Source organism: Aestuariirhabdus litorea (assembly GCF_003864255.1).
Classification (GTDB): Bacteria; Pseudomonadota; Gammaproteobacteria; order Pseudomonadales; family Aestuariirhabdaceae; genus Aestuariirhabdus; species Aestuariirhabdus litorea.
Map to the genome: position 1 here is coordinate 907302 of NZ_QWEZ01000002.1, position 54220 is coordinate 961521.

The 54220-nt window shown below is 63.0% G+C and carries 65 protein-coding genes (1 of these 65 running past the window's edge); 47 read left to right on the forward strand and 18 right to left on the reverse strand.

The window, feature by feature from the left end:
* Positions 1-420 carry the 5' portion of a class I SAM-dependent methyltransferase gene (locus tag D0544_RS14285; RefSeq protein ID WP_125017294.1) on the reverse strand. It extends 234 nt beyond the left edge of the window, so 420 of the gene's 654 nt are visible here — the first part of the coding sequence; its start codon is at positions 418-420; its stop codon lies off the left edge, out of view.
* Positions 421-573: 153 nt separating this feature from the next.
* Complete coding sequence (locus tag D0544_RS14290; protein WP_125017295.1) at positions 574-981, reverse strand: PaaI family thioesterase; 408 nt, start codon at positions 979-981, stop codon at positions 574-576.
* Between the two features lie 108 nt (positions 982-1089).
* On the opposite strand from D0544_RS14290, the gene D0544_RS14295 reads away from it, so the two are divergent.
* Positions 1090-1743, forward strand: a complete 654-nt coding sequence (locus tag D0544_RS14295) for a glutathione S-transferase family protein (protein WP_125017296.1) — start codon at positions 1090-1092, stop codon at positions 1741-1743.
* Positions 1744-1748: 5 nt separating this feature from the next.
* Here the strand turns inward: D0544_RS14295 and D0544_RS14300 are convergent, their stop codons facing one another.
* A complete protein-coding gene (locus D0544_RS14300) occupies positions 1749-2060 on the reverse strand; it encodes a YkgJ family cysteine cluster protein (RefSeq protein ID WP_125017297.1) in 312 nt (103 codons plus the stop codon).
* A gap of 152 nt (positions 2061-2212) precedes the next feature.
* On the opposite strand from D0544_RS14300, the gene D0544_RS17205 reads away from it, so the two are divergent.
* Entirely contained in the window at positions 2213-3472 is a 1260-nt protein-coding gene (locus D0544_RS17205; RefSeq protein ID WP_164880941.1) for a hypothetical protein, read from the forward strand.
* Here the strand turns inward: D0544_RS17205 and D0544_RS14315 are convergent.
* Positions 3469-4470 carry a glycosyltransferase family 9 protein gene (locus tag D0544_RS14315; protein WP_125017299.1) on the reverse strand — a complete coding sequence of 334 codons (1002 nt, stop codon included), beginning with the start codon at positions 4468-4470 and terminating at the stop codon, positions 3469-3471. The genes D0544_RS17205 and D0544_RS14315 overlap by 4 nt on opposite strands.
* Positions 4471-4765: 295 nt before the next feature.
* Here D0544_RS14315 and D0544_RS14320 point away from each other — a divergent pair, with 295 nt between their 5' ends.
* The 6 genes from D0544_RS14320 (at position 4766) to D0544_RS14345 (ending at position 11176) form a co-directional block, all read left to right on the forward strand.
* Positions 4766-5131, forward strand: coding sequence for a group I truncated hemoglobin (locus D0544_RS14320; protein WP_125017300.1), 366 nt, complete (start codon positions 4766-4768; stop codon positions 5129-5131).
* 3 nt (positions 5132-5134) lie between these two features.
* Positions 5135-6181 carry an adenylate/guanylate cyclase domain-containing protein gene (locus D0544_RS14325; protein ID WP_125017301.1) on the forward strand — a complete coding sequence of 349 codons (1047 nt, stop codon included), beginning with the start codon at positions 5135-5137 and terminating at the stop codon, positions 6179-6181.
* 57 nt (positions 6182-6238) lie between these two features.
* Positions 6239-6571: a sulfurtransferase TusA family protein gene (locus D0544_RS14330; protein WP_125017303.1), complete on the forward strand. Its 333-nt coding sequence runs from the start codon at positions 6239-6241 to the stop codon at positions 6569-6571.
* A 268-nt stretch (positions 6572-6839) separates the two neighbouring features.
* Positions 6840-8447 (forward strand): BCCT family transporter, encoded by a 1608-nt coding sequence (locus D0544_RS14335; protein WP_207905935.1) that lies wholly within the window; start codon positions 6840-6842, stop codon positions 8445-8447.
* Between the two features lie 122 nt (positions 8448-8569).
* Complete coding sequence (locus D0544_RS14340; protein WP_125017307.1) at positions 8570-10432, forward strand: DUF294 nucleotidyltransferase-like domain-containing protein; 1863 nt, start codon at positions 8570-8572, stop codon at positions 10430-10432.
* Positions 10433-10435: 3 nt separating this feature from the next.
* Entirely contained in the window at positions 10436-11176 is a 741-nt protein-coding gene (locus tag D0544_RS14345) for a 3'-5' exonuclease (RefSeq protein ID WP_125017309.1), read from the forward strand.
* Positions 11177-11522: 346 nt separating this feature from the next.
* On the opposite strand, the gene D0544_RS14350 is transcribed toward D0544_RS14345, so the two are convergent.
* From D0544_RS14350 to nikR, 6 genes are all read right to left on the reverse strand, one after another.
* Positions 11523-12305 (reverse strand): energy-coupling factor ABC transporter ATP-binding protein, encoded by a 783-nt coding sequence (locus D0544_RS14350; protein WP_125017310.1) that lies wholly within the window; start codon positions 12303-12305, stop codon positions 11523-11525.
* On the reverse strand, positions 12302-13066 hold the full coding sequence (gene cbiQ, locus D0544_RS14355) for a cobalt ECF transporter T component CbiQ (RefSeq protein ID WP_125017312.1): 765 nt from the start codon (positions 13064-13066) through the stop codon (positions 12302-12304). Before cbiQ ends, D0544_RS14350 begins: the two co-directional genes overlap by 4 nt.
* The gene (locus D0544_RS14360) at positions 13063-13578 is read right to left on the reverse strand and encodes a carboxypeptidase-like regulatory domain-containing protein (protein ID WP_125017314.1); all 516 of its coding nucleotides are present in this window, start codon (positions 13576-13578) and stop codon (positions 13063-13065) included. Before D0544_RS14360 ends, cbiQ begins: the two co-directional genes overlap by 4 nt.
* Positions 13571-14191 (reverse strand): cobalt transporter CbiM, encoded by a 621-nt coding sequence (gene cbiM, locus D0544_RS14365; RefSeq protein WP_125017316.1) that lies wholly within the window; start codon positions 14189-14191, stop codon positions 13571-13573. Before cbiM ends, D0544_RS14360 begins: the two co-directional genes overlap by 8 nt.
* 62 nt (positions 14192-14253) lie before the next feature.
* Positions 14254-15033 carry a DUF4198 domain-containing protein gene (locus tag D0544_RS14370; protein WP_125017318.1) on the reverse strand — a complete coding sequence of 260 codons (780 nt, stop codon included), beginning with the start codon at positions 15031-15033 and terminating at the stop codon, positions 14254-14256.
* Between the two features lie 96 nt (positions 15034-15129).
* Positions 15130-15597, reverse strand: a complete 468-nt coding sequence (gene nikR / locus D0544_RS14375) for a nickel-responsive transcriptional regulator NikR (RefSeq protein ID WP_125017320.1) — start codon at positions 15595-15597, stop codon at positions 15130-15132.
* 158 nt (positions 15598-15755) lie between these two features.
* On the opposite strand from nikR, the gene trhA reads away from it, so the two are divergent.
* Positions 15756-16415 carry a PAQR family membrane homeostasis protein TrhA gene (trhA, locus tag D0544_RS14380; RefSeq protein WP_125017322.1) on the forward strand — a complete coding sequence of 220 codons (660 nt, stop codon included), beginning with the start codon at positions 15756-15758 and terminating at the stop codon, positions 16413-16415.
* Positions 16416-16683: 268 nt separating this feature from the next.
* A complete protein-coding gene (locus D0544_RS14385) occupies positions 16684-17076 on the forward strand; it encodes an RNA recognition motif domain-containing protein (protein ID WP_125017324.1) in 393 nt (130 codons plus the stop codon).
* 47 nt (positions 17077-17123) lie between these two features.
* Here the strand turns inward: D0544_RS14385 and D0544_RS14390 are convergent, their stop codons facing one another.
* Complete coding sequence (locus tag D0544_RS14390; RefSeq protein WP_125017326.1) at positions 17124-17372, reverse strand: hypothetical protein; 249 nt, start codon at positions 17370-17372, stop codon at positions 17124-17126.
* Positions 17373-17535: 163 nt separating this feature from the next.
* Here D0544_RS14390 and D0544_RS14395 point away from each other — a divergent pair, with 163 nt between their 5' ends.
* From D0544_RS14395 to D0544_RS14475, 17 genes are all read left to right on the forward strand, one after another.
* Positions 17536-18180, forward strand: a complete 645-nt coding sequence (locus tag D0544_RS14395; protein WP_164880942.1) for a lysoplasmalogenase — start codon at positions 17536-17538, stop codon at positions 18178-18180.
* Positions 18181-18336: 156 nt separating this feature from the next.
* Positions 18337-19353: an extracellular solute-binding protein gene (locus tag D0544_RS14400; RefSeq protein WP_207905891.1), complete on the forward strand. Its 1017-nt coding sequence runs from the start codon at positions 18337-18339 to the stop codon at positions 19351-19353.
* A 71-nt stretch (positions 19354-19424) separates the two neighbouring features.
* Positions 19425-21047: an ABC transporter permease gene (locus D0544_RS14405; RefSeq protein ID WP_243647346.1), complete on the forward strand. Its 1623-nt coding sequence runs from the start codon at positions 19425-19427 to the stop codon at positions 21045-21047.
* Positions 21048-21267: 220 nt separating this feature from the next.
* Positions 21268-21660 carry a glycine cleavage system protein GcvH gene (gene gcvH / locus D0544_RS14410; RefSeq protein ID WP_125017331.1) on the forward strand — a complete coding sequence of 131 codons (393 nt, stop codon included), beginning with the start codon at positions 21268-21270 and terminating at the stop codon, positions 21658-21660.
* Between the two features lie 110 nt (positions 21661-21770).
* Positions 21771-24653 (forward strand): aminomethyl-transferring glycine dehydrogenase, encoded by a 2883-nt coding sequence (gene gcvP, locus D0544_RS14415; protein ID WP_125017334.1) that lies wholly within the window; start codon positions 21771-21773, stop codon positions 24651-24653.
* Positions 24654-24799: 146 nt separating this feature from the next.
* The gene (locus D0544_RS14420; protein WP_125017336.1) at positions 24800-25933 is read left to right on the forward strand and encodes a DUF2855 family protein; all 1134 of its coding nucleotides are present in this window, start codon (positions 24800-24802) and stop codon (positions 25931-25933) included.
* A 23-nt stretch (positions 25934-25956) separates the two neighbouring features.
* Entirely contained in the window at positions 25957-26244 is a 288-nt protein-coding gene (locus tag D0544_RS14425) for a VOC family protein (protein ID WP_125017338.1), read from the forward strand.
* Positions 26241-27554 carry a hypothetical protein gene (locus tag D0544_RS14430; RefSeq protein WP_207905892.1) on the forward strand — a complete coding sequence of 438 codons (1314 nt, stop codon included), beginning with the start codon at positions 26241-26243 and terminating at the stop codon, positions 27552-27554. The genes D0544_RS14425 and D0544_RS14430 overlap by 4 nt, the downstream gene beginning before the upstream one ends.
* 187 nt (positions 27555-27741) lie before the next feature.
* Positions 27742-28068 carry a CidA/LrgA family protein gene (locus tag D0544_RS14435; protein WP_279387282.1) on the forward strand — a complete coding sequence of 109 codons (327 nt, stop codon included), beginning with the start codon at positions 27742-27744 and terminating at the stop codon, positions 28066-28068.
* Positions 28061-28783, forward strand: coding sequence for an LrgB family protein (locus D0544_RS14440; protein WP_125017344.1), 723 nt, complete (start codon positions 28061-28063; stop codon positions 28781-28783). Before D0544_RS14435 ends, D0544_RS14440 begins: the two co-directional genes overlap by 8 nt.
* A 148-nt stretch (positions 28784-28931) precedes the next feature.
* Entirely contained in the window at positions 28932-29408 is a 477-nt protein-coding gene (locus D0544_RS14445) for a peroxiredoxin (protein WP_125017346.1), read from the forward strand.
* A 27-nt stretch (positions 29409-29435) separates the two neighbouring features.
* Positions 29436-30083, forward strand: coding sequence for a DUF2959 domain-containing protein (locus D0544_RS14450; RefSeq protein ID WP_125017348.1), 648 nt, complete (start codon positions 29436-29438; stop codon positions 30081-30083).
* A 2-nt stretch (positions 30084-30085) separates the two neighbouring features.
* The gene (locus D0544_RS14455; RefSeq protein WP_125017350.1) at positions 30086-30340 is read left to right on the forward strand and encodes a hypothetical protein; all 255 of its coding nucleotides are present in this window, start codon (positions 30086-30088) and stop codon (positions 30338-30340) included.
* 120 nt (positions 30341-30460) lie between these two features.
* Entirely contained in the window at positions 30461-30916 is a 456-nt protein-coding gene (locus D0544_RS14460) for a hypothetical protein (protein ID WP_125017352.1), read from the forward strand.
* A 32-nt stretch (positions 30917-30948) separates the two neighbouring features.
* On the forward strand, positions 30949-31518 hold the full coding sequence (locus tag D0544_RS14465; protein WP_207905894.1) for a GNAT family N-acetyltransferase: 570 nt from the start codon (positions 30949-30951) through the stop codon (positions 31516-31518).
* Between the two features lie 73 nt (positions 31519-31591).
* Positions 31592-32257 (forward strand): glutathione S-transferase, encoded by a 666-nt coding sequence (locus tag D0544_RS14470; RefSeq protein WP_125017354.1) that lies wholly within the window; start codon positions 31592-31594, stop codon positions 32255-32257.
* A gap of 60 nt (positions 32258-32317) precedes the next feature.
* On the forward strand, positions 32318-33100 hold the full coding sequence (locus tag D0544_RS14475; protein WP_125017356.1) for a DUF4350 domain-containing protein: 783 nt from the start codon (positions 32318-32320) through the stop codon (positions 33098-33100).
* Positions 33101-33104: 4 nt separating this feature from the next.
* Here the strand turns inward: D0544_RS14475 and D0544_RS14480 are convergent, their stop codons facing one another.
* On the reverse strand, positions 33105-34925 hold the full coding sequence (locus D0544_RS14480; protein WP_125017358.1) for a carboxyl transferase domain-containing protein: 1821 nt from the start codon (positions 34923-34925) through the stop codon (positions 33105-33107).
* Between the two features lie 168 nt (positions 34926-35093).
* Positions 35094-36179 carry a tartrate dehydrogenase gene (locus tag D0544_RS14485; RefSeq protein WP_125017360.1) on the reverse strand — a complete coding sequence of 362 codons (1086 nt, stop codon included), beginning with the start codon at positions 36177-36179 and terminating at the stop codon, positions 35094-35096.
* A 123-nt stretch (positions 36180-36302) separates the two neighbouring features.
* Between D0544_RS14485 and D0544_RS14490 the strand changes: the two genes are divergently transcribed.
* The 18 genes from D0544_RS14490 to D0544_RS14575 all read left to right on the forward strand — a co-directional run bounded on the left by D0544_RS14490 (position 36303) and on the right by D0544_RS14575 (position 48884).
* Positions 36303-36848 carry a serine acetyltransferase gene (locus tag D0544_RS14490; RefSeq protein ID WP_125017362.1) on the forward strand — a complete coding sequence of 182 codons (546 nt, stop codon included), beginning with the start codon at positions 36303-36305 and terminating at the stop codon, positions 36846-36848.
* Positions 36849-36940: 92 nt separating this feature from the next.
* Positions 36941-37420, forward strand: coding sequence for a BamJ family beta-barrel-assembly machinery protein (gene bamJ, locus D0544_RS14495; protein WP_125017364.1), 480 nt, complete (start codon positions 36941-36943; stop codon positions 37418-37420).
* Between the two features lie 12 nt (positions 37421-37432).
* Positions 37433-37624 (forward strand): zinc ribbon domain-containing protein, encoded by a 192-nt coding sequence (locus D0544_RS14500; protein ID WP_125017366.1) that lies wholly within the window; start codon positions 37433-37435, stop codon positions 37622-37624.
* Between the two features lie 172 nt (positions 37625-37796).
* Positions 37797-38585, forward strand: coding sequence for a putative hydro-lyase (locus D0544_RS14505; protein WP_125017368.1), 789 nt, complete (start codon positions 37797-37799; stop codon positions 38583-38585).
* 48 nt (positions 38586-38633) lie between these two features.
* The gene (locus D0544_RS14510; protein ID WP_125017370.1) at positions 38634-39362 is read left to right on the forward strand and encodes a 5-oxoprolinase subunit PxpA; all 729 of its coding nucleotides are present in this window, start codon (positions 38634-38636) and stop codon (positions 39360-39362) included.
* Complete coding sequence (pxpB, locus tag D0544_RS14515; RefSeq protein ID WP_125017372.1) at positions 39362-40051, forward strand: 5-oxoprolinase subunit PxpB; 690 nt, start codon at positions 39362-39364, stop codon at positions 40049-40051. Before D0544_RS14510 ends, pxpB begins: the two co-directional genes overlap by 1 nt.
* Positions 40048-40983, forward strand: coding sequence for a 5-oxoprolinase subunit C family protein (locus D0544_RS14520; protein ID WP_125017374.1), 936 nt, complete (start codon positions 40048-40050; stop codon positions 40981-40983). Before pxpB ends, D0544_RS14520 begins: the two co-directional genes overlap by 4 nt.
* A 14-nt stretch (positions 40984-40997) precedes the next feature.
* Complete coding sequence (locus D0544_RS14525; RefSeq protein WP_125017376.1) at positions 40998-41894, forward strand: DUF4392 domain-containing protein; 897 nt, start codon at positions 40998-41000, stop codon at positions 41892-41894.
* Positions 41881-42780: a LysR family transcriptional regulator gene (locus tag D0544_RS14530; protein ID WP_125017378.1), complete on the forward strand. Its 900-nt coding sequence runs from the start codon at positions 41881-41883 to the stop codon at positions 42778-42780. Before D0544_RS14525 ends, D0544_RS14530 begins: the two co-directional genes overlap by 14 nt.
* A 276-nt stretch (positions 42781-43056) precedes the next feature.
* Positions 43057-43914: a D-amino acid aminotransferase gene (locus tag D0544_RS14535; RefSeq protein ID WP_125017380.1), complete on the forward strand. Its 858-nt coding sequence runs from the start codon at positions 43057-43059 to the stop codon at positions 43912-43914.
* A 108-nt stretch (positions 43915-44022) separates the two neighbouring features.
* Positions 44023-45114 (forward strand): alanine racemase, encoded by a 1092-nt coding sequence (gene alr / locus D0544_RS14540; RefSeq protein WP_125017383.1) that lies wholly within the window; start codon positions 44023-44025, stop codon positions 45112-45114.
* A gap of 80 nt (positions 45115-45194) precedes the next feature.
* Entirely contained in the window at positions 45195-45551 is a 357-nt protein-coding gene (locus D0544_RS14545) for a GFA family protein (RefSeq protein WP_125017385.1), read from the forward strand.
* Positions 45532-46059, forward strand: coding sequence for a GNAT family N-acetyltransferase (locus D0544_RS14550; protein ID WP_243647348.1), 528 nt, complete (start codon positions 45532-45534; stop codon positions 46057-46059). Before D0544_RS14545 ends, D0544_RS14550 begins: the two co-directional genes overlap by 20 nt.
* A 90-nt stretch (positions 46060-46149) precedes the next feature.
* Positions 46150-46548, forward strand: coding sequence for a GFA family protein (locus D0544_RS14555; RefSeq protein ID WP_125017387.1), 399 nt, complete (start codon positions 46150-46152; stop codon positions 46546-46548).
* A gap of 60 nt (positions 46549-46608) precedes the next feature.
* Positions 46609-47232, forward strand: a complete 624-nt coding sequence (locus tag D0544_RS14560) for a LysE family translocator (RefSeq protein WP_125017389.1) — start codon at positions 46609-46611, stop codon at positions 47230-47232.
* 29 nt (positions 47233-47261) lie between these two features.
* Positions 47262-47801 carry an isochorismatase family protein gene (locus D0544_RS14565; RefSeq protein WP_125017391.1) on the forward strand — a complete coding sequence of 180 codons (540 nt, stop codon included), beginning with the start codon at positions 47262-47264 and terminating at the stop codon, positions 47799-47801.
* 25 nt (positions 47802-47826) lie between these two features.
* Positions 47827-48228 (forward strand): SMI1/KNR4 family protein, encoded by a 402-nt coding sequence (locus D0544_RS14570; RefSeq protein WP_125017393.1) that lies wholly within the window; start codon positions 47827-47829, stop codon positions 48226-48228.
* Positions 48192-48884 carry a hypothetical protein gene (locus D0544_RS14575; protein WP_125017395.1) on the forward strand — a complete coding sequence of 231 codons (693 nt, stop codon included), beginning with the start codon at positions 48192-48194 and terminating at the stop codon, positions 48882-48884. Before D0544_RS14570 ends, D0544_RS14575 begins: the two co-directional genes overlap by 37 nt.
* A 98-nt stretch (positions 48885-48982) precedes the next feature.
* On the opposite strand, the gene D0544_RS14580 is transcribed toward D0544_RS14575, so the two are convergent.
* Positions 48983-49192, reverse strand: a complete 210-nt coding sequence (locus tag D0544_RS14580) for a cold-shock protein (RefSeq protein WP_125017397.1) — start codon at positions 49190-49192, stop codon at positions 48983-48985.
* A gap of 369 nt (positions 49193-49561) precedes the next feature.
* On the opposite strand from D0544_RS14580, the gene D0544_RS14585 reads away from it, so the two are divergent.
* Complete coding sequence (locus D0544_RS14585; RefSeq protein WP_125017399.1) at positions 49562-50038, forward strand: GNAT family N-acetyltransferase; 477 nt, start codon at positions 49562-49564, stop codon at positions 50036-50038.
* 24 nt (positions 50039-50062) lie between these two features.
* Here the strand turns inward: D0544_RS14585 and D0544_RS14590 are convergent, their stop codons facing one another.
* Positions 50063-50836, reverse strand: a complete 774-nt coding sequence (locus tag D0544_RS14590) for a ferredoxin--NADP reductase (RefSeq protein WP_125017401.1) — start codon at positions 50834-50836, stop codon at positions 50063-50065.
* Positions 50837-50941: 105 nt separating this feature from the next.
* Between D0544_RS14590 and D0544_RS14595 the strand changes: the two genes are divergently transcribed.
* A complete protein-coding gene (locus tag D0544_RS14595; protein WP_125017403.1) occupies positions 50942-51832 on the forward strand; it encodes a LysR family transcriptional regulator in 891 nt (296 codons plus the stop codon).
* On the opposite strand, the gene D0544_RS14600 is transcribed toward D0544_RS14595, so the two are convergent.
* The 3 genes from D0544_RS14600 to D0544_RS14610 all read right to left on the reverse strand — a co-directional run bounded on the left by D0544_RS14600 (position 51829) and on the right by D0544_RS14610 (position 54015).
* On the reverse strand, positions 51829-52080 hold the full coding sequence (locus D0544_RS14600) for a hypothetical protein (RefSeq protein ID WP_125017405.1): 252 nt from the start codon (positions 52078-52080) through the stop codon (positions 51829-51831). The two genes, D0544_RS14595 and D0544_RS14600, sit on opposite strands and share 4 nt — an antisense overlap.
* 143 nt (positions 52081-52223) lie before the next feature.
* A complete protein-coding gene (locus D0544_RS14605) occupies positions 52224-53543 on the reverse strand; it encodes a DUF945 family protein (protein WP_125017407.1) in 1320 nt (439 codons plus the stop codon).
* A gap of 112 nt (positions 53544-53655) precedes the next feature.
* Complete coding sequence (locus D0544_RS14610; RefSeq protein WP_125017409.1) at positions 53656-54015, reverse strand: MmcQ/YjbR family DNA-binding protein; 360 nt, start codon at positions 54013-54015, stop codon at positions 53656-53658.
* Positions 54016-54220 lie beyond the last annotated feature (205 nt).

The following is a 54220-nucleotide window of genomic DNA, read 5'->3' on the forward strand; positions in this document are numbered from 1 at the left end:
GATGATCAGGTCGAACTCTCCCAGCGAGCTTTGGGTCTCCTTCCAGTCCATGCGCCGGAAGGGGATGCGCTGATCCTGGTTGAGATCGGTGTTGGCGTTGAGAAACTGCTCCGCCTCTGGATGGTAGTCGGTAGCGGTGATATCCGCGGACAACCGGTTCAGCAGCAGGCTGGAGAGGCCGATACCGCAGCCCACCTCCAGAATACGCTTGCCATCGAGGTCGTGGTCGAGCAGGTAGTGGGACATCACCACCCCCGAGGGCCAGACCACGCCGAACAGCGACCACTGGGCGGAGGAGATGCCGAGGCGGGCAGCCCGGCCCAGGGGGTCGGAGTACTCCTGATTGTCCCTGAGGGTGCGGAGGTGAATATCGATCTGGCCAAACTCGAGGGTTTGGTAACGTACGCGGGGGGATGACATAGGCAACCTGCGGCATTCGTGAAGAGAAGCAGCAGCCAGCTTGCGGGCGCAAGGTAAATGCCATGAGCCCCCATCATACGCCTTGGGGCCGCCAATATCGATCACTGAATGAGCACAGGGCGGTGGCCAGCGCCCGGGCAAGCTCTGTCAGGGCTAGCGCTGCGGCGGGATGGCGTAGGTGCCGACCGCGTGGGCTACCGGCTCGCTCTCCCCCTCGCTGTAGAGGGAGACCTCCCCCACCGCCAGGCTGCGCCCCACCTTCATCAGCTGGCACTCGCCGATCAGGTCGCGGTCGGCGCGGGGTTTACGCATGAAGTTGATGCTGAAACTGGTGGTGACCGCCAGCGGCACAATGCCGATCTCGCCGAGAATGGCGGCATAAAGCGCCACATCCGCCAGCGCCATGAGTGTGGGACCCGACACCGTACCGCCGGGGCGCAGGTCGGCCTCGGTCACGGCGTGCTTCAGGGTGGCGGAGCGGGGGCCGAGCGACAACAGCGTACAGCGGCTCTGGGGAAACTCGCTGGCCAGGAAGTCGCTCAGCTGCTGGGGGTCGGTCATCGGGGGCGCCTCGGTCAAAATGAGGTCTATGTGTACCATAGAATGGGGCGTCGAGGTAATTCGGCATATACTGAGAGGCTGGAAATCGGCGACCGAGGTGACCCTCCCATGACAGACCTGACCCTGGTGATCGGCAACAAGAACTACTCCTCCTGGTCGCTGCGACCCTGGCTGCTGCTGCGCCAGTTCGATATCCCCTTCAATGAGGTGCGAATTCCCCTCTTTACGCCGGACTTTGCCGAGGCGGTGGGGCGCTGGTCGGGGGCGGGCCGGGTTCCGGTGCTGGCCGCGGGGGAACTCCGGGTGTGGGATTCGCTGGCGATCTGCGAGTACGTCAACGAGCACTATCTGGCGGGAGCCGGCTGGCCCCAGGACTCCGGGGTGCGGGCCTGGGCCCGTTCGGTGTGCGCCGAGATGCACTCCGGCTTTGCCAACCTGCGCCACTCCATGCCGATGAACTGCCGCCGCACCATTGAGGGCTTTGTGGTGGAGCCGCCTGTGCAGGCGGATATCAAACGCATCACCAAGATCTGGCGCCAGTGTCGCGAACGCTTTGCCGAGGATGGCCCCTGGCTGTTTGGCGCCTTCTCCATCGCCGATGCGATGTTTGCCCCCGTGGCCGTGCGCTTCCAGGGCTACGGCGTTGCGCTGCCCGAACCGGCACAGGGCTACCAGCAGCAGCTGTGGAATCACCCCGCACTGCAGGCGTGGGTCGAGGCGGCGCGGCAGGAGAGCGAGGTGATCGAAGAGGAGGAGGTGTAGCGGGGTTAAGCCCTCGGCAGCCTGCCGTTGCGCGCTTCGATACAGTCCTGTTCTCCCTCTGCGAACTCGCGGCAGATCAGGGGGCGTCGGTCGTAGATCGTGCAGCGCAGGGTGCTCCGGTCCAGGGCGGCACACCAGCCGTCATCGAGGCGGGCCATCGTCTGCCCTCCCCAGCGGTCGCTGGCGATCAGCTCCGCGGGTACCCCGGTGTCGCTGATCAGCAGCACCTCAAGACGGCAGCAGCAGGCCTGGCAGCTCTCGCAGGTTATGGGGGACTGGTTCACGGGGGTGAGTGGTATGGCGGGGAGGGAGTTCATCGTGTCTCTGGGGGGCAGGCGAGCCCCAGTATAACGCGATTGAAGGCCTTGGGTCGCGGTCGATAGGCTATACTGGGAACGATACGCATTTGCGTGACCCCTCCCCCCCGATCTCCCGCAGTGATCCCCATCGTCGCCCAAGGGGGGCTGCCATGGCTGACCATATTCATGAACTTCCGGTGTGCGGCTTCGGAGCCCACAACCCCCACGATGCCAGCTGCAGCGGATTCGGCGATGAGATCGCCTGCGGCGAGATCGTCGATCCGGCGCACCCCCATTTTGGCAAGGCGCTGTGCCGCCATCGCGATGGCCCGGCGACGCCCCCGGGCCAGCACGACCATATCCACGACCTGCCGGTGTGCGGCTTTGGCGTCCATTCGCCCCATGCCGCCAGCTGTGCGGGGCGTGATAACCCGATCGCCTGCGGCGAGATTGTGGACCCGGCGCACCCCCATTTCGGCCGCGCGCTCTGCCGCCATGCCGGCCCGCCCCCGGTGGCCTCCAGTTTCTCCTCAAGCAGCCCCTCCGGGACCAGCAGTGCGTCGAGCGCCAGTGGGCCATCAAGCTCGGGCGGGCCATCGGGCTCCAGCGCCAGTAGTGGCTCATCGGGCAGCAGTTCGTCGGGCTCCAGTGGCTTCTCCGGCTCGAGTGGCCCTTCAAGCGTCTCCAGCTCCAGCAGCTCATCGGGCTCCAGCGGCTCCTCCAGTTCCGGTAGTAGCACCAGCTCCGGCAGTAGCACCAGTTCTGGCAGCAGTACCAGCTCGGCGTCGAGTAGCTCCTCCGGGGGCGGTGGTGGGAGCGGCATCGACTGGGAGGGTTGGCTCAGGACATTGCTGCGCTGGTTGCTCAGTTTCGGTGCCATCGCTGCCTTCTGGATTCTGGTGTGGCTGACCTGGCTGGGGCTGCAGTTCCCCTGGCTGTTCGAGCTGCCCTGGTTCCTCGCCTTCTGGCAGTGGCTGTGGCGCTGGGTGCACGGCACCACGCCGCCGATCCCCCCCATCTGGCCGCCGGTGCCGGAGCTGCCGCCGGGGGTGCCTGAGCCACCCACCCCGCCTCCGGCCAGCTCCGGCTCCTCTGTCCCCGGCCCCTCCAGCTCGCTGAGCTCATCGAGCGCCCCCTCATCGAGCAGCAGCTCCAGCGAACCGCTGCCGAGTACCTCCTCCAGCAGCGCCTCGGAGGAGGTGGTGATACCGCCCCCCATGACCGGCCACTGCGAAGTGGAGTATCACTGGTGGTTTGGCTGGTGGGTGCGCTGCAAGGGCAGCGAACACTGTCCGCCGGGCAAGCGTTGTATTCTGCTGTGGCGGCGCAAGGGGTCGCAGGAGCACTGGGCCGATGCCGGCATCATCCACGGTGGTAGCCTCAAGTACAACGAGGAGATGGAGTACCGCTGCGTCTGTCGCGCCCGCTAACCGCCGCTAAGCAGCGGCGCCAGGCATCGCGCCTGCGCCGGACTCAGGGTTGAGCAGCGGCCTCCGTCGAGGTAGTAGTCGATGGCGCGGATCACATCGGCAGCGCGGATCATCTCCATGCAGCGGGGCAGGCTGCCCACCACATCCAGGCACCGCTGGTCGGGATGGTCCTTGGGGTCACCGTCACCCAGGGGCAGGGTGCGGGAGCGCCAGCAGCCCCCCGTGCTGCAGCAGGGCAGGGCCCCCAGGGTGTGCAGGAACTGATGGTGGGGGTAGGCCTCCCAATGCACCGGCTCGCGCCCGCCGGCCACCACCACGCAGGGACGGCTGCCGGGGCGCCCAGCAGGCGGCTCCACCGCCGCCGCCAGGTGCATCGCCAGGGTCACCGGGCACAGCACACCCTCGGCGTGGTGCACCAGCCGCACCAGCTGGCGCAGGTTGGTTTTCTCCCGCAGGTTGAGGACCCCCCTGAGCGCGGGATGGTGATGGTTTGCCTCCCCCACCTGAACAAACAGCAGACGGCCCTGGAAATGGTCCACCACCTGCTGAAAGCGCTCGCTGGCCCACCACTTGATGGAGAAATCGTATTTGCCCCCCGCCACCAGTACCCAGAAGGGGAGCGGCTCGCGGGTCTGCTCCTGCACCTGCGAGATCCAGCTACGCTCGGCGGCCGACAAGTGGATGTCGCCTCCGAAACGGGTCGGTTTGATCGCCAGCTGCAGCTGCTGGTTGAGGTGGTCGATAAAGCCGTGGATAAAATGGTAGGGGAGCTGGTTGCTGTGGTTGATCAGGGGGTACTGGCAGTCGATCAGCTCCACCCCGGGGTCGCTTTCGCTGAGGGCGCAGAGGTAGGGGTTGTGCTCCCACAGCGCCGGGCAGGGGGTGCGTACATCGGTCTGAAACTGGCCGGGGTAGTGGGCGTGGAGATCGCGCACCGCCGCCGTCAACATAAGGATATCGCCGGGGGACTGGAAGTTTCGCAGTATCAGCTGGCGCATGCCGGGCTCCCTGTTGCGCGGGGTCTGCACAGGTCCTTAGTGTAGCCAATGGCGTGGCCTGCCCCTCTGATCCAGCTATCGCCAAGGGTCGGGTGGGGTAAGGGGGGCGGGCGCGGGCGCGGGTTTGACAACCCCGCTGAACTCACCTAACACTTAGGTTGTTCCCATGATGTGACGAGTGCTCCCAAACCCTGGTGGGGGCGGCCTCGGCACCACCCCGACGGATCAGTCGTGACGCCCTGCGCAGCCTTGCTGCTGAAGAGCCACAGCGCCCCGGCTGGCAGGAGATTGCAGATTGAGCCAGTCCCTGTTTGAAAAATATGGCGGCTTCGCCACCGTGAGCCGGATTGTGTCGGCCTTCTACGACCAGGTGCTGGAGTCTGAGCGCCTGTCGCCCTATTTCGCGGGGCTGGATATGCGCCGCCTGGTGGACCACCAGACCAAATTCATCTCGGCCCTGATGGGCGGCCCCGCCAGTTTCTCCAACGAAGCACTGCAGCGGGCCCACAGCCGCCTCTCCATTGACAACGCCGCCTTCGACGAAGCGGTCGATCTGCTGAAGATGACCTTCGAGGATTTCGATATGGAGGAGGGGGATATCGGCATCCTCATGGGAGAGGTAATGAGCCGGCGCAGCTACATTGTCACACGCAAGGGCTGAGGGATGGACAGCCGCCTCGACATGAAGCAGGTGATCCAGAGCATCGGCTGTGGCGTGGCGCTTGTGGACCCCGCCAACTGGGAGCTGGTGTTCGAGAATGCACGCTTTTTCGACTGGTTTCCCCCTTCCGGGGAGGATGAGGGGCGCCTGCCCCAGCGCCTGGCGGGCTTCGATACCGACAAGGCGGCCCAGCGCCTGCAGCAGCGTGGCAAGTACAGCACCGAGGCCATGGCCCACAGCAAGGGGCGTGAGCTGCCGGTGCGCATAGAGTGTCGCCACCTGTCGATGGAGGGGCAGGATCTCTACCTGATCGAGGCGCAGGATATCTCCAAGGAGAAGGAGACCCAGTTTATGCTGGATTCCTACTCCCGCCTGGCGGAGAAAAAAAACAAGGAGGTGGAGAAGGAGAAGGAGCGGGTCGAGCGGCTGCTGCTCAATATCATGCCGCGCCAGGTGTACGAGGAGCTAAAGGATTTTGGCACCACCACCCCGCAGCGCTTTGATAAGGCCTCGATACTGGTGCTCGACTTCGTGCGCTTTACAGAGATGACCATCTCCAAGGACGCCAGCGCCCTGGTCTCCGAGCTGAACGATATCTTCTCCGCCTTTGACCGCATCGTCGAGATGTTTGGCTGCGAGCGCATCCGCACCATCGGCGACTCCTACCTGGCGGTATCGGGTATCCCCGAGGAGAGCAGCGACCACACCCGTAATATCGCCCGGGTCGCGGTGCGCATGCGCCGCTACCTCGAGAAGCGTAACGCTGCCCACCCCACCCAGTGGCGCTGCCGCATCGGCATCAACACCGGCACCGTCATCGGCTCACTGGTGGGCATCCAGAAATACGTCTACGACCTGTTCGGCCCGGGCGTCAACCTCGCCTGCCGCATGGAGAGCCTGTCGGAACCCATGCGCATCACCGTCAACCAGGCCACCTATGAACTGATCAAGGAGGAGTTCGCCTTTATCCCCCGCGGCGAGGTGGAGGTTAAAGGGTTCGGCATTATGCCCCTCTACTTCCTCGAAGAGGAGCTTAAGCGCAGCTATTGAGTGACCTTAAACCCGAGATTTTGCGCGGGTCCGGGCACTTTCACCCTGGTGACCAATATGAACAAGCAACCCCTAAGTCTTGAGGGCGCCACCCTGCCATTTTGGCGCTATTGCTCCGGCGAGCAGCAGGTGATCGAGTTTGATAGCACCGGCTGCGAATGCCCGCTGCCAATGATGAACGCCATGGCCGGGTTGGAGCGGATTGCCCGCACCGGTGAAACGCTGGTGATGATCAACGGCTTTGAACCCCAGGGGCTCTATGAGCGGGTGCGGGGGTGTTTTGCGTGGCGGGTTGAGGCTCTGGATGAGCGGCGGGTGATGGTGGTCTTTACCGCTTGTGACGGTTGTGAGTCGCACGATTTCAGCGACCGCTATTGCAAGGGCGGCTGAATTCTAGACGCCGGTTTCCCGCCCCGGCTATCCGAATCGCCCTCCTTTGATGCCCTCCCTGGGCCTCGTTGTCAGCATTCCGCCGCCAATGCTTTCGCGCCCTTTCTGGGTTTAATGTTTTGTCATCAAAGCGCTCCTTTGCGCCCTTTTTTGCTTTTTTTCCTTTGTTGACGCGGATATCTGCGCCTAACTGACATACAATAATCAAGTCAAAGGTTAGAGTTCTAATTAATAGAGGAGCGGTGCTGTGACTGACAGTCGAGACCCAATGATTCCTAGCGGGGAGGTAAACCCCATCGATACCGACTACCAGGTCGGGCAGGATAACGTCGTCGTTAATGTCGGCCCCTTCGGGCTGGATATCCATAACCGTGTGTTTGCGATCTCGGCGCTGAGCGTGATTGCCTTCGTCGTGTTAACGCTGATTTTCCACGATCAGGCGGAGCCGATGTTCAAGGGGTTGCGCGGCTGGCTGACCTCCAACCTGGACTGGTTCTTTCTCAGTGCCGGCAACATCTTTGTACTGGTCTGTCTGGGGGTGGCGCTTTCGCCGCTGGGACGGGTACGCCTGGGGGGGACCGAAGCGACACCCGACTACAGTTATCTGGGCTGGTTCTCCATGCTGTTCGCTGCGGGGATGGGGATCGGCTTGATGTTCTTCGGAGTTTCCGAACCGCTCTCCCACTTTGCCAGCTCCCTGGGGGGGACCAGCGTCGCTGACGGGGTGCGTACCGACTGGGCGCCCCTCGGTGCGGCCGCCGGAGATCAGGCCGCTGCGGCCAGCCTGGGCATGGCCGCGACCATCTTCCACTGGGCACTCCATCCCTGGGCGATCTATGCGGTACTGGCGTTAGGCCTGGCGCTGTTCTCCTTTAACAAGGGGCTGCCACTGACCATGCGCTCGGTATTTTATCCGCTGCTGGGTGAGCGTGTCTGGGGCTGGCCGGGGCATGTGATCGATATTCTGGCGGTGCTGGCGACCCTGTTTGGCCTGGCGACCTCGTTGGGGTTGGGGGCCTCGCAGGCCTCTTCCGGCTTGAACTACCTGTTCGGGCTGCCCGAAGGCACCACCACCCAGATTGTGCTGGTGGTGATCATCACCGCCATCGCGCTGATGTCGGTGCTGGCGGGTCTGGATGCCGGGGTTAAACGGCTATCGGAGATCAATATGGTGCTGGCGGCGCTGCTGCTGCTGTTCGTGGTGATCGTCGGGCCGACACTGGCGATCGTCAGCGGCTTCTTCAGCAATATGGGCAGTTACCTGACCCATCTGCCGGCGCTGTCGAATCCGTTTGGTCGTGAAGACGCCAACTTTTCCCAGGGCTGGACCGCGTTCTACTGGGCCTGGTGGATCTCCTGGTCACCCTTTGTCGGCATGTTCATCGCGCGGGTCTCCCGCGGTCGCTCGGTGCGTGAGTTTATTGTCTCGGTGCTGTTGGTGCCGTCGATGGCCTGTGTGCTGTGGATGAGCGTGTTTGGCGGTACCGCCATCAGCCAGGTGGTCAACGATGGTTACCTGGCGGTGACCGAAGCAGCGTTGCCGTTGCAGCTGTTCACTATGCTGGATGTGCTGCCGCTGGCGCAGATCACCTCTTTCATTGCGATTATCCTGGTGGTGGTGTTCTTCATTACCTCGTCAGACTCCGGCTCGCTGGTCATCGATGTGATCGCCGCGGGGGGCAAGGTTGACGCGCCCACTCCGCAGCGGGTGTTCTGGTGCACCTTCGAGGGGCTGGTGGCGATCGCGCTGATTCTGGGCGGTGGCCTGGTGTCGCTGCAGGCGATGGCGGTGTCCACCGGCTTACCCTTTACCCTGGTGCTGTTGATGTCCTGTGTTGCCCTGATCAAGGGGCTGGTATCGGAACCGCGGGCCTGAGCTAGCCCGGGCGGCGCTGTTGCTGCAGCGGCCGCCAGATGGGTTACCATGAGTACGGTGCAAACCCTTCATAACGCCCGGCACCGCGCCGGGCGTTTTGTTTCTGTCACGAGATTGCTCCCATGCAGCCAGAACAGCACGAATTTTTCGAATTTCTCCAACGCCACCCGCCCTTCGATCAGCTGCCGGAGGAGAGCCTGCAGCAGGCGGCGGCGACCATTGATGTGGTCTATTTCAAGGCTGGAACATCGATTCTGGAGTTCGGCGATCCGGTAGACGCACTGCACATCATTCGAAGCGGGGCGGTGGAGGTACTGCGTCGCAGCGGTGAGCTCTATAACCGTCTCAGTGAGGGGGGGATCTTCGGCGAGTTCGGCCTGCTGCGAGCAGGAAAGGTGCGTTTCCCGGCCCGTGCCCTCGAGGATACCCTGGTCTACCTGCTGCCCGACAGCGAGTTTCACCGTTTGTTTGAGCAGCACGACCACTTCGCCGACTTTGTCGAGGTGGAAGACCGCACCCGCCTGCGTCAGGCGGTGGCGCAGCGCGAAGATGCCAATGACCTGCTCAGTGCGCCGGTACATACGTTGCTGCACCGGGCACCGCTGGTGGTGACGGCGGATACCCCGGCGCAGGCGGTGGCGCTGCAGATGTCGGCGGAGGTGGTCTCTGCGGCGCTGGTGGTCGATAGCGAGGATGGCCGCATGCAGGGGATCTTCACCGACCGCGATATCCGTGACCGGCTGGTGTGTGAGGGGCTGCCTTACCGCTCGCCGGTCGGCTCGATCATGACGCCCAACCCCCTGTGCATCGAATCGGGGCAGTTGCTGTTTGAGGCGATGCTGACCATGCTCAAGGCCAACATCCACCATCTTCCGGTGATGAAAAAACAGAAGCCGATCGGGGTGCTGGAACTGGCCGACGTGATCCGCCACGAATCCCAGAACAGCCTGTATCTGGTCAACAGTATCCACCGTCAGCAGAGTGTCGACGAACTGGCGGCGCTGTTGCCGGATGTGCGCGCCTGTTTCCGGCGCATGGTCAATGAGGATGCCAATTCACATATGATCGGCACTGCGCTGGCGGTGATCGGGCGCAGTTTCAAGCAGCGCCTGCTGGAGCTGGCGGAAGAGCAGCTGGGGCCGCCACCGGTTCCCTACTGTTTCCTCGCGCTGGGATCCATGGCACGGGATGACCAGACCCTGGTCACCGACCAGGACAACGCCATGATTCTCGATGATCGCTATGATCCGGCGCTGCATGAGGCCTATTTCAGTCAGCTGGCCGCCTTTGTCAGCGATGGCCTCAACCTCTGCGGTTACCCCTACTGCAGCGGCGGCATCATGGCCACCAACCCCCAGTGGCGCAAACGGCTGAGTGAATGGCGCACCACCTTCACCCAGTGGATCGAACAGCCGACGCCGCAGTTTTTGCTCAACAGCTCGGTGTTTTTCGATCTCAATGGTGTCTGGGGCGAGTTGCGCTGGGCGGAGGAGCTGTATGCCCTGGTCGTCAGCAAGGCGCGCCAGACACCGAGATTTTTGGCCTGTATGGCCCGTAACGCGATTCAGCGCAAACCGCCGCTGGGGTTCTTCAAGGATTTCGTGATGGAAACCGATGGGCGTCACAGTAACTCCATCAATATCAAACGGCGCGCCACGGCACCGCTGAATGACCTTATCCGCGTCCATGCGCTGGCGGTGGGATCCACCGCACTGAACCCCTTCGAGCGGCTGGATGATGTGATCGAGGCGGGTATTATGCCGCCGGGGCGGGGGCAGGACCTGCGCGATGCGCTGGAGTTTATCTCCATGGTACGCATTCGCCATCAGGCACTGGACCTGGATCTGGACACCGAGGCCGACAACAACGTGGAGCCGGAGAACCTGTCGGAGTTCGAGCGTAAGCACCTTAAGGATGCCTTCCGGATCCTGAGCAACGCGCAAAAGTTTCTCACCTATCGCTACACGCCCAACCGGGCCGGCTAAGCGATGTTATACCTGCCCCCAGAACCCAAGCGTGGCGGCCCTTCGCTGGAGCGAATCGATTGGTCCGCACGGTTTGAGCGCCTGGCCGCCAGCGCACAGGAGCCTCGTTTGCAGGCCTTTTATGGTGCCGGCGCAGTGCCCCTGGAGACGCCCATCGCCGAGGTTCCTCTGGTGGCCCTTGATTTCGAGACCACCGGCCTTGACCCGGTCAGGGACGGTATAGTCAGTATCGGGCTGGTGCCGTTCAGGCTCGACCGTATCCAGACCTCAAAGGCGCGTCACTGGGTGGTCAAGCCTCGCAGTCTACTGCGTGAGGAGTCCGTGGTGGTGCATGGCATTACCCATGCCGAGCTGGCCCGGGCATCGGACCTCGACAGCCTTTGGCCCGCGCTGCTGGATGAGCTGGCCGGACGCATCGTGGTGGTCCATCACCGCCAGATCGAGCGCCAGTTTCTGGATACCGAGCTTCGGTTGAGGACCGGCGAGGGGATCGAGTTTCCGGTGATCGATACCATGGAGCTGGAGGCACGCTGGCACCGGCGCCGGCAGCCGAGCTTGCTGAGTCGGCTGCTGGGGCGCAAGCCGGCCTCGATACGCCTCGCCGACAGCCGCCCGCGCTACCACCTGCCCCAGTACCGCCAGCACAGCGCACTGAGTGACGCCCAGGCAACCGCCGAACTGCTGCTCGCCCAGATCGCCCATCACTTTACCCCCCAAACGCCGCTGTCAGAACTTTGCTGTTAGTTGCTGTCAACTGGGAGGGCACATCTCCCTCCATGCTGGCGAGCTGAAGGACGTCTTGGTGGGGCTCAGCGGGGATTCTTAAGACGGCGCTGGTCGCCCCTTAATGCACCGGTCGGGGTGCGTCCCGACAGGACCCCTGCCGCAAGGCAACGTTTGTAGGTCGGTCTTTAGGCTGACAATGCGCAGGGGACCTATGCCGTCGGGCTAAAGCCCGACCTGCAACTAATCTCCGCGGGTCACCAATATTGGACAGTATCAGTGCAGCCTTAGCCAGCATGGCTGTTGCGTCCTAAGGCCAAAAACCATCTCCCGGCCGGAGCAGCCACCAGCGCCAGGCGGCCTAAAACTAGGCCGGCCCTGCCCCATGGTGATCATCGTGGGGCACCGGCGCACTCGGGTGCTTATGATCCCCCGGTTGCCCCTCCGCATGAATATGCAGGTGGGAGTGGGTGTGGACATGGGGGTGCACATGCATCACCGCCTCGCAGAGCTTGCGCTCCTTCATCAGCACCGCCCGCGTCGCCAGCCGCTCAACCACCCCAAGGTCGTGGGAGACAAACAGCATCGCCAGCGGCAGGTTCTCCAGGTGCTCCAGCAGCCGCTCCTGCGCCTTGCTGTCGAGGCCGTTGGTGGGCTCATCCATCAACAGCACCCGCGGCTCCATCGCCAGCACCCCGGCCAGCGCCACCATCCGCTTCTCGCCGCCAGAGAGCTTGTGGGTGATGCGATCCGCCAGCCCTGCCAGCCCCAGGGTTTCGAGGGTGCGCCGGGCGATGGCGATCGCCTGCTGCGGATTGTGGCCCAGGTTGAGGGGGCCAAAGGTAACATCCTCCAGCACCGTGGGGCAGAACAGCTGGTCGTCGCTGTCCTGGAACAGCAACCCGGCGAGGGCGCGGACCTCGCGGAAATCGCTTTCCCGCACCCGCGGGCGGCCAAAGGCGATGATCTCGCCCCCGCTGGGGCGGTGCAGCCCCACCATCAGTTGCAGCAGGGTGGTCTTGCCGGCGCCGTTATCCCCCACCAGAGCGACCCGCTCGCCGGCGCTGAGGCTGAAATCGACCCGTTCCAGCACCGCCCGTTCGCCGAAGCCGAAGCTGAGCTCCCTGAGCTGTATCAAGGGTTCCGTCATTGCCATCTCTCCAGCAGTAAAAGGGCTGCCAGCCCCAGTGTGGCCAGCAGCAGGAAACGGCTGTCAGCCCCCTGCCAGCGGCTGGCGTCGACCAGCAGCAGGCGGTTGTTGAAGCCGCGGCACTTCATCGCGGCCTGGATGCGCTGGGCGCGTTCGAGGCTGCGCACCAGCAACATGCCGATCAGGTAACCGTAGCTGCGCCAGGTGTGGCCGTTGCTGGCCGGGGCGAAGGCGCGGGCGCGCATTGCCAGCCGCAGGCGCTGGTACTCAGCGAACAGCAGGTCGACGTAGCGCAGGGTAAAGAGCAGCAGGTGCACCAGTTTGTCGGGCACCCCCAGGCGTGCCAGCGCGTGGCCGAACACAATGGGTTCGAGGGTGCCGGCCAGCGTCAGCAGGGCCACCACCACAGCGTTGGCCTTGAGCAGGATCACCAGCGCCCGCTCCAGTCCGGCGCCACTGGCGGAGAGGGGGCCGAGCTGGAACAGCGGCTCACCGGGTACGCTGAAGGGCAGCATCAGTACCAGCACCAGCATAAAGCCCTCCAGCGCCAGCAGGCGTTTGAGCAGCAGGGCGGGGCGCAGCCCGCTGGCCAGGGCAAGGGCCAGGGCACCCCCCAGGGCGACCAGCAGCGTCAGCGGTTGTTGCAGGGAGACCACGGTGGCGGCAAACAGCAGCGCCAGCAGCAGGCGGGCGCGGGGGTCGAGGCGGGCCAGCCAGGGGTTGAGCTCCGCCTCGGCGCGCAGTTGCAGGCTCAGGCTCATGGTTGCGGCCGGCGGCTGCGCCACCAGAGCAGGGCGCCGGCGATCCCCAACAGGGTGCCCAGCCCCCCCAGGACATCGCTGAGGCGGGCACGGGCGGCGTGTTGCTGCAGCTCCAGCCGCAGGGGAGCGAGCTGGCGGGCGACGGCGCTCTCGATCTGCCGCTCCAGATCACTGGCGGCGGACCGCTGGCCCTCGGCCGGTGTCGAGGCGCCCTGCGGACTGAGTGCCCAGTGTGCGACATGGCCATCGCCGGTATCGGCCTGGATGCTCGTGCCGCCGCTTGCCAACGCCAGGCTGAATTGCCCCGTCGCGTCGCTGCGGGCCTCAGCGAGCGAGGCACCACGGGCGTCCAGCAGCCTGATGTTGGCATCACCGGCGGGGTCGCCGCCGGCAAAGTAGACATTGCCCTCGACGCGCTCCCCGGCCGCGTAGGCGAACACCTTCAGCAGGTGGGCCTGGGCGGGAAGGCTCAGCAGGCTGAGTAGCACAAAGGGGAGAAGGGGTTTAGTCATGGGGGGGCCTCGGGGGCAGGATCAGCTCCGGGGAGACCCGCAGCAGGAAGGCGACCGCGAAGCCGGTGATGGTGGCCTCGATCGCCATCAGCGGCAGGTAGGTGATGAGGATAACGCGGGCGGCGGGCAGGAAGTCGGGGCCGCTGAGGGCGAGGGAGGTGCACAGCAGGCCACCGGTCAGCAGGACGCCGCTGGCCCCGGCCAGGGCGCCGATCAGGAACCCCTGCCGCCCCTGGGCCCGGCGTAGCCAGGGGGCTAGCAGTAGGGCGCAGAGCAGCGCCGGGGCACCGACGTTGATCAGGTTGTTGCCCAGCACCAGCAGGCCGCCGTAGCCGAAAAACACCGCTTGCAGCAGCAGAGCGATGGCGATGGTGGGCAATGCGCTCCAGCCCAGCACCAGCCCCATCAGGCCGTTGAGCAGCAGGTGTACGCTACTGGGCCCGACCGGAACGCTCAGCAGCGAACTGACAAAAAAGGCCGCCGCCAGCACCGCCGCCTGGGGGATGCGGTCGTAGTCGAGCCGGCGTACCGCCCAGGCGAGGGCAGTGGCGCTGATCAGGGCGCCGCCCATCAGCACCGGTGCGCTGAGGACTCCGTCGGGGATATGAGCGATGGCGGGCTCCTTGCGATAGCGTTTTGGTTTGGGGTGGTTGGGACGGGTTCAGGGTCGGTTGGTCAGGGCCGAACGGGGAGCGGGTGGGCCTGCACCCAGATCACGCCCCCCTCCTCGACCCCCACCGGCTGACCATCGGGCCCCGGCAGGGGCCGGTCTGCCTCAATCAGGGCGGCAAAGCCCCACCAACCGGCGAATGGCATGCTGTAGCTGAAAGTGCCGTTGGCATCGGCCCTGAGTTGCTGGGTCACCAGGGGGTCCGGTGGTGGAGGAAGGCTACCGTCATTGAGCCACTCCACCTCGACGCGGGCAAAGGGGACCGGCTGGCCGTTTTTACGCACCACCCCGGTGAAGAGGTTCCCCTGCCAGAGGCCATAGGGGGCGACCAGGGGCTCGATCTCCACCGGAAAGCCCACCGCTTGCTCCCACCCCGGCTCGCCGGCGTAGGCGTCCACCAGTACCTTTGTGTAGTGGACGATCATCACCCCCTCGGCGGGTTCCCAGTAGGGGGCCGGTTGCAGGTAAAAGAGGTGGTCGCCGGGGCGGCGGATGGCGTATCGGCTGCGGAAGGCGCGCTGGCCGTCGACCTGGTAAGGCTCGAGACTGGGCAGCAGGTCCTCCGGGCCGGTGTCGGTCAGCACCCCGAAGCGCTCCGGCTCGGCCATCTCCATGGCGGGGCCCTGACTCATGGGGTGGGTAAAGCGCAGGTCGAGCTGCAGTTCGCGTTGGTCGGGACGCTCGACGATATCGGTGGACGGGATCAGGGTCTGGAAGTGGGCCAGGGCCGAGCCGCTCAGGAGCAGGGTGCCGAGGATGAGTCCGCGGATGAAAGGCTGTTGCATGGGGCCGCCTGGGATCTGGATAGGGAGAAAATATTACTAAATATAATTTCGTAATAATATCGCCGGGCCGGGTAAAGGACCACCCCTTGCCCGGGATCAGGTCTGGGGGCGGCTGTGGCGGTGACTGTGGGCGCCGTGGCCGTGGGTGTGGTGCTGCTTCTGCTCCTCGACCGGGATCAGGTTGAGCTTGCCGTGGCGCACACCGGGTTCGGTGATAATGCGGTTGGCGAAGGCCTCCACCTGCTCCGTGGGGCCGTTGACCACCACGGTTTCCAGGCAGTTGTCGTGGTCGAGGTGGACGTGGAGGGTGGAGATGGCGACATCGTGGTGATGGTGCTGGGCGTGGGTGAGCCGCCGCGCCAGCTCCCGCTCCTCATGGTTAAACACGTAGCTGAGGGTGCCGACGCAGTGGCTGGAGCGGCGCTCGGCGATGCGCTCCTCCTCGAGGCGATCACGGATCAGGTCCCGTATCGCTTCCGAACGATTGCGATAGCCCCGCTGCTTGAGGTAGTGCTCGAACTGCGCCACCAACTCCTCTTCCAGCGAAATGGAGATTCTTTCCACGCCTTGATCCTCTCGGGTTGTTGAACAGGGGGAGCCTACCACAGTCGGGGGCCCCTAGCGCGGGCGGTGCCTGCCCGGGCAGGACGGCTGGTTGCCGGGCCCGGGTATCTACTATAGTCTGACGGACTACTCTATTCGCGAAAACGGGGGCATAGGCCATGGCACAGAAAGAGGCTGCCTACAGTGTGGGGGAGGAGGTCGCCAATGCGATCTCCCACGGACTGGGGGTGGCGGCGGCGATCGTCGGCTTGACCCTGTTGATGGTTGAGGCCTCCCGTGTGCTCGATGCCCTGTCGATTACCGGCCTGGCACTTTATGGTGGCAGCCTGGTACTGCTGTTCCTCTGCTCGACCCTCTACCACGCCTTCACCCACCAGAAGACCAAGGCGATCTTCAAGGTGCTCGACCACTGTGCCATCTACCTGCTGATCGCCGGTACCTATACCCCCTTTATGCTGATCACCCTCGATGGCGCACTGGCGACGGGGATGCTGATCACGGTGTGGGGGCTCGCGCTGGTGGGGATCCTGTTCAAGGCGCTTTTTATTCACCGCTTTGAACTGGTCTCGGTGGTGACCTACCTGGCCATGGGCTGGCTGTCGCTGGTGGTGATCTACCAGCTGGCCCAACAGCTGGAGCTGGGAGGCTTTCTGCTGCTGCTGATCGGCGGTCTGGTCTACAGCCTGGGGGTGATTTTTTATGTCTGGAATCGCATCCCCTACAATCATGCGATCTGGCACCTGTTTGTGCTGGGCGGGGCGGTCTGCCACTTCCTGGCGATCTTTATCTATGTAGTCCCACCCGTCCCCCTGGTGTGATAACCCACAACGGGGGGGTGTGCGCTGATTCCGGTTCTCGACCACTGCCGGCGGCGGCGGGGCCTGGGGGCCGGAAAGACACTTTTCTTTGTCGGGTAAATGTGAGAGTCTAGCCGAAATCTGTGTTTTACAGTGCGGGCCCTGCAAGAAGAGGGTGTGCGCTCCATGATCGGACCTTTCTGGAAGGCGATCATTGTCATTCGATGGGCGTGTGGTCGAATGACGGTGTAGATTCATAATAACCACGCCAGTTGTGAGACAAGACTGAATGAAAATATATGTCGGCAATCTGTCCTACTCAGTGACAGATGAAGACCTTATTGATGCCTTTTCCGAATTCGGGGATGTGACAAGCGCCAAGGTGACCATGGATCCTGAAACGGGTGAATCCAAGGGTTTTGGCTTCGTTGAAATGCCGGTCACCTCAGAGGGGCGGGATGCGGTTCAGGTGTTGAATGAGTCTCCCCTGTGTGGACGCCTGATCCGGGTCAATGAAGCCCGCGGCGGTGGCAGTGGCGGCAGTGGTAGTGGCGGTGGCGGTGGTGGAGGCAACTCCAATAACGGCCGCGGACGTCGACCTCGTCGTAGTGGTGGCAAGCAGGGTGGCCAGCGCGGAAACAAGGCAACCAGTGGTGGTAACGCACCGACAGCGGCCGAATAGGTTCGCCTGCGTCAAAAAGCGAATACTGTTAAGGGGTGGGTAGCGTCTCAGGAACGAGGCGGGGCCTGTTTACGCCGGGTGTTCGCGATTGTGTTGTCCTGCTCCAGGTGCATCCCCATAAGCTCCAGGCGAAGCCGACCCAGGGCGCGTGTGGTGTAATTGGCCAGTTCGTTGCGTCCATCCGTGAAACCACACCGGCATGGATCACGGGTATCTATCTGCTGTCTCTGTAAACGTTCAATCGAACCGGTCAGCTGGTCGATCTCCAGTATGATGCTTATAAGGGAAGCGGTCATGATGGGGTCTCCTGCACATAACCCTCAGTTTGTCCCTTTGTAACCCGGCGTTGAATCCGTAATACTCGACTCCTGCATGCGGCTTATGCGTATAGGGAATAGGCGCTTGCTCAGTCTGCGGGCGCGTAAGGTCCCCGCTTTGATGCCCGACAGGAGACGGAACGTGACGGATACTCGCTACACTCGAATGGCCCCATGGAGCCTGTTTGTGCTGCTGGCACTGGCTTATCTGCTGACGCTGGGGCAGCAGCCCTTTATCCTGGATTTTGCCCTCAAGGCGCTGCCGATCTGGCTACTGGCCTGGCTGGTCTTTAGCGGCCGAGAGCAGGCCCGCCACCGGTGGGTGGTAGTGGGGCTGCTGTGCTCTTCGGTGGGGGATCTGCTGCTGGCCTGGGGCCAGTTCGTGCCGGGGCTGGTCAGCTTTCTGGTCGCTCACCTGTTTTATATTGCCGCCTTTGCGGGCAGGCCCGTCGGATCCCTGCCTCGACTGCTGCTGGCCTTGCTGATGCTGGCGGCGATCACCCTGTTGCTGATCCGCCTGCTGCCGCTGCTGGGGGAGATGCAGGTGCCGGTGGTGGCCTATATGGTGGTGATCCTGTTGATGGCCCTGTGTGCCCTGCTGGGACGGGGCAACCATCCCCTGGTGGCGCTGGGGGCCATGCTTTTTCTTTTATCGGATTCCCTCATCGCCCTCGACCGCTTTATGCAACCGCTGCCCTCCGCCAGCCTGTGGATCATGCTGACCTATTATTCGGCCCAGGGGCTGATCGCCGGTGGCGCCCTGATAGGCCCGCGGCAGGGGGCGTGACACCGGGGTCGGGGGGCGAAAGAAGCTCTTTATTGATCTGGAGCAACGTGGCGCCAAAAAAAGTTATGGATAATCATTCTCAGTTAGCTTGATTATTAAATGGGAATCATTATCATTGCTGCCAACTGCAATCGGATTCTTAAAGGGAGTTCATCAATGACGATAACTGTACGCAAAAACTGGGTAGCAATGGCTGCTGCGGCGCTGGTCTCTGCAAGCAGCACCCTGGCCCTGGCTGCTGAGGAGCTGGTGGTCTATTCGGCCCGCAATGAGCAGCTGATCAAGCCTCTGTTCGATGCCTACACCGCCAAGACCGGCGTCGAGATCAAGTTTGTCACCGATAAGGAGGGTCCGCTGCTGGCTCGCCTGCAGGCCGAGGGGGCCAACACCCCCGCAGACCTGTTAATCACCGTGGATGCGGGCAACCTCTGGCAGGCGGCCAAGCAGGGGGTTCTGCAACCGGTTGGGTCAAGTGTGCTGGAGCAGAATATCCCCGCGCACCTGCGGGCCACCAATAATGAGTGGTTTGGTCTGTCTGTACGGGCCCGTACACTGGTCTACTCCAGCGAGCGAGTGAAGCCGGCCGAACTCTCCACCTATGAAGCACTGGCGGAGCCCCAGTGGAAAGGGCGCCTGTGCCTGAGAACCTCCAAGAAGGTGTACAACCAGTCGCTGGTGGCCACCCTGATCGAGCGCCACGGCGAGGAGCAGGCCGAAGCCATCGTTAAGGGCTGGGTCGACAACCTGGCGGCTCCCGTATTCTCCAACGACACCAAGGCGATGGACGCGGTTGCTGCTGGCCAGTGCGATGTGGCGATCGTGAATACTTACTACTTCGGGCGCCTGGAGAAGAAGGACCCCTCCATTAAGCTGAAGCTCTTCTTTGCCAACCAGCAGACCAGTGGCGTTCACGTCAACGTCTCCGGTGCCGGTGTCACAAAATACTCCAAGAATGTCGCGGGAGCGGTCAAGTTCCTCGAGTGGATGAGCAGCGCCGAGGCCCAGAACCTGATTGCCGACGGTAATATGGAGTACCCGGCCAACCCCGCCGTTAAGCCTTCGGCGATGGTGGCGGCCTGGGGTGAGTTCAAGCAGGATGACCTCAACGTCGAGGTGGCCGGCAGTCGTCAGGCCGAAGCCATCAAGTTGATGGATCGCGCCGGTTACCGCTAGTCGGGCAATGGGCGCTGTTTGCGGACGCTCTGTGTAAACAGGGCGTCCTTTGTCGTTTATAAGGAGTGGGTTTGATTTTACGATTGTTGACCAACCAGGGACGCTGGCGGCTCATTGCCCTGGCCATCGCCGCCATCGTGCTGATGCCCCTTCTGGTGCTGTTCATCAGTTGGGGCACGGTGCAGACCGAGGTCTGGTTGCATCTGATCGAAACCCAGCTCGGGCGACTGCTGGGTAATACCCTGATCCTGCTGTTGGGGGTTGGGGTGGGGGTGACCCTGTTGGGGGTCAGCCTGGCCTGGCTCACCGCCATGTGCGAATTTCCGGGGCGCAAATGGTTTGACTGGGCCTTGATGCTCCCCTTCGCGGTGCCAGCCTATGTGCTGGCCTTTGTGTTTATCGGTTTGCTGGATTTCAGCGGCCCGGTACAGACCCAGCTGCGGGAGTGGTTCGGGCGGGATCTCTGGTTCCCCCCGGTGCGCTCGACCGGCGGGGTGATACTGGTACTGGTGCTGGTGTTCTACCCCTACGTTTACATGCTGGCCCGCAGCGCCTTCGTTGCCCAGGGGCGGGGGCTGATGGACTCGGCGCGTATCCTGGGCATGGGCCCCTGGCGTTCGTTCTGGAAGGTGGCGCTGCCGATGGCGCGTCCGGCCATCGCCGCCGGCCTGGCGTTGGCCCTGATGGAGACCCTGGCCGACTTTGGCGCCGTCTCCTCCTTTAACTACGACACCTTTACCACCGCTATCTACAAATCCTGGTACGGCTTCTTTAATCTGCAGGCGGCGGCCCAGCTGGCTTCGCTGCTGCTGCTGTTTGTCGCCATTGCGCTGTTAGTGGAGCGCCGGGCGCGAGGCAAGGCGCGTTTTGCAGAAAGCGAACGGCGCCATATCCGCCAGGTCTATCGCCTGCGCGCCCCCCTGGCCTGGCTGGCCAGCGGTTATGCGGGGCTGGTGGTGATTTGCGCCTTTGTGGTGCCGATCATCCAGCTGCTGGTGTGGATCTTTACCGACGCCTTCGAGGACCTCGACAGCCGCTACCTGGGGCTGGTGGCCAAGACCCTCGGGCTGGGTGCCATCGCCGCTGTGATGACGGTGACCACCGCAGTCCTGCTGGCCTACGCCCAGCGGCAGCATCGGGATCGCTGGGTGGCGGGTTCGGTCAGCATCGCTAACCTCGGCTATGCGCTGCCGGGCTCGGTGCTGGCGGTAGGCATCATGGTGGCCTTTACCTGGCTGGATGGCACCATCGCCATCCCCCTCCAGCAGTGGCTTGGGTTCGAGGGGCGGCAGCTGTTTATGGGTAGCCTGCTGGCGCTGATCGTGGCCTACGGCATCCGCTTTTTGGCGGTTGCCTTTGGGCCGGTCGAGTCGGGCCTGCAGCGCATTCGCCCCTCCATTCTGGAGTCTGCCCAGAGTCTGGGCGAACCGCCGATGGGCATTGTGCGGCGCATCTACCTGCCGATGCTGAGCCCCTCGTTGATCACCGCTGCCCTGCTGGTGTTTGTCGATGTGCTCAAGGAGATGCCCGCCACTCTGCTGATGCGCCCCTTCGGCTGGGATACCCTGGCAGTGCGTATCTTCGAGATGACTTCCGAAGGCGAGTGGGAGCGGGCGGCGTTGCCCGCCTTTACCCTGGTGTTGGTAGGGCTGATCCCGGTGGTACTGCTGATGCGCCGCTCGGCACGCCACTGAGCGGGCCACGGACTGGGGTAAGTCCTCGGCTGCCTGTCCCGGGGTCGCTTGCCCCGCTGCCGACTTAACCGCTAAAATCGCCCTTTTTGCCGGCCCATCCGGGCAGGGGCAAGGGTGGCGCCGGTTTGATCCGCGCTGGGCAGACCTTTTGCCGAGCTTGGGCTATAACTGTAGTTCTGCGTCCATTTACTGATTATTGAAACCAAGAGGAAGCCAGAGAATGAGCAACATACCGAGTGAGTTGCGTTACGTGTCATCCCACGAGTGGATCCGGGTGGAAGCCGATGGCACCGCCGTGATCGGTATTACGGACCACGCCCAGGAGCTGCTGGGTGACGTTGTGTTCGTGGAGTTGCCCGAAGTGGGGGCCGAACTCTCCCGTGACGAGGACGCCGGCGTTGTGGAGTCGGTCAAGGCCGCATCGGATGTCTACGCTCCCGTCTCTGGCGAGGTGGTGGCCATCAACGAAGCGCTGGAGGATGCCCCCGAAACCGTCAACAGCGACCCCTATGGTGACGGCTGGTTCTTCAAGGTAAAACTGAGCGATACCGCCGAGCTGGAAGAGCTGCTCGACGCCGATGCCTATGCCGAGGTGTGTGAAGCCGAGGAGTAAGGCTTCAGCCCGTCAGCCTCTTAATGGACGAAGCCCTGAAACCCGGTTTTGGGGCTTCGTCGTATCTGGTCAATCCTCATTGATCTACCCTTTTCCTGCAGGATTTCGTCATGAGTCACCCTAGCCACCCCACCCTCGAGCAATTGGAAAACAGCGGCGAGTTTATTGAGCGCCACGTCGGTCCCGATGCCCAGGAGCGCCAGCAGATGCTGGACACCCTGGGGGTTGATTCCCTCGCCGAGCTGATTGACGAGACGGTCCCTCGCAGTATTCGCCTGCCCGAGCCGTTGGCGCTGGCAGGGGCCTGCACCGAAGCGGAGACCCTGGGGTACCTGAAGCAGGTGGCAGCGAAAAACCGGCTCAAACGCTCGCTGATCGGCATGGGTTACCACGAGACCCTGGTGCCCAACGTGATCCTGCGCAACGTGATGGAGAATCCCGGCTGGTACACCGCCTACACCCCCTACCAGCCCGAGGTGGCCCAGGGGCGCCTGGAGGCGCTGATCACCTTCCAGCAGATGACCATGGACCTGACCGGTATGGACCTGGCCAGCGCCTCATTGCTCGATGAAGCCACCGCGGCGGCGGAGGCGATGGCCCTGGCCAAGCGGGTCTCCAAAAACAAGAAGAGCAACCTCTTCTTTGTCGACGAACTGTGCCTGCCGCAGACCATCGATGTGGTCAAGACCCGCGCCGAGGCCTTCGGCTTTGAGGTGATGGTGGGGGCTGCCGAGCAGGCCCTCGAGCAGGAGTTGTTCGGGGTGCTGCTGCAGTACCCCTGCCGCGATGGCTCGCTGCGCGATGACCGCGAGCTGATCGCCAGTCTGCAGGAGCGCAAGGCGATCGTCTGTGTGGCGGCCGATATCCTGGCGCTGGTGATGCTGGCCTCCCCCGGCACCCTGGGGGCCGATGTGGTGCTGGGCAGCGCCCAGCGCTTCGGTGTGCCCATGGGCTTTGGCGGCCCCCACGCGGCCTTCTTCGCCACCCGTGATCAGTACAAGCGCTCCATGCCCGGGCGTATCATCGGGGTGTCGGTGGACAGCCGCGGTAACCCGGCCCTGCGCATGGCTATGCAGACCCGCGAGCAGCACATCCGTCGCGAGAAGGCCAACAGTAACATCTGTACCGCCCAGGTCCTGCTGGCCAATATGGCCGCCTTCTACGCGGTCTACCACGGCCCCGAAGGGCTCAAGCGGATCGCCAATCGGGTCCACCGCCTGACCGATATTCTCGCCCGCGGCCTCAAGCAGGGGGGGCTGGCACCGCTCAACAGCAGCTACTTTGATACCCTCAGTCTCGACCTCGGCGAGCGCCGGGAGGCCTTGCTGGCGGCGGCCGAAGCGGCCGGTTACAACCTCTATGCCGGCGATGCCGGCGTGGTCACCCTCTCCCTCAACGAGTGTTGCTCACGGTCCGATGTCGAGACCCTGTGGGAGATTCTGCTGGGCGCCGGCCACGGCCTCAGTGTGGCGGCGCTGGACGCTGAAAGCAGTGCGATTCCTGCAGCCCTCAAGCGGGAGGAGGCGATTCTCACCCACGAGGTGTTCAACCGCTACCACTCCGAAACCGAGATGTTGCGCTACCTCAAACGGCTGGAAAACAAGGACCTGTCGCTAACTCACTCGATGATTGCGCTGGGCTCCTGCACCATGAAGCTTAACGCCACCAGTGAGATGATTCCGGTGACCTGGGCCGAGTTCGGTAACATGCACCCCTTTGCCCCGGCCTCCCAGACCGCAGGCTACCAGCAGATGATCGCGGAATTGGAAGCGATGCTGAAGGAGATCACCGGCTTCGATGCGATCTGCATGCAGCCCAACTCCGGTGCCCAGGGGGAGTACGCCGGCCTGCTGGCGATCCGCAAATACCACGAGAGCCGTGGCGAAGGGCACCGTAACGTCTGCCTGATCCCCAGCTCTGCCCATGGCACCAACCCCGCCAGCGCCATGATGGCCTCGATGCGAGTGGTGGTGGTGGAGTGTGACAGCAAGGGTAACGTCGATGTCGCCGACCTCAGGGCCAAGGCCGAGGAGCTGTCCGACAGCCTCTCCTGCCTGATGATCACCTACCCCTCCACCCACGGGGTGTACGAGGAGGAGATCATCGAGATCTGCAACATCATTCACCAGCACGGGGGCCAGGTGTACATGGATGGCGCCAACCTCAATGCCCAGGTGGGACTCTCCAAGCCGGGACTGATTGGCGCCGATGTCTCCCACATGAACCTGCACAAGACCTTTGCCATTCCCCACGGGGGTGGCGGTCCCGGTATGGGTCCGATCGGTGTCAAGGCGCACCTCGCCCCCTTCGTGGCCAACCACTCGGTGGTCAAGCTGGAGGGGCCGAACCCCGATAGCGGGGCGGTGTCGGCCGCGCCCTGGGGCAGCGCCTCCATCCTGCCGATCAGCTGGGCCTACATCCGCATGCTGGGGGCGGAGGGGCTGCGCACCTCAACCGAAACAGCCATCCTCAACGCCAACTACATGGCCAGGCGCCTGGGCGAGCACTACCCCGTGCTCTACAGCGGGCGCAACGGGCGTGTCGCCCACGAGTGCATCATCGACCTGCGGCCGTTGAAGGCGGTTTCCGGTATCAGTGAGGAGGATGTGGCCAAGCGCCTGATCGACTTCGGCTTCCATGCCCCCACCATGAGCTTCCCGGTGGCCGGTACTCTCATGATCGAGCCCACCGAGAGTGAGTCCAAGGCGGAGCTGGATCGCTTTGTGGATGCCATGATCGCCATCCGCAGCGAGATCGCCCAGGTGGAGGCCGGCACCCTCGATGCCGACAACAACATGCTCAAGAACGCCCCCCATACCCTCGCTGATATCATGGATGAGAACTGGGATCGTCCCTACAGCAAGCAGCAGGGGGCCTACCCCCTGAGCTGGGTGGCCGAAGGCAAGTTCTGGCCCAGCGTCAACCGTATCGACAACGTTTATGGGGATCGCAATCTCCATTGCAGCTGCCCGACCACCGACAGCTATCGCTAGGGGTAACTCGCAGCGGCGATACAGAGGCGGGCCATAGGGCCCGCTTTCTGTTGGGTATTCACAACCCTGATAGCAGTCGCAGTTGTGGAAGAAAGGCTCACAATTCGGGTAGACGCCACCGTTGAATCCCCTATGCAGGAGTCCCCATGAACCGATCCCCAGCCCCCTCCACCCAGCAGCGAACCTTTGTGGTGAACCGTCGCCACTTCGAGCAGAGCCGGCAGCTGAGTGCTCCCGCCCCGACCCCGGAACAGCTGCAACCGGGCCAGCTGTTGCTGGCGGTTGACCGTTTCGCATTTACCGCCAACAACATCACCTACGCGGCCATGGGCAAGGCGCTGCGCTACTGGGAGTTTTTCCCGGCCGAGGGCGAGGAAGGGATCATACCCGTGTGGGGCTTTGCCGATGTCATCGCCTCCCGTTGCGAGGGGATCGAGGTGGGAGAGCGCATCTACGGCTACTACCCCATGGCCTCCCACCTGCGGGTGGAACCGGTGCAGGTCAGCGATGCCAGTTTTGTGGATGGCAGCGAGCACCGACGCAGCCTGCCGGTGATCTATAACCAGTACATCCGCTCGGCGGTGGACCCCATCTACCGCGCCGATACCGAAGCACTGCAGATGCTGCTGCGCCCCCTCTTTACCACCTCCTTTTTGCTGGATGACTTCTTTATCGACAACCAGTTGTTCGGCGCCCGCTCCCTGGTGCTGACCAGCGCCTCCAGCAAGACGGCGCTGGGGATGGCCTTTCTGCTGAGCCAGCAGCGTGACCAGCGCACGCTGGACTATGAGGTGGTCGGCCTGACCTCAGCCCGAAACCGCGCCTTTGTCGAGTCACTCGGCTGTTACGATCGCGTGCTGGAGTACGGAGCGGTGGAGAGCCTGGACCCCGGGGTGGCCACCGCGATCGTCGACTTTGCCGGCATGGGCGAGCTGCTGGGTCGGCTCCACCGCCACTTCGATACCCAGTTGACCTACAGCTGCCTGGTGGGTGCCGCCCACTGGGACGCCCGCGCGGGGGCCCCCGCCGAACTGCCCGGAGCGGCACCGGAGATGTTCTTTGCCCCCACCCAGGCTCAAAAACGCCTCAAGGAGTGGGGAGGCGCCGCCTTCCAGCAGAGGGTCGCCACTGCCTGGGCAACCTTCCTGGACTTTGTGGGGGGCTGGATGCGGGTGGAGGAGGCGCTCGGTGGCGAGGCCGCCGAACGGGTGTACCAGCAGACCCTGGCCGGTGATATCGACCCGCAAACCGGCTATATTCTGTCGTTACGACAGGACTAGCCTGCGCGGATAAGGAGCCCGCTGTGCCGCAACACGAATCGTTCAACTCCCTGGAGTTCCCGGCACAGGACCTGGCCGCTCTCAAGGCGCTTTTTAGCGTGCTCTTCGGCTGGCCGTTCGTCGACTACGGGCCGGACTGCTGCGCCTTCACCGGCATTGGTATGGAGCAAGGCCTCTACCGCTCCGGCCGGGTATCGAGTGCCGCCGGGGGGACGATCCTTAAGTCTGTATTTCGCTTTGCCGATAGAAGCCGATTCCACTTAGCCGACCCTGTCGGCAATGGATTGGCGCTCTGGTCGGATCGGACGTGAATCCGGAATCTTCCTGGCTGCGGCGGGCACCGGGTCTGGCCGGTGCGCTGATCCTGTGCGGCCTGCTGCTGGTGATGGCCTCATCCCTGGGGCTGGCGGTGCCGCTGGCGCTGGCCAGCATCGTCTATTGGGGCGCGGTTGTGCTGCTCTGGCCGAGACTCGGAAAGCGCAACCGGGTGCAGACCCTGCTGCTGTTGGCGGCCGGAGGCGGCACCCTGCTCTGGAGCCTGCGGCGGGGGGCTGAGCTGGATCTGCCCCAGTTGCTGGCAGGCAACAGCAGCCTTATATCGATGCTGGTGGCGGTGAGTTTCCTGGCGCTGATCAGCCGCCCAGAGCAGGAGGCGGGGGAGCGCCTTCCCCGCGGCAAGCGCGCGGTAGCCTCCACCCTGCTGGCGGTGCATCTGTTTGGGGCGGTGATTAACCTGTCGTCGATTTTCATTATCGGCGACCGCATCGCACGCCAGCTTCGACTGACGCCGGCCCAGGTGGTGGTGCTGGTGCGGGGCTTCTCCGCAGCGGCCTTCTGGTCTCCCTTTTTTGCCGCCATGGCGGTGGCGCTGAGCTACGCCCCCGAGGCCAGCCTGCCGAGGCTGTGGCTGGTGGGGATGCCCCTGGCCGCGGCGGCGCTGCTGCTGACCGGCTGGCAGCTGAGCCGGGGGGACAAGGGGCCGGTGGCGGAGTTTACCGGCTACCCGATGCACTATGGAGGGCTCTGGCTCCCCCTGTCGCTGGCGGCAGCAGTCTTTATCGCCCGGGTCATCTACCCGGCGCTGTCGGTGTTGACGCTGATCACCCTGCTCGCCCCCCTGCTGGCGCTATTGGTGCTGGTAGCGCGACGCGCTGGCGTGGTCGTGCGCGTCAGTAATCACTGTCGCCAGAGGCTTCCACAGATGGGCAACGAGTTGGCGTTGTTCCAGGCCGCCGGGGTGTTGGGCTATGGACTTGAGCGGCTCTCGGGCACTTTCGCCAGTCAGTTTCCGCTGCAGCAGTTTGGTGCGTTGGAGGCCTCCATCGCCTACCTCGGAATCGTACTGGTGTCGATACTCGGGGTGCACCCCATCATCAGTATTGCGTTGGTGGGCTCGCTGCTGGCGCCGCTGCAGCCGGACCACAGCCTGCTGGCACTGGTGTTTCTCTCCGCCTGGGCGCTGGGGTCGGTGGTGGGTCCCCTGTCGGGGATGAACCTGGGGGTGCAGGGGCGCTATGGGGTCGACTCTTTCCAGATCATGCGAATGAACCTGGGCTATACGGTGCTGATGTCGGCGTTGGTGGTGGTGGCTATCTACTGGCTGGCTCCCTCCGCGCCCTGAGCCCCGCCTTCCACCCTGTGGAAACGCCGTCAGGGGCCAGTGTCGATGGGGGCTGTTGGGCGCTCTATACTGAAGGAGGGGCGCCAGGGGCGATCCCTTTCTGCTCATTGCCATCAGGGTTGTCGGACCCTCTGCGAGGTGCGCCATCGCGTTTCTAAACGGAATCACACTGTTACTGCTGTGCCAGCTGGCGGGCGAGGTATCGGTGCGGCTGCTCGCGCTGCCGGTACCCGGCCCGGTGGTGGGCATGTGTTTATTGCTGCTGTGGCTGCTGGCGCGGGGGGAGGTACTGCCCTCGGTCGATACCGCCGCCGGCGCGCTGCTTGCCCACCTGTCGCTGCTGTTTGTACCCGCCGGGGTAGGGCTGATGGCCCACTTTACCCGCCTGGGGAGCGAGTGGATGCCGCTGCTGGTAGCGCTGGTGGCCAGTACCCTGATTGGTATGGTGACCACGGCGCTGGTGATGCAGTGGTTGATGAAAGGCAGAGTGCGACGGGGTGATGAACATGATTGAGCCCGATTTGATGGAAATCTGGGTCTACCTCAGTGCCACTCCGCTGCTGGGGCTGACGCTGACGCTGGTGGCCTACAGCCTGGCCTACCGGCTCTACCAGCGTTCGGGTGGGCGACCGCTGCTCAACCCGGTGGTGACCAGTGTGGCGCTGTTGATTGCGGTGCTGATGGCCACAGGCACCCGCTACGAAACCTATTTTGAAGGGGGGCAGTTCGTCCACTTCCTGCTGGGGCCGGCCACGGTGGCGCTGGCGGTGCCGCTCTATCAGCAGTGGGCGCGCCTGCGGCGCATCTGGTGGCCGCTGCTGGCGGGGCTGTTGGCGGGCAGTGTCACCGGCGCACTCAGCGCCCTGTTGATTGCCCGTGGACTGGGGGCCAGCCTCGAAGGGCAGCTGTCGCTGGCCCCCAAGTCGGTGACCGCGCCGGTGGCCATGGGGATATCGGAGCAGATCGGTGGTATCCCCTCGCTGACAGCGGTGCTGGTGGTCAGTACGGGCATTCTGGGGGCGGTGGCGGGAACCCGGTTGCTTAGCCTGATCGGGATTCGTGATGACAGCGTCAAGGGGGTTGCCATGGGAGTGGCCGCCCACGGCATTGGCACCGCCCGCGCCTTTCAGGTCAGCCAGCAGATGGGGGCTTTTTCCGGACTGGCGATGGCGTTGTCAGCGGCGATCACGGCCTTGATTCTGCCGCCGTTACTGAGCCTGTTCGGCTGACCCTGTTGCCATAGCCGAGCACTTCTCATTTCTGTGGGTGTTGCCGGGCCGTTGCGGCCCCCCCCTTCGCTTGACTCCCGGGGGCAGGGGCATAGACTGTTTGGACGGTGCACCATCGCACCCTCAAGGATAACCAAAGGGGCAAGTTATGAGCGTACAGATAGGCGATCGAATTCCCTCCGTCAGTCTGCGGGTGATGGGGCCCGAGGGGCCGGAGCCGGTGACCACCGATGAGCTGTTTGCGGGCAAGCGGGTGGTGATGTTTGCGGTACCCGGCGCTTTCACTCCGGGCTGCTCCCGTACCCACCTGCCGGGCTTTGTGGTGCAGGCGGATGCCATCAGGGCCAAGGGGGTGGATAGCATCATCTGTACCTCGGTCAATGATGCCTTCGTGATGGCCGCCTGGGGCCAGGCCCAGAACGCTGAGGCGATCATCATGCTGGCCGATGGCAACGCCGAGCTGGCCTCGGCGCTGGGGCTCACCAAGGACGCCTCGGCCTTTCAAATGGGTACCCGCAGCCAGCGCTACGCGATGATCGTCAATGATGGCGTCATCGAGTTGTTGAATGTGGACGAGAAGGGGATCGACCTCAGCAGCGCCGAAACCATTTTGAATGCGCTCTAGCGCGACCATCGTAAAGCAGGAGAGAGAATGAACAGCATTGGACGCGCGGCCCTGGTCCTCGCCGCCCTGTTATTGGCCGGTTGCCAGAGTGCCTATTACAGCGCCATGGAGCAGGTGGGTATCCACAAACGCGATATCATGGCCGACCGGGTCGAGGAGGCCCGCGATGCCCAGGGGGAGGCGCGCGACCAGTTCAAATCGGCGCTGGAGCGCTACCGCTCGGTGGTGACTGTCGAGGATCAGCCGCTGGCCGATAAGTACGATGAGCTGAACAGCGAGTATGAAGCCAGCCGCGATGCGGCGACCGAGGTGAGCGATCGCATCGCCGCGGTGGAGTCGGTTTCCGAGGCGCTGTTCGATGAGTGGCGCGAGGAGCTGAAACTCTACTCCAACGCCAGCCTGCGCAAGCAGAGCCAAAGCAAACTGGTGGCCACCGAACGCAAATACCAGAGCCTGATCAAGGCGATGCGACGCTCGGAAGCCAGAATGCAACCGGTATTGTCGGTGCTGCAGGATCAGGTGCTGTTCCTCAAGCACAACCTCAATGCCCGTGCCATCGACGCCCTCAAGGGGGAGTTGAAAACCATCCAGACCGATGTCGGCCGCCTGGTGGCAGAGATGGAGCGATCCATTGCGGAGTCGGAGGCATTCCTCAAAACCTTGCAGGAGGGATAGTGATGGAACTGTCGGTAGAGATCAGTTTTTATCCGCTACAGGACGAGTACAAGCGGCCGATACTGGCGCTGATCGATGAGCTCGCCCGTGAACCGGGGCTGGAGGTGATTCCCAATCGAATGAGCACCCAGCTGTTTGGGGACTACGATCTGCTGATGGCGGCCCTGACGCGGCTGATGAAACGCTCCTTCGAACTCCACGGCACCGCCGTGTTTGTCGCCAAGTTTATCAACAGCGACCGTCGCCCCAGGGGCTGATCAGGCGCGTGCCTCCGAGGGTCAAAGGGCTTGCTTGCAGGCCCTTTTTTTGCGGCTGCGTTATAGTGAATAAAGGCAGTGGTGGAGGGGCGAAGGCATGTGGGTGACCAGGGAGGGTCGATGACGGAGCGGGAGAAGGGGGTCGAGGAGGTCCGTGTGTTTGAGGCTTTTGTACGCGCCTCGGGGCTGCCGGTTGCCCTCCATAGCGTGCGCAAATGTTACCCCCCCAAACCTGATATACGCTGCCAGTACCTTAACGGTGACTGGGTCTACTTCGAGTTGACCGAGTTGTGCGATGAACGCCTCTTCAAACCGGATGCGGTGGCTATCGAGCGCCGCGGCGAGCCCCGTGCCACGGAGGCGGTCGAACGTATCGTGCACAACAAACTGGGCAAACAGTATCCGGTTGAGCTGCCGGTGGAACTGCTCTGTTATACCCAGGGGAGGCTGGGGGTTGAGGACGGCGCACTGGAGGCTCAGGTTCGCGCCCTGGTGGCGGCGGACCCAGGCCCCTTTGTGCGGGTCTGGTTCCTCGGTGAGCAGCGGGTGGATCAGGTTTGGCCCCCCGCCGGGTAACGGCGACGGTAAGGCGATACAGGTGTCAGGCATTGATTGAGCGACTGACCAGTGAGCGGTTAGAGATCACCCCCCTGCGGCTGGCGGACGCCGGGGATATCCTGCGGCTGCTCAACGACGCCGACTTCCTGCGTTTTATCGGCGATCGAGGGGTGCGCACCCTGGAGGACGCCTGCGATTACCTTCGCCGGGGCCCGCTGCAGAGCTATAGCCGGCACGGCATTGGACTGTGGCGGGTGGGGTTGCGGCAGACGGGAGCGATGATAGGGGTCTGCGGCCTCCTGTGTCGTGAGCCGTTGGAGATGCCGGATCTGGGGTATGCCCTGCTGATGGAGTTTCGTCACCAGGGGTATGCCCGCGAGGCCAGCCAAAGGGTGCTCGACTACGCCCGTGACGGGTTGCAGTTGCCGCGGGTGCTGGCGTTGGTGGACCCGCTCAATGAGGACTCCATTGGCCTGCTTAACCGGCTTGGTTTCCGCCCCCTCAAACAGCTGCAGTTGGAAGCGCAGGGACCCTCACTGTTGCTGCTGGTCAAGCGGCTGGCGCCGCGGTCAGGACCTCTTAGAGTAACTCCGGCTCCGTCCCGAGGCGGCGCGTGCTAGCCCCTTTGCTGGCGCTTACGCCGGGATGGGGGTAGGCTGACTTCGCCTTTCCATTCGTTTCAGGAGCCTCCCTATGGTTGTGCTGCATCACCTCAATAACTCGCGATCCCAGCGTATCCTCTGGCTGCTCGAAGAGCTGGAGATTCCCTATGAGGTAAAACGTTATGAGCGTGATCGGGTCACCCGGCTGGCGCCGGAGGCGCTGCGCAAGCTGCATCCGCTGGGGAAGTCGCCGGTGATTACCGAGGGTAAGGTGACGGTGGCGGAGTCGGGTGCCATCATCGAGTACCTGCTGGAGCAGCATGGACAGGGGCGCCTGCAACCCGAGGGTGAGGCAGAGCGCTTGCAGAGTCGCTATTGGCTGCATTACGCCGAGGGGTCCCTGATGCCCTTTATGGTGATGAAACTGGTGCTGGATAGCATGGCAACGGCGCCCATGCCCTTCTTTATCCGGCCCGTAGCGAAGATGATCGTCGGCAAGGCGGTGGCGGGGTACATCGCGCCTAACCTGAGTACCCACCTGGATTTTATTGAGCAGCACCTGGCGAAGAATTGCTGGTTTGCCGGTGACCGGATCACCCTCGCGGATATCCAGATGAGCTTTCCGCTGGAGGCGAGCCGCGCCCGCGGCGCGCTGGGCGACCGGCACCCCCATATCTCCGCCTGGGTGGAGCGGGTGCATCAACGACCCGCCTACCAGCGGGCCCTCAGGGCCGGAGGAGCGTACGATTACGCCTAAGGCAAGGGGGGCAGGAATCGGGTAAACTGCGGTTTGCCCCAACCATTGATGGACTCTGTCATGCTAACCAAGTTGATGCGCTTGCTGACCTTTACCCTCTGTGCGCACCTAAGCCTGTCGGCCGCCGCCGCCACCATACTGGTGGATGAGGGACACGGGCAGCGCTTCTCGGTGACGCGTGAGGGCGAGCTGCAGCTCAGCGGCCTCGCCGCACTGATCGAGGGTGCCGGCCACCGGCTGCAGACCCACCATCGACAGTTGAACGAGGCCGATCTGGCGACGGCCGATGGCCTGATCATCTCCGGCGCCTTTTCCGCTTACTCCGACCAGGAGATCCGCGCGATTCGCCAGTTTGCCCATGGCGGAGGGCGGGTAGCGATCCTGATCCACGTCGGCCCCCTCAACGGCCCCCTGCTGGCGGGGCTGGGGGTGCTGGTTTCCAACAGTGTGTTGTTCGATATGGATAACAGCGTAGGGCAGAACGGGCTCGATTTTTCGGTGCGCAGCCTCAGCGATCACCCCCTGTTTGAGGGGATCGACAGTTTCAACCTTTACGGCGCCTGGGCGCTGAACGCCTCGGCGGTGACCGCCACCAACATCGCCTTTACCGGTGAACAGGCCTGGATCGACCTCGAGGGGCGCCGTGCGCCGGAGCATAACCCGGTGGGCGTTTGGCCGGTGGCGGTATCGGTCAGTATGGGGTTGGGTGAGATCGTGGTGTTTGGCGACGACGCCATCTTCCAGAACCGGTTCCTGAAGGAGAACAACCGCCGCCTGGCCGATAACCTGGTCAACTGGCTGGTGGGGGGGCGCCTGCCACGTGGGCAGACCGCCTCCCTCTAGCGTCTCACCCCCGTCCGCTGGCGCCACTGGCCAGCGCCCGGATCACCACCTGCCGGGTGTGGGCCGGGTCGATCACCGCATCGATCTCCAGGAACGCGGCCGCCTCGGTGGCCTTGCCGTTTTCGTAGAGTTTATCCAGCAGGCTGTTAAAGAGGGCTTCGCGCTGTGCAGGGTCCGTCTCGGCCGCCAGCTCCTTGCGAAAGCCTAGCTGTACCGCCCCCTCCAGCCCCATGCCGCCAAATTCCCCCTGAGGCCAGGCGGCGGTGTAGATCGGCCGGTGAAAGCTGCCCCCCGCCATTGCCATGGCCCCCAGCCCGTACCCCTTGCGCAGGACAATGCAGGCCAGTGGTGGCCGGAAGCGGGCGCCGGCACTGAACAGACTGGCCAGGCGGCGCACCGCCCCCTGGGCCTCGCTGTCGGGGCCCACCATGAAACCGGGAGTGTCGCAGAGGGAGAGCAGTGGAATGGAGAAGCGATCACAGAGTTCGATAAAGCGGGCCGCCTTTTCCCCGGCCTCGCTGTCAATGGCGCCGCCCAGCACGCCGCAGTCGTTGGCGATCAGGCCGACCGGTTTGCCCTCGAGGCGAATGAAAGCGGTGATGAGGGCGCGCCCAAACGAGGCCCGCAGCTCCAGCACGCTGTCTCGATCGGCCAGGGTGTGAATGAGGTCGCGCACCTTATAGGCAAAACGTCGGTTCTCCGGCATCAGGCTGCCGATCGACTCCTGGGGAGGGGCGCTCCACTCAGGCCGTGTTCCCTGGAAGTAGCCCAACAGTTGCTGGGCGGTGCGGGTCGCCTCTGCTTCGTCGTCGACCAGGATATCGATGACGCCATTGGTACACTGCACCTCGGCAGGGCCCACTTCGGAGGCCTCGAAGCGCCCCAGCCCGCCCCCCTCGATCATCGCCGGGCCCGCCATGCCAATGGAGCTGCTGCGGGTGGCAATGGTGAGGTCGGCGCAGCCGAACAGGGCGGCGCTGCCGGCAAAGCAGTAGCCGTTGTTGATGGCGATGCGGGGCACCAGCCCCTCGAGCCCCGCCCACAGGGCAAAGGTTTGCAGGTGCAGGCCGGCAATCATGGTGTGGATGTCGGTATCGCCGGGACGCCCGCCACCCCCTTCGGTAAACATCACCACCGGCAGGCGGTTCTGGCGAGCCAGGGTGAGGATGCGGTCGAGCTTGTGGTGGTGGAAGTAGCCCTGGGTGCCGGCCAGTACCGAATAATCGTTGACCACCACCGCCACCTGGCTGCTGGCTGCACCAAAATGGTCCGCGTTGATGGTGGCGAGACCGGTAATCACCCCGTCGGCGGCGGTATCGGTGCGCAGCTTGTCGAGGCTGTGGCGCTGGCGCTGGGCGGCAATCGCCAACTGCCCGTGCTCGATAAAGGAGCCGGCATCGCAGAGCTCGGCCAGGTTCTCCCGCGCACTGCGGTAACCCTGCCGGTGGCGTTTCTCCACCGCCTCGGTGCGGGCCCCGTCGAGGGTATTGCTCAGGCGCTGCTGCAGCTCCTCGAGGGCGCGGCAGGGGGCAATGGGCGCCTGCACCGCGCCAGTCTCCGGCGGGTGTCCCATCGATTCCCCCTCCCGTACCTGCTGGATGTGCGCCAGAAGGGTGCTTTTCTGGATGGTGTCGCCCACACCGACGTGTAGTTCTGTAAGGGTTCCACTGCAGGGGGCATCGACCCGGAACTGGGTTTTCATCGACTCGAGGGTGATCAGCTGCTGTCCGGCGTTGACCCGCTCGCCCGGGGCAACGTGAAGCTCGACGATGGCGGCGGCCACCGGCGCGCTGACAGGGATGGATGTGCAGGATGAATCTGGCATGGGGCCTCGCAGGGATCTTCTGTGGTTGTCCTGTCGCCCACCGCAGCCGGTGAGCAGTCAGGCTCAACAGTAACAGGAATCCCGGTGGTGACCGAGAGGTGGGGCCCTGATATAAAGCGGATGAATAGCGGGGGTGCCGGATCACCCCCGGTGGTGTGTGCGGCGGGGTTAGTGGCTTGCGATGGTGTTGGCGATCGCGTTCCCAACCGCTTCGGTGGTGGCGCTGCCGCCCAGGTCCGGGGTGTGAGGGCCCGCCAGCAGGCTGGCTTCGATGGCGCTGAGGATGGCGTCGTGGGCTTGTCGGTAGCGGGGTTCGCCGTTGCCGAGGAAGTCGAGCATCATCGCCCCGGACCAGATGGTGGCAATGGGGTTGGCGATCCCCTGGCCGAAGATATCGGGGGCAGAGCCGTGCACCGGTTCAAACAGCGAGGGGGTGGTGCGTTCGGGGTTGAGGTTGGCGGAGGGGGCAATGCCGATGGTGCCGGCGCAGGCGGGGCCGAGGTCGGAGAGGATGTCCCCGAACAGGTTGGAGGCCACCACTACGTCAAAGCGCTCGGGGCTAAGCACAAAGCGGGCCGCCAGGATGTCGATGTGGTATTGGTCGACCCGTACCTCGGGAAAGGCCCGGGCGTTTTCGGCCATGCGCTGGTCCCAGTAAGGCATGCTGATCGCCATGCCGTTGGATTTGGTGGCGGAGGTGAGGTGTTGTTTGGGGCGCTGGCGCGCCAGCTCCAGGGCGAAGCGCTGCACGCGATCGACCCCAAGCCGGGAGAAGCTGGACTGCTGGATCGCCACCTCCCGTTCGGTACCGGGATAGAGGATGCCGCCCACATCGGAGTACTCCCCTTCGGTGTTTTCCCGCACCACCAGGAAGTCGATATCCTCCGGTTTCTTGCCCGCCAGTGGGCAGGGCACGCCGGGCATCAGTTTGACCGGGCGCAGGTTGATGTACTGGTCGAACTCGCGGCGAAAGCGCAGCAGCGAGCCCCACAGCGAGATGTGGTCCGGCACCACCTCGGGCCAGCCGACGGCGCCGAAGAAGATCGCCTCGAACTGACTGAGGGTGGTGAACCAGTCCGGCGGCAGCATCTCGCCGTGGCGTTGGTAGAAGTCGGCGCAGGCCCAGTCGAAGTGGGTCCACTCGATCTCGATATCAAAGGCGGCGGCGGCGGCCTCCACCGCGCGAATGCCTTCGGGCATCACCTCTTGTCCAATACCGTCGCCGGCGATTACGGCAATCTTGTGGGCGGGCATAGCCATCTCCTTGCTGGGGGGAGCCCTATCATAGCGAATAGCGTGTAAGGGGGGGAGGGGTTGGTGGGGTGCAAAGGCGCAGGTACAATGCGTGCCACTTATCAGCCGTCGCGGGAGCCGGGGATGTCGACCCTCAGGGATTATTTTCACGCCGAGATCATTGGTGGCAAGGAGAAGCGCTTCTCGTGGTGGAAGGTGCTGCGTCGCGCCCGGCGCAGCAAGCGCTGCAACTACCTGTTCTGGTTTCGCATCGCCAACCAGCTGCACGGCAGTAAAAACCGTACCCTCAAATCCCTCGGCAACAGCATCGGTGACTGGCTGGTGCGGCGCTACAGCATTGAGATTATGCTCGGTGCCGAGATCGGTGAGGGGCTGATGATCGGGCACAATGTGGGTATCGTGATCACTAAACAGGTGCGGATCGGTAAGAACTTCATGATCCTGCAGAACACCACCATTGGCACCGACAACAAGAGCAGCGACCCCATCGTCATTGGTGACAATGTGAGCGTGGGTGCCAATAGCTGTATTATTGGCTCCGGTATGCGTATCGGTGATAACGTGACCATCGGGGCGATGAGCTTTGTGCATCGGGATATTCCCGACAACCATACCTTTATCACCGAGAAAACGTCGCGCTGCTGGGTGACCCCCAACGCTGAAGGTTAACACCGGCACTCGCTGCCGACGGTCACCCTCTCCCTCTGGGGCAGGGCGCTTTCTCTACTATTTCAACACAAGGTCAAACTAAGGTGAAACGCGTGGTCAATATTCTGCTTGGGATCGCCATCGTGGCGGCGGCGTTCTTTTTAATCCAGTCGGTAACCTCCAAAAACCAGAAGGCGGCTGCCGAGAATGTGCGCGCCGGCGAAGCCTTCCTGGTGGACAATGCCAAACAGGAAGGGGTGCAGACCACCGCCTCAGGCCTCCAGTTCAAGGTGTTGCAGGCGGGTACCGGCAGCGAGCATCCCGGAGCGACAGACCGGGTGCGGGTGCATTATCACGGTACCCTGATTGACGGCTCGGTGTTTGACAGCTCCGTGGAGCGTGGCGAGCCCATCAGCTTTGGTCTCAACCAGGTGATTCCCGGCTGGACCGAGGGGGTTCAGTTGATGGTGGTGGGGGAGAAGACCCGCTTCTTTATCCCCAGCGCCCTGGGCTACGGCAATCGCTCCGCGGGCTCGATCCCGCCGGGTTCGGTGCTGGTCTTCGATGTCGAGCTGCTGGGCATCAACGAGTAAACGGACGGATCCGTGAATCCCCTCGACTGTTACGGCTGCACTTGTCCCTGGTGTGGTGAAGCGATCTCCCTGTGGGTTGAGGTCACCCAGCTGGAGCAGCAGTGGAGCGAGGATTGCCCGGTCTGTTGCCAGCCGATGGAGCTGCGGGCGACCCTTACCCCCGAGGGGCAGCTAGAGCTGGTGGCGGAGCGCGATAACCCCTAGGTGTTTCCGCAAGGGGCGCTATCAAGCCCCCCGTTGCCAATTTCGCCAAACTGATAAAAAATAGTTATCAGTGGTGTCAACAACTATCCATTGGACAGCCCCGTCTGAGCGGGAGACACTGCGCTTTTCGTGTGGCTATTCGGCACTGCTGCCGACCTTCAGGAGTTCTCTTATGTCCCAATCCATCAGTGCGCAGGAGCTGCGTCACCGTATCCGCCGTGGTGAACACACCGGCAACACCTCGGGGTTTGCGCCCGGCTTTGTGCAGGGCAACCTCTGCATCCTGCCCCGCGACTGGGCCAATGAGTTCCTGCAGTTCTGCCAGCTCAACCCCAAGCCCTGCCCGCTGGTGGGGATGGCGGCCAACCCCGGAGAGTATCGCCTGCCGAGCCTGGGGGCGGATCTGGATATCCGCACCGATATCCCCAGTTACCGCATCTTCCGCGACGGCAAGCTGGTGGAGGAGGTCACCGATATCAGGAGCCAGTGGCGCGATGACCTGGTCACCTTCGTTCTGGGGTGCTCCTTCTCCTTCGAGGAGGCGCTGCTGGCCGATGGCCTGGAGGTGCGTAACGTCACCGAAGGGGTGAATGTGCCCATGTACCGTACCAACATTGCTTGCCAGGGCGCGGGCCGCTTCAGTGGCTCCATGGTGGTCAGCATGCGGCCGATGAAGGCGGCCGATGCCATTCGTGCGGTACAGATCTGCACCCGCTTCCCCTCCGTCCACGGTGCCCCGGTGCACCTGGGCGACCCACAGCTGATAGGGGTGGCGGATATCAACCGCCCCGACTTTGGCGATGCCGTCACCATCCAGCCTGGTGAGCTGCCGGTGTTCTGGGCCTGCGGGGTGACCCCTCAGGTGGCGCTGGAGCAGGCGCGACCTCCCTTCTGCATTACCCACAGCCCCGGCTGCATGCTGGTGACCGACCTGCCCAACAGCCGCCTGGCGGTGATGTAAAAACAGTAATCTATCAGTGTAACGCCCAGGCGTTACCGGGAGTCGACGATGTTACGTTTGAATTGCGATCTGGGTGAGAGCTTTGGTGCCTGGACCATGGGCATGGATGCGATGGTGATGCCCCATATCGATCAGGCCAATATCGCCTGCGGTTTCCACGCCGGGGATCCGGTGGTGATGCAACAGACCCTGGCCCTGGCCAAGCAGCACGGTGTGATGGTGGGGGCTCACCCCGGCTACCACGACCTGGTGGGGTTTGGCCGCCGCTCGATGAACTGTCAGCCCCACGAAATCGAGGCGCTGCTGATGTATCAGGTGTCGGCCCTCGACGGCATGGCGCGGGTGCAGGGGATGGAGCTGGAGTACGTCAAGCCCCACGGCGCCCTCTACAACGACATGATGGCCAACGAAGGGGTGCGGGCGGCCATCATGGGTGCCATCGCCAGCTACCATCGCCCCCTGGTGCTGATGTTGCAGGCGACGCCGCAGGCGGAGCTGCACCGGGAGGAGGCCGAGCGCAAGGGGATCAAGCTCTGGTTTGAGGCCTTTGCTGATCGCTGTTACGACGACGATGGACGCCTGCTGGCCCGGACTCGCACCGGCGCGGTGCACAGCCGCGAGCGGATGCTGGAGCAGGTACAGCAGCTGGCCGAGGAGCAGACGGTTACCACGGTCAGTGGCCACCGCCTGTCGCTTAGCGTCGACACTCTCTGTGTGCACGGGGATAACGCCGAGGGGGTGGCGGCCATCGAAGCGATTCGGGAGGCGATCTCCTGATGCGTGTCGAGATTGCGGGCGAGAGCGCCCTGATCCTCTACTTTGGCGAGCAGGCCACGCCGGCGGTGTCGGCGCGGGTGCAGCAGGTGGCGCAGGCACTGCGGGAGCGGCTGGGGGAGACCCTGGTGGACCTGGTGCCCTCCTACGCCTCTCTGCTGGTGATCTACGATCCGCTGAAAACCGACCACTTCGCGGTGCGGGCGGCGATCCATGGTCTGCCCGCCGCGGGGGAGACGGTCGCCAGTGGCGAGGGTCGGCTGGTGACCCTGCCGGTCTACTACGCCGAGGAGGCGGGCCCGGACCTGGCTGCGCTGGCGCAGCGGGCGGAGCTCAGCATCGACGAGGTGGTGCGGCTGCACCAGCAGACCGAGTACCGGGTCTATGCCATCGGTTTCGCCCCCGGCTTTGCCTATCTGGGGGAGGTTGATCCCCGCATCGCCGCGCCTCGCCTGGCCACCCCCCGCCAGCGGGTACCCCGCGGTGCTGTGGCCATTGCGGACCGGCAGACGGCGGTCTACCCGGCGGTCTCGCCAGGTGGCTGGAACCTGATTGGTCTCTGTCCCCAGCGGATGTTTGATCCCGATGCGCAGCCCAGCATGCCGGTGGCGGTGGGGGACCGGGTTCGATTTGAAGCCATTGACCGCGAGCGCTTCCTAGCGCTCGGTGGCGAGTTGGGGGAGGTCGTATGAGTGCGTTGGTGGTCAAGCAACCGGGCCTGCTGAGCCTGCTGCAGGACAGTGGCCGTTTCGGGGCCCACGGCGTAGGCCTCACCTGTGGCGGTCCCCTCGACCCATGGGCGTTTCGGGTGGCCAACCGGTTGTGCGGCAATAGCGACGGGGCCACCGCTCTGGAGGTAGGGTTTGGCGGCCTGGTGCTGGAGTCCGAAGGGGACGGGGTGATTGCCGTGACCGGGGCCGAGCTGGATCTCAAGATAAATGGCCAGCGGGCTAGCCAGTGGCGCAGCCACCGCATCGCTGTCGGCGATCGCATCGAGCTGGGCTACGCCCGCACAGGAACCCGCGCCTACCTGGCGATTGCCGGTGGCTTTGATGTGGCGCCCCGTTTTGGCAGTACCGCAACCGTGGTGCGCGAAGGGGTGGGCGGGCTCAATGGCGGCCCCCTCAAGCCCGGCGATCGCCTGCCGTTTACGGTGCCCCACAGCGTCGAGCTGTGGCAGTTGCCTCAGGCGCTGCGCCCCCGCTACGGCGACGCCGCTACTCTCAGGGTGGTGCTGGGTTACCAGCAAGCCGCCTTTAGCCGTGAGCAGCAGCTGCGCTTCTTTCAGGGGGAGTACCGGGTGACGGATCGCTCCGACCGGATGGGGTTTCGACTCGAGGGGCCGGCGATCGCCTCCTCCCTGGACGGTATCCTCTCCGAGGGGATCTGTCACGGGGCGATCCAGGTGCCGGCCGACGGCCAGCCCATTGTGTTGATGAACGACCGGCAGACCATTGGCGGCTACCCCAAACTGGGGTCAGTGATTGCCCTGGATACCGCGCGCCTTGCCCAGCTTGCTCCGGGGGCCATCGTGCGCTTTGAAGCGATCAGCCAGGAGCAGGCTCACAATCTTAATGCGTTGGCGGCGGCCCGCTGGCAGCGGCTGACCCTTGACCCGGTTTGAACTGGAACTAAAAAATGACAAATGCTCGTCTTGATGGAAAAAAACTGAGTGCGGATGAAGAGTTGGCGCTCAGTCTCCGTATCGAGGATCTGCTGGTGGCGCGCAACCTGCGCGGCATGAAAACCGTTCAACCGGCGCTGGAGCCCGGCTACTGCCTGCGGGCGGCACAGATGCTGCGGGGGTGTCGGGGAGTCGTACTGATCGGCACCGGGTTTCCTGTGGTGGATACCTTCGAGACCGACGGGCCGGTGGGTGCCCTGGCTCTCTACCACAGTCTGGAGGCGTTGGGGGCGGAGCCGGTGATCGTGTGCGGTCCACCCATCTCCCGCGCGCTGGCGGCCAAATACCGGGTGCACGAGATCCGTGTCGGCGATCACGATGAGCGCGAGGAGGAGGCGAAAAAGGCGCTGCAGTATTTCCAGCCCGAGGCGATTATCTCTATCGAGCGCCCCGGTATGGCGAGCGATGGCGGCTATTACAACATGCGCGGGGAGAGCATCAGTGCCCGCACCGCCTGCTTCGACACCTTCCTGCTGCAGGGTAGCTGTCCCACCATCGCCATCGGCGATGGTGGTAACGAGATCGGCATGGGCAACGTCAGCGATGCACTCAAGGCACTGGATATTGTGCCGGCGGCCACCGGCTGTGACGAGCTGATCCTGGCGGATGTCTCCAACTGGGGTGCCTACGGCATTATCTCCTTCCTCTCCCTGTGGAGCGGGGTGGACCTGCTGGCGATGATCAAGCCGTTGCAGATCCTGCAGTACCTGTCCGCGTTGGGAAGCGTCGATGGCGTGACCCGGGTGAACGAGCTCACCGAGGATGGGCTAGCGGTGGAGGAGGGGGAGTCCCTGCTGCTGCAGCTACGCCGGGTAAGTGGCTTCGAACCGGCTGACGATGCGGATTCGTAACCTCAACAGCTTTATCAAGGTCGCCAGCCTCGGCAGTTTCCACGCGGCGGCGCAGCAGCTGCATGCTTCCCAGCCGGCGATCTCGGCCCGCATCGCCAGCCTGGAGGAGGAGCTGGGGGTGCAGCTCTTCCAACGGGACAAGAGTGGTACCCGGCTGACGGCCAGGGGGATGCAGCTGCTCCCCTTTGCCCGCAAGCTGGTGGCGGTGCACGAAGAGATGAAGGCCCAGCTGCGGGATAGCGCCCCCCAGCGAGGAGTGGTTCGGGTCGGGGTGGCTGATACCCTGGCACAGCTATGGATGGCGCCGCTGCTCAAGCGCTGGCAGCGGCAGTTTCCGCTGCTGCAGTTCGAGTTCAGTGTCGACCTCTCCCACGAGCTGTGGCGGGCCCTGCATGAACACGAGCTGGACCTGGCGCTGATGGTAAGCGAGCAGGCCAGTGGCGAACTGGTGGTAGAGCCACTGAGCGCCTGCCAGCAGTGCTGGGTGGCCTCACCGGCCTTGGGGCTTAAGGGCGAGGCTGCACTCGAGACCCTGCTGCGCCACCCGATCCTCAGTTTTCCCCGTAACACCCGCCCCTGGCGTTATCTGCAGGGGTTGCTGGCCCCCCTTGCCGAGCAAACGGAGGCGGCAGAGCCGATTCTTTACACCTGTAGCTCGGTGGCCAACCTGATGACGCTGGCGGAGCAGGGGTGCGGTGTGGCCCTGCTGCCGGAGCCCCTCGTGAGAGCGGCGTTGGAGCGGGGGGTATTGCAGCGGATCGGTCTCGACCCCGAGCCGCCGTTGCTGGAGTTCTGCTGTGCCTGGCGGTTGGACGATGAGCGCTTGCTGCCTCGCCTGCTGGCGGAGGAGGGGCGACGACTGATGGAGGGGGCTGCGGACGGTTAGCGTAAAGACGGTGCAGGCAACAGCACGGGCTTTATATCGTGTGTTTTTCTATTTTCCGAATTATTATCTGCTAATGAGCGAATTACAGAGAATAATTCTCTGGAATTCAAAGTATTCTGTCCGGCCGAATCGGTGCCTCGTCTCCACAGGCCGGGCCCAGCACGACGCTATAAGAAAGGGGGCAGGGAGCCACCCGACCAAGCTGTCCCGGGAGCGGGATCGTACCGGCAACGCCGGTGTCGAAACAGACTAACCATCGACTGTGAGTGCTTTTGTATGAGTATTGTTTACCTGAATGGATCCTATCTGCCTATCGAAGAGGCGCGTATTTCTCCGTTGGACCGGGGCTTCCTGTTTGGCGATGGCATCTACGAGGTGATCCCCTCCTACGAGGGGCGGATGGTTGGCTTTGGCCCCCATATTGACCGTATGCAGAACGGCCTGGCCGCACTGGGGATTCAGTTGGGATGGGACCACGCCCGCTGGCGCGAGCTGTGCGACGCCCTGATTGAGCGCAACGGCGGTGGTAATCTGGGCATCTATCTGCACGTCAGCCGCGGCGCCGATACCAAGCGTTTCCATGCGTTCCCGGAGGGGGTGGAGCCGACTGTGTTCTGCATGGCGTTCGAGATTCCGCTGCCGCAAAAGGCCGACCGCACCACGGCCCATGGCTACAAGGTGTCGGTGGGTGAGGATCTGCGCTGGAAACGCTGCAACATCAAGTCGACGGCGCTGCTGGGTAACGTGCTCCACTTTCAGGAGGGCTACGCCGCCGGCAACAACGAGATCCTGCTGTTCAATGCCGATGGTTTCTTGACCGAGGCGGGTGCCTGCAACGTCTTTATTGTCAAGGACGGGGTGGTCATTACCCCCAAGCTGGACAACCAGATCCTGCCCGGCATTACCCGTTTAATGATTCTCGACATACTGCGCAAGGATGGATCCATCCCGGTGGAAGAGCGCGATGTCAGTCGTGATGAAGTGATGAACGCCGATGAGGTGTGGATCACCAGCTCCTCCAAGGAGATGGCACCTGTCATCGAAGTGGATGGCAAGCCGGTAGGTGACGGTCGTGTAGGCTCTGTTTGGGAACAGGCGACCAAGCTCTACAGCGCTGCCAAGTTCGACTACTGAGTTGACCCTTTAGGCACACGGAAGCCCCGGGTTTCCGTTTTACCGGCGCAGCTCGCTGCGCCGGTTTTTTATCCATTTTTCTTCCCTGGCCCGATCTGGAGGTTACCCATGGGACGCCCCGCCAAAGCCTCAATAGACCTCAATGCCCTGCGGGCCAACTATCGGCTGGCGCAGGAGGTGGCTCCCCACTCGCAGAGTCTCGCCGTGGTGAAAGCCAATGCCTATGGGCATGGTGCGGTGGCTTGCGCCCGGGCGCTGGAATCCCTGGCCCCTGCGTTTGGGGTGGCCTGCATCGAGGAGGCGCTTAAGCTGCGGGCGGCGGGGATCAGCAAGCCTATCCTGCTGCTGGAGGGGAGCTTTACCGCCGATGAGGTGGCGATTGCTGCCCGCGAAAACTTCTGGCTGATGGTGGAGAACGAGCAGCATATCGAACAGATTCGCGCCAGCCACCCGGATCACCCGGTGCAGGTATGGATCAAGGTGGATACCGGTATGCACCGGCTGGGGATGGAGCCCGCACAGCTGCCAGCGGTCTATGAGACCCTGAAGGGCTTGCCCCAGGTAATGGATGAGATGGTCATCGCCACACACTTCTCCAGTGCCGACAGCCTGGACGACCCCACCACGCGTCTCCAGATCAAGACTTTTTCCCGCGCCTGCGAAGGGCTGGAAGCGCCCCGTAGCCTGGCTAACTCAGCGGGCCTGATGGCCTGGGCCGATGCCCGTGCCCAGTGGAACCGGCCGGGCTTTATGCTCTATGGCGCCTCCCCCTTCGACCGCCCCCAGGCGGTTGCAGACCGGTTGCGGCCGGTGATGACCCTCAGCAGTGGGGTGATCGGCTTGCGACAGGTAGCGGCGGGGGAAGCCGTGGGCTACGCCCGTAGCTGGGTGGCCCAGCGCCCCTCCACCATCGCGACGGTGGCGATCGGCTACGGGGATGGATACCCCCGTCATGCACCCAGCGGCACCCCGGTGCTGGTCAACGGCCAGCGGGCACCGCTGGTGGGGCGCGTTTCCATGGATATGATCACCGTCGATGTGACCGACCTGCCGCCGGTATCGCTCAACGACCCGGTGGTGCTGTGGGGCGCGGAGCTGCCGGTGAATGAGATCGCCGCCTGCGCCGGCACCATCGGCTACGAGTTGCTGACCCGCATGACGGGGCGGGTCCCCTTAAGTTATCGGGGCGGTGACGAGTAGGGTTCGCAAGTCGTTGCGCAGGGTCATTGCGCTCGGCTAGCATAGGCTACTACCGTCCCCGCCTTTGCAAGGAGTCCGTTATGCCGACCTACCAAGGCAGCTGCCATTGTGGTGCTGTGCGCTTCAGTTTTGAGCATCCTCCGATCGAGCGAGGGCTGCGCTGCAACTGCTCATACTGTGCCCGTAAGGGCGCCCTGATGACTCCGGAGGTGATTGCCCGTGAGGCGTTGCGGATCGAAGCCGACGACGAGGTGTTGGGCCTCTACCAGTTTGGCAGCGGTGTCGCCAAGCACTACTTCTGCAAGCAGTGTGGTATCTATACCTTCAATGAGACGCTGCGCAAACCAGGGTTTTTCCGCGCCAACCTGGGGTGCCTGGAGGGGGTGGATACCGAATCCTTGCCAGCGGACCTGTTCGATGGGCGCCACATGCTCTGACCTTTCCCTGCGCATCCGGCCTTATCGGCCCGAGGATGCCGCCTCCCTGGTGAGTCTCTTTCATCGGGCGGTGCATGGGATTGGTGATGAACTCTACAGCGCAAAACAGCGAGAGGCCTGGGCGCCGACGCCCCCCGATGGCGACTGGTGGCGGGAGCGGTTGGCTCGGATGCAGCCCGAGGTGGCCTGGGTCGGCGCACGGGTGGTTGGTTTTGCCTCGTTGTTGGTCACTGTGAGCGGCTCGCCCCGGTCGAGCCTTCATCAGGGTCATATCGATTGTCTCTTTACCCACCCGGCGTTCCAGGGGCAGGGAGTCGCCAGTGCCCTGCTCGGGCAGTTGACCCAGCAGGCCCGGGCAAAGGCCGTTGCTCTCCTTACCGTTGATGCCAGTCGGGTGGCGCAACCCTTTTTTGCCGCCAGGGGCTTTGAGGTGGTTTGCTACAACCGGGTGCCGCTGCGGGGGGAGGTGCTTGAAAACTGTTCGATGCGACGGCGGCTGACCCGCTGAGTTGCGCCGGGGAGCGGCCCCGAAGCGGTCTGGTTAACTGGCCGGGATCAAAGGCCTGAGGTGTTGCGCCTCACCCGTTGGAGGTTAGGGATGCTAAGAGGAAGCTGTTTGTGTAAAGGGGTGGTCTACGAGGTGGAGCAACTGGATTCAGCGATCCAGCACTGCTCCTGCCTGAGCTGCCAGAAAGCCCACAGCGCGGCCTTCAACACGGCTGCGGCGGTTGAAGATCGCCATTTTCACTGGGTGCAGGGGCAGGAGCTGCTGCGTAGCTTTGAGTCCTCGGCGGGCAAATGGCGCTACTTTTGTGGCCGGTGTGGCTCGCAGCTGGTGGCGCGGCGCGAGGGTCAGCCCTGGGTGCTGCGGGTGGCCTCCCTTGATGATGACCCCGGGGTGCGGCCGGTTCAGCGTATCTGGGACAGCCATCGACGCCCCTGGCTGGCGGACAGCGATGAGCTGGTGGGCTACCCGGAGTGGGAGCCGGGGCATTAAGGGGTTTCTGGCGCTGGCAGTGAAATCATGGTGTTCGACGTAGAGTTTTAAGGAGAGGTTGTGGTCGAGTTGTCGGTGTTGCTGGTCTTTATTCCCACTTTTTTTCTGGTCTCCATCACCCCGGGGATGTGCATGACCCTGGCGATGACCATGGGTATGACCATCGGTGTGCGGCGTACCCTGTGGATGATGTGGGGGGAGCTGCTGGGCGTTGGCCTGGTGTCCGTGGCGGCGGTGATTGGTGTGGCGGCGATCATGCTCAACTACCCGAGCCTGTTTCTGCTGCTAAAGTATGGCGGGGGGGGCTATCTGGTGTGGTTGGGTATCCAGATGTGGCGCTCACGGGGCAAGATGGTGATCAGAGAGCAGGTCGAGGAGCTGCCTCCGGTGCCGGGTCGGGTGCTCTTTATGCAGGGCTTCGTGACCGCCATCGCTAACCCCAAGGGGTGGGCGTTCATGATCTCCCTGCTGCCCCCCTTTGTGAACTCCCAGGCCGAGTTGTTGCCCCAGCTGATGGTGTTGGTGGGTATCATTCTCTGCAGCGAGTTCATCTGTATGCTGGGTTATGCCAGTGGCGGACGCCAGCTGCGTCGTTTCCTGCAAAAAAGCGGTAATGTGCGCCTGTTGAACCGTATTGCCGGTAGCCTGATGATCGGGGTGGGGGTATGGCTGGCGTCGGGTTGATGGGCCAGAATGGATGAGGAGGTGGAGCCATGCTGCAGCGGAATGATACCGCACTGCTTTTTATCGATGTGCAGGGCAACCTGGCCACACGGGTTGCCCGGCCTGAGGCACTGTTTCAGCGCCTGGAACAGCTGCTCCGTGGATCATTGATTCTGCGTCTGCCGGTGATCTGGATGGAGCAGAACCCCAAGGGGCTGGGGGGGACACTGCCGCGCTTTGTAGAACTTTTGGAGGGGCGGAGCCCGCTGGCCAAGCAGAGCTTCAGCGGCTGGGCCGAGCCGGAGATTCGGTCGGCGATAGAGGCCTCCGGGGCGAGCCAGTTGCTGTTGTGCGGTATCGAGGCTCATGTCTGCGTTTACCAGACGGCGCGGGATCTGCTGGCGGCGGGGTACGCTGTGCATCTGGTGACCGATGCCGTTTCCTCCCGCGATCCAGCCAATAGCCAGATAGCCATAGAGCGACTGGTTTGTGAAGGGGCTCGATTGACCAGTGTCGAGATGGCGTTGTTTGAGTTAGTCGGGCGGGCGGACGACCCCTGTTTCCGGCAACTGCTAAGGGTAATCAAATAGAGGCCTGAGAGGCGGGGGAGCTATTGTGGAAGAGGTGATTGATGAGCTGCGTGAGTTGGCCGAAAGCGTGCCGGTTCCGTTGGAGTTGCCCACTGAGGATGAGCTGGTGGAGGTGGAGGAGCAGATCCTTATCCCGCTGCCCTATGAACTGAGGCGCTTTCTGCTGACCGCCAGCGATATCGTCTATGGCACACTGGAACCGGTCACCGCCAGTGACCCCCAACTGCATACCTATCTGCCGGAAGTGGCGTCTGTAGCCTGGTCGCTGGGGCTACCGCGAGAGTATGTACCGCTGTGCGAGGATCGTGGGCGTTACTATGCGGTGGATGCGCAGGGAGAGGTGCTGCTATGGACGGAGGAGGGGATCGATGAGGAGCGTTGGGAGTCGGTATGGCACTGGGTGCGCGATATCTGGATGGAAAGCTAATGCGTTTCGCTGGGCGTCGCCTGGGGCTGACCGCGATGCTGCTGTTGGGGGGCTGTAGCCTGCTGCCTGCGGCTGATCCGGGTTGGAGCCAGCCAGCGGCGGCCAATAATACCTGGGTCTATCGTTGCGATCAGGGGCTGGAGGCGGTTGCACGGGCAGAGGGGGAGCGTTTGTGGTTGTTCTTGCCCCGCCAGACCCTCTCGCTGGAGCGGGTCGGTGGGAGCCAGGAAAGTCGTTTTCAAAGCGAGTCGGTGACGCTCTTACGCACCACGACGGGGGCGCAACTCAGGGTTGGAGAGCAGAGCTACCAGTGTGTTAATGATCCTCGAGCGGCTGTCTGGGAAGCGTCTAAGCTGAACGGCTTCGATTTTCGAGGGGTTGGCAATGAGCCCGGTTGGTATCTGGAGATCGGCCGGGGAGTCCCTTCGCAACTGGTCACAGATTACGGGTCTACGCGGTTGGTGTTTGACCTGCCCGAAGCTGAAACAGAGAGCACTGCAGGCGTAACGCTTTACCGCATACCGCAAGAGAAACTGGCGATTCGAATTGAAGCCTTATCCTGCAACGACAGCATGAGCGGAGAGGTTTTTTCGTCGCGGGTTGAGGTGGTTTGGGGAGCGCTAAGGCTCAGGGGGTGTGGCCGTCCGCTGCACTAGGCGCTGCAGGCAAGGGCAAGCCAGGAAATTTGACTGGGGTTTGTTGGGGAGGGTGCGGCGGGGTATGCACCCCGCCGCGACAGAACTGGTCGTTTAGCTTAGATAGCTACAACGTTCTCAGCCTGCAGGCCTTTCTGGCCTTGAGTCACGGTGAACTGTACTTTCTGGCCTTCGGCCAGGGTACGGAAACCTTCTGACTGGATAGCGCTGAAGTGTACAAACACATCAGGGCCAGACTCTTGCTCGATGAAGCCGAAGCCTTTAGTTTCGTTGAAGAACTTTACGGTACCAGTGGTGGTGTTAGACATTGCTTAAAATCCTGTAATACAAACACGAATTGCCCCAGGGGGCGTTGTTGCTGAAAAGATGGGGTATTTCTTATGTCTACAGGACGAACTTCTTGGAATGCGTCTTACGGTAACCATACAATACAGCCATACCTTCAGGCTGTAATCGAGTTTACACGCTATACGAGTGGCGTCAATCGTTGTCGGGCGATAGTTGTATGAAAATTTTACGACAGTGGCGCTTCCGGATTCCGGTCGCCGCCGCCCTATCCCTGGTGCCCAGTCTTTAAGGTTTTATATCTCATTGTTTTTGAAGATAAAAATATGGATGCCGCAGGGGATTCCCCCAGTGGATGGGGTCGGGTGCAAGCGGATCCAAAAGGAGAGAAAATGATTAGAATTCGTCCAGCGGTTGAGGCGGATGTGGACACGATTCTGCGTTTTATTGTCGAACTGGCGCGCTATGAAAAGGCGGAGCATGAGGTGAAAACCGATGCCGAGGGGATTCGTCGTTCGCTGTTTGCCGAGGGCTCTCCCGCCAGCGCCCTGATCTGCGAGCGCGACGGGCGTGCGATCGGTTATGCGGTCTATTTCTATAACTACTCCACCTGGCTTGGGCGCAAGGGTCTCTATCTGGAGGACCTCTATATCACCCCCGAAGAGCGCGGCGGCGGCGCCGGCAAGGGGTTGTTGCAACAGCTGGCAAGAATGGCGGTTGAACAGGGTTGCGGGCGCTTCGAATGGAGTGTGCTCGACTGGAATGAACCCGCCATCGGCTTTTACAAGAGTCTGGGCGCCGAACCTCAGGATGAGTGGGTGATCTACCGGCTTACCGGTGAGGCCCTCAAGCGATTCGCCGCCGGCTAGCGATCGGCGAATCGGAGGGAGCGGTTACTGCTCCACAAAGGCGCGTTCGATCACATAGTGGGCGGCCTCGCCGTGGCGCGATTCCCGAAAGCCCATACTATCGAGAATGCCGCAGAACTCCTTCAGCATGCTGGGGCTTCCGCACAGCATGAAACGGTCGTTCTCGGGACTGACCGCAGGAAGGCCCAGCTCGGAGGAGAGCTTACCGCTCACCAGCAGGTCGGTCAGGCGACCGTTATGGCGATACTTCTCCCGAGTGACCGTGGGGTAGTAGAGCAGCTTCTCCCTGACCAACTCTCCCAGGTATTCATGGTTGGGCAGCTCCTCGGTGATCATTTGCTGGTAGGCCAGTTCCGACACGTAGCGAACGCCGTGGGTGAGGATGACACGGTCAAAGTTCTCGTAGATCTCCGGGTCCTTGATGATGCTCAGGAAGGGCGCCAGTCCAGTGCCGGTGCTGAGCAGGTAGAGGTTGCGGCCCGGCAGCAGATGGTCCTGCACCAGGGTCCCGGTGGGTTTGCGGCTCATGACGATCTCATCGCCCACGCTGAGGTTTTGCAGGCGCGAGGTGAGGGGGCCATCGGGTACCTTGATGCTGAAAAACTCCAGCTCCTCCTCATGGTTGGCGCTGGCAATGCTGTAGGCGCGCATCAGGGGTTTCCCCTCCAGCTCAAGGCCGATCATGATGAAGTGGCCGTTTTTGAACCTCAGCCCCGGGCTGCGGGTGGTTTTAAAGCTGAACAGGGTGTTATTCCAGTGCTGTACATCGGTGACCTGTTCGCGAAGCAGTGCGCTCATAAAGGGGATTCCTGACGCTGTTCATAAGATGTAAAGCACTATAGTCTTGGTTTCCTAAATCGGTAAAATGGGTATTATCGATAAAACTAATCGGAAAACTAGATAATGAGGTACAGCTTTCGCCAGTTGGAGGTGTTTTTGGCGGCCGCCCATACGGAAAACATCACACGCGCGGCCGAACGACTCTCCATGTCCCAGTCGGCGGCCAGCAGTGCGTTGCGCGAACTGGAGCAGCAGTTTGATATCCAGCTCTTCGACCGGGTGGGTAAACGGCTACAGCTGAACGAGCTGGGCCGCCTGCTGCGTCCCCAGGCGGAGGCATTGCTGGAGCAGGCCTCTGAACTGGAGCAGGCGCTGGCTCAGCACCGCACTCCGGGGGCGCTGCACGTCGGCGCTACCCTGACCATCGGTAATTACCTGGCGGTGGGGATCATGTCTCGCTATATGGGCGAGCAGGCGGGGGCGCGGGTGGCGCTGGAGGTGGCCAATACCTCCCAGGTGGTGCAGCGGGTGCTTAACTACGAGTTGGATATAGGACTGATTGAGGGCGAGCTGTATCACCCTGACCTGGAGATTATCCCCTGGCGCGAGGATCACCTGGTGGCCTTTTGCGCCCCTGAACATCGGCTGGCGCGAGTGGGGGTCCTGGATGAGCGGGCGTTGCGTGAAACCCCCTGGATTTTGCGTGAGCCCGGCTCCGGTACCCGCCAGACTTTTGAGCGGGCGCTCCATGGTCTGGTGTCGGAGCTGGATGTGCGCCTTGAACTGCAGCACACCGAAGCGATCAAGCGCGCAGTGGAAGCGGGGCTGGGAGTCGGATGCTTGTCGAGGGTGGCGCTAAGGGATGCCTTCCGGCGGGGAACCCTGGTCCCGTTGGCGGTTCCTGGACGTGATTTTTCGCGCCACTTCTACTTTATTTTGCACCGCAGCAAGTATCGAAGTGCGGGTATCTCCCGCTGGATCCAGCTCTGTCAGGAGTACCCTGAGCTACTCTAATCCTGCTCAGGGACCTGCTTTTGGTAGTGGTGCCATCGCTCGCCCAGAGCCTGGTCGGTGGATGCCTTGAACGCCAGCAGCGGTGCCGGCTGGGACGGCTCGATCTCCTGCTGCTGATCGGTGGAGTTGGCACTCTCATGCAGCCAAAGGCTAAGCGTTTCGTCACCCAGTCCAGAGCGACGCAGGGCATCCAGCGTGGTGTTGGATACCTTGAGCGCACCGCTAGTGCCCGCTTTGTCGGCGGGCACTCATTCTCCATCATTGTCGGCAGTTTGATGGCCAGAGCCTGGAGAGGCTGCGGGGTCTTCTTGCCCTGTTCAACCTAAAGCAGCTCTCGGGTTGTTTAAACGAATCCGGCTCGGATGTGGATCAAGCATAGGATTTTATATTATCAGTAAGCGATTGCCTGCTGCTCCAGCAGTTCTCGTAGGGGGAAAGGCTGCCCGTTCAACGTTAAAGCCCCTTCCCTAAGTTCCCCTTTCAGCTGCAGCTGGTTACCGTTACGGGTCAGTAGCCCCTGCTTCAGGTAGAGCTCCATCGTGCCACCCAGAGGGCTCGCTTCAAATACCCGTTCATCGGCGCGCACCAGCAGGTCCGCATCCACGGCATCGAGCAGTAGCAACGGATCCTGGATATCCAGCAGGTGCTGCCCATCGGGTACCCCCCGATAAAGCAGGTTGAGGTCGGTGACCAGTATCCCGCCATAGGCTTCAATGTGGAGCGTCTGATCGAGGCGGAGGCCAGGCTGGAAGGTGCGACTGATCAGGGCGCGTACCTCCTGCTCCATACTGTCGGAGGGCTCGGCCAGAGGTTGGTTGACCTGCAGGGCAAGATCACTCCAGAGCTCCAACGCACCGGGATCGAGGTGGGAGAGCTCAAACCCATAGCTGGCCGCCTGCAGGGGGGGCGGATCAATCGACTCGATGGCGATCCGCTCCTCCAGGTTGAGTTTGCCGTCAATCATCCGCTGGGCGGTGGTGAGGGTCAGCCCCCGGAGCGTCAGGTTAAGCTGAGGGGCGCTGATCTTAAGTTGCTCCAGTCGCATAAAAAAATCACCCACAACCAGCGGGGATGTGAGGGTCTGGAAATCAAAGTCTCCACTGCCCTGGCTGAGTTCGAGAGAGCTGCCGTCGCTCTGGATGCTGAGCGGGTTGAGACTGATGGTTCCCGTTGAACGCTCCTCCAGCAGGTTGGCCTCGATGGTAAATCCGGCTCCGCCAAAATCGAGTTGCCCCTCCGGTACCTGGTAGCGGAAGGGGGCGATACGGGCATTGGAGTGAAGTACCTGGTCGAAGCCGACCCGGCTGGAAGCGGTCGCCAGCTGCTCGCCCAGGGTCTCCTGTAAAAAGCGCATGAGCGCTTCGGGTCCTCGTTGCAATGACAGTCTGTCTGAGGAGGCGTACAGGCCGATCGATAGCCCCTCCTGCGTTCGCAGAATGGGGCCATGGGAGAGTTCTGACTCCACCAGGACCGCAACGGGGGTGTCCATCGGTGATGCCCCCTGTAGGTCAAAGGTTAAGGTGGCGTGGCTACTGAAAAGGCCTCTCTGAAACTGGTGCTGGAGATGAGCAATGCCCAGGTAGTCGGCCTGCTGCTCGAGTCGGGCAACCTCACGCTGGTAGAGCTTTTCAGCCTCGGTGCCAACCAGGTAAGGGGTGGCAGCGGTGGCGCCTGCCAGCAGGAGTGCCAGCACCAAAAGAGTCCTTTTCATGTTAAATCCTTTGCAACGGTTCGGGGCCGCATGGGCGGAGAGTCTGCATCATAACCGGCGGGTGCGGCGCAACCAATACGGGAGTGGCCGGCTGTTGAGGAGTGTGACGCGGTTAGTCTGCCCGCAGGGCAATGCGCCGGGCTTTGGGTAACCCCTTAACGACCAGCTCGAAGGAGAGATCGAACAGGCGCATCAGCTCACCCCGTGGCACCGATCCGTCGAGGGTGATGGTGTTCCAGTGTTTCTTGTTCATGTGGTAGCCGGGTTGGATGGCATCGAACAGATCTCGCAGCGCGAGGGATTGCATCGGCTCACATTTGAGGTTGATGCGTAAAGGGTTCTGGTCGGGGTCGAACAGGGCAAATACTTTTTCGGCGACCTTAAACACCCGCACCTGAGGGCCGAAGGGGTAGTCCACATAGGCCCCCGGTTTGGCGAGCAGGTAGTTGGTTACCTCGGTAGACGTTTGCATGCTGACTCTGGCCTCGTGAACGGAGTGGCACCTGGGCAGGGGCATTGACTCCAAGGGTAGCCGGGGGCGGTGATGGGGAGCAAGTTTGCAGGAGCGAGCTACACTTTCGGAGCGGTGTTAAGCGATCGAAAAGGGCGTTATTTAGGGGAGCCCCAGCAGGTTCGTTGAGTGCGGGCCGAAGCCGAATCATGGAAAAGGTGATGTA

Coding starts and splice junctions, on each gene's coding strand:
- D0544_RS14325 (WP_125017301.1), top strand. CDS start 5,135: ATGGACAGCCGCCTCGACATGAAGCAGGTGATCCAGAGCATCGGCTGT.
- D0544_RS14475 (WP_125017356.1), top strand. CDS start 32,318: ATGCTAACCAAGTTGATGCGCTTGCTGACCTTTACCCTCTGTGCGCAC.
- D0544_RS14450 (WP_125017348.1), top strand. CDS start 29,436: ATGAACAGCATTGGACGCGCGGCCCTGGTCCTCGCCGCCCTGTTATTG.
- D0544_RS14485 (WP_125017360.1), bottom strand. CDS start 36,179: ATGCCCGCCCACAAGATTGCCGTAATCGCCGGCGACGGTATTGGACAA.
- pxpB (WP_125017372.1), top strand. CDS start 39,362: ATGCGTGTCGAGATTGCGGGCGAGAGCGCCCTGATCCTCTACTTTGGC.
- D0544_RS14315 (WP_125017299.1), bottom strand. CDS start 4,470: ATGCGCCAGCTGATACTGCGAAACTTCCAGTCCCCCGGCGATATCCTT.
- D0544_RS14360 (WP_125017314.1), bottom strand. CDS start 13,578: ATGACTAAACCCCTTCTCCCCTTTGTGCTACTCAGCCTGCTGAGCCTT.
- D0544_RS14350 (WP_125017310.1), bottom strand. CDS start 12,305: ATGACGGAACCCTTGATACAGCTCAGGGAGCTCAGCTTCGGCTTCGGC.
- D0544_RS14335 (WP_207905935.1), top strand. CDS start 6,840: ATGATTCCTAGCGGGGAGGTAAACCCCATCGATACCGACTACCAGGTC.
- D0544_RS14440 (WP_125017344.1), top strand. CDS start 28,061: ATGATTGAGCCCGATTTGATGGAAATCTGGGTCTACCTCAGTGCCACT.
- D0544_RS14480 (WP_125017358.1), bottom strand. CDS start 34,925: ATGCCAGATTCATCCTGCACATCCATCCCTGTCAGCGCGCCGGTGGCC.
- D0544_RS14290 (WP_125017295.1), bottom strand. CDS start 981: ATGACCGACCCCCAGCAGCTGAGCGACTTCCTGGCCAGCGAGTTTCCC.
- D0544_RS14590 (WP_125017401.1), bottom strand. CDS start 50,836: ATGAGCGCACTGCTTCGCGAACAGGTCACCGATGTACAGCACTGGAAT.
- gcvP (WP_125017334.1), top strand. CDS start 21,771: ATGAGTCACCCTAGCCACCCCACCCTCGAGCAATTGGAAAACAGCGGC.
- D0544_RS14550 (WP_243647348.1), top strand. CDS start 45,532: ATGGGCGCCACATGCTCTGACCTTTCCCTGCGCATCCGGCCTTATCGG.
- D0544_RS14460 (WP_125017352.1), top strand. CDS start 30,461: ATGACGGAGCGGGAGAAGGGGGTCGAGGAGGTCCGTGTGTTTGAGGCT.
- D0544_RS14390 (WP_125017326.1), bottom strand. CDS start 17,372: ATGACCGCTTCCCTTATAAGCATCATACTGGAGATCGACCAGCTGACC.
- gcvH (WP_125017331.1), top strand. CDS start 21,268: ATGAGCAACATACCGAGTGAGTTGCGTTACGTGTCATCCCACGAGTGG.
- D0544_RS14610 (WP_125017409.1), bottom strand. CDS start 54,015: ATGCAAACGTCTACCGAGGTAACCAACTACCTGCTCGCCAAACCGGGG.
- cbiQ (WP_125017312.1), bottom strand. CDS start 13,066: ATGAGCCTGAGCCTGCAACTGCGCGCCGAGGCGGAGCTCAACCCCTGG.
- D0544_RS14420 (WP_125017336.1), top strand. CDS start 24,800: ATGAACCGATCCCCAGCCCCCTCCACCCAGCAGCGAACCTTTGTGGTG.
- D0544_RS14520 (WP_125017374.1), top strand. CDS start 40,048: ATGAGTGCGTTGGTGGTCAAGCAACCGGGCCTGCTGAGCCTGCTGCAG.
- D0544_RS14455 (WP_125017350.1), top strand. CDS start 30,086: ATGGAACTGTCGGTAGAGATCAGTTTTTATCCGCTACAGGACGAGTAC.
- D0544_RS14295 (WP_125017296.1), top strand. CDS start 1,090: ATGACAGACCTGACCCTGGTGATCGGCAACAAGAACTACTCCTCCTGG.
- D0544_RS17205 (WP_164880941.1), top strand. CDS start 2,213: ATGGCTGACCATATTCATGAACTTCCGGTGTGCGGCTTCGGAGCCCAC.
- D0544_RS14510 (WP_125017370.1), top strand. CDS start 38,634: ATGTTACGTTTGAATTGCGATCTGGGTGAGAGCTTTGGTGCCTGGACC.
- D0544_RS14340 (WP_125017307.1), top strand. CDS start 8,570: ATGCAGCCAGAACAGCACGAATTTTTCGAATTTCTCCAACGCCACCCG.
- D0544_RS14525 (WP_125017376.1), top strand. CDS start 40,998: ATGACAAATGCTCGTCTTGATGGAAAAAAACTGAGTGCGGATGAAGAG.
- D0544_RS14555 (WP_125017387.1), top strand. CDS start 46,150: ATGCTAAGAGGAAGCTGTTTGTGTAAAGGGGTGGTCTACGAGGTGGAG.
- alr (WP_125017383.1), top strand. CDS start 44,023: ATGGGACGCCCCGCCAAAGCCTCAATAGACCTCAATGCCCTGCGGGCC.
- D0544_RS14385 (WP_125017324.1), top strand. CDS start 16,684: ATGAAAATATATGTCGGCAATCTGTCCTACTCAGTGACAGATGAAGAC.
- D0544_RS14505 (WP_125017368.1), top strand. CDS start 37,797: ATGTCCCAATCCATCAGTGCGCAGGAGCTGCGTCACCGTATCCGCCGT.
- D0544_RS14535 (WP_125017380.1), top strand. CDS start 43,057: ATGAGTATTGTTTACCTGAATGGATCCTATCTGCCTATCGAAGAGGCG.
- D0544_RS14575 (WP_125017395.1), top strand. CDS start 48,192: ATGGCACTGGGTGCGCGATATCTGGATGGAAAGCTAATGCGTTTCGCT.
- D0544_RS14445 (WP_125017346.1), top strand. CDS start 28,932: ATGAGCGTACAGATAGGCGATCGAATTCCCTCCGTCAGTCTGCGGGTG.
- D0544_RS14605 (WP_125017407.1), bottom strand. CDS start 53,543: ATGAAAAGGACTCTTTTGGTGCTGGCACTCCTGCTGGCAGGCGCCACC.
- D0544_RS14400 (WP_207905891.1), top strand. CDS start 18,337: ATGACGATAACTGTACGCAAAAACTGGGTAGCAATGGCTGCTGCGGCG.
- D0544_RS14490 (WP_125017362.1), top strand. CDS start 36,303: ATGTCGACCCTCAGGGATTATTTTCACGCCGAGATCATTGGTGGCAAG.
- trhA (WP_125017322.1), top strand. CDS start 15,756: ATGGCACAGAAAGAGGCTGCCTACAGTGTGGGGGAGGAGGTCGCCAAT.
- D0544_RS14345 (WP_125017309.1), top strand. CDS start 10,436: ATGTTATACCTGCCCCCAGAACCCAAGCGTGGCGGCCCTTCGCTGGAG.
- D0544_RS14470 (WP_125017354.1), top strand. CDS start 31,592: ATGGTTGTGCTGCATCACCTCAATAACTCGCGATCCCAGCGTATCCTC.
- D0544_RS14595 (WP_125017403.1), top strand. CDS start 50,942: ATGAGGTACAGCTTTCGCCAGTTGGAGGTGTTTTTGGCGGCCGCCCAT.
- D0544_RS14300 (WP_125017297.1), bottom strand. CDS start 2,060: ATGAACTCCCTCCCCGCCATACCACTCACCCCCGTGAACCAGTCCCCC.
- D0544_RS14545 (WP_125017385.1), top strand. CDS start 45,195: ATGCCGACCTACCAAGGCAGCTGCCATTGTGGTGCTGTGCGCTTCAGT.
- D0544_RS14580 (WP_125017397.1), bottom strand. CDS start 49,192: ATGTCTAACACCACCACTGGTACCGTAAAGTTCTTCAACGAAACTAAA.
- D0544_RS14370 (WP_125017318.1), bottom strand. CDS start 15,033: ATGCAACAGCCTTTCATCCGCGGACTCATCCTCGGCACCCTGCTCCTG.
- D0544_RS14330 (WP_125017303.1), top strand. CDS start 6,239: ATGAACAAGCAACCCCTAAGTCTTGAGGGCGCCACCCTGCCATTTTGG.
- D0544_RS14565 (WP_125017391.1), top strand. CDS start 47,262: ATGCTGCAGCGGAATGATACCGCACTGCTTTTTATCGATGTGCAGGGC.
- D0544_RS14530 (WP_125017378.1), top strand. CDS start 41,881: ATGCGGATTCGTAACCTCAACAGCTTTATCAAGGTCGCCAGCCTCGGC.
- D0544_RS14585 (WP_125017399.1), top strand. CDS start 49,562: ATGATTAGAATTCGTCCAGCGGTTGAGGCGGATGTGGACACGATTCTG.